Here is a 57,671-nt window from a genome sequence, read left to right on the forward strand (position 1 = left end):
GGGCTTCGCGTCCTCGCGTCCTCGCGTCCTCGCGTCCTCGCGTCCTCGCGTCCTCGCGTCCTCGCGTCCTCGCGTCCTCGCGTCCTCGCGTCCTCGCGTCCTCGCGTCCTCGCGTCCTCGCGTCCTCGCGTCCTCGCGTCCTCGTAAACGATAACGTGGCTACGAACCATCCCATAATGAAAAACACTTTCCACTTCTTTGTGGATCCAACGACGTTGGCCCATGATCATGTAACGATCAACGATGAACCATTGGTTCATCAGTTGGTGCGGGTGTTGCGCTTGGGGCCGGGGGCGTTTGTGCGGATGCTTGATGGTAGTGGATGGGCATGTGAGGTTGAGTTAACCAGTTTGAAGCGCAATGAGGTGCATGGGGTTGTGCGCGAGCGCCATCAACCTGCGGGTGAACCGCCCTGGCATCTGAGCCTCTTTCTGGCTCTGTTGCGGCCTGAACGCTTTGAGTGGGCACTACAGAAGTGTGTCGAGTTGGGCGTGAGCCAGGTTGTGCCAGTTGTGTTTGAACGTTCACTGCCCGCTGAACGGGCCGATGGACGGAAGCATGAACGTTGGCAGCGTATTGTGCGCGAAGCCGCCGAACAGTCGCGCCGCGCCATCCTGCCCAGTGTGGCTACACCAGTGCCCTTCGCCAGCGCCTGTGCCCATGCGGCAACCGCCGCGCTCCCGCTGCTACTCTGGGAAGGTGAGGCACCACTGCTGCGCGAGCGGCTGGCTACCCCACCGCTGCCCACAACCATTAGCCTGTTGAGCGGGCCTGAAGGCGGAATCACGACGGCAGAACTGACAGCCGCAAGCGAGCATGGTATCATGCCCGTATCCCTTGGCCCGCGGCTGCTACGGGCTGAAACTGCACCTATGGCCGCTATGGCGGCACTGTTGTATGCCTCGTGAAAGACCTACTATGGTTCGTATACGCCATGCTCTGATTGTTGGGGTCGTCGCACTCGTCATTGTCGGCACCCTCGCCTTTAGTGGCGGTTGGGTCGCTGCCCGTAACTTTGGCACTACGCCGGTTGATAGCTTGATTGCCAGCGTGCGGCTCATGGGCGCACGCCAAGAGACGCCCACCGAGGTGCGCGATGAGTTCGCGGTCTTTTGGCAGGTCTGGAGTATTGTGGAGGGGGAATTCTACCGCCCCGCCCCGCTCGACCGCCAGCGCATGGTCTATGGGGCTATTCGTGGTATGCTGGCTGCGCTTGAGGATGAGTATACGACCTTCCAAGAGCCTGAAGTGGCGGCGGTTAGCCGTGAATCGATGCAAGGCCGCTTTGAGGGCATTGGGGCCTATCTGCGCTATGAGGCGGGCGAAATTCTGATTCACCGCCCGTTTCGTCGCTCACCTGCTGAACAGGCCGGCCTGCTGACTGGTGATGTTATCCTTGCTGTTGATGGTACGCCTATGGCCCAGATTATCGAAGACCTCAGTGAAGGCGAAGCGATTGCCGCTGCGGCCGAGCAGATCCGTGGGCCCAAAGGTTCGGTGGTGACCCTCACGTTGCGGCGGGAGCAGGTGGCTGAGCCGTTCGATGTGGCAATTACCCGCGATGAGGTGCCGGTCATTACGGTGAATGCGGAGTTGCTCGACAATGGGGTTGCCTATATTCAAATTACTGAGTTCAAAGCCTCAACCACCGAGTTGCTTGATGAGACGCTGCGCGAACTGATTCCTCAGCAGCCCCAGAGTATTGTGCTCGATCTCCGCAACAATTCTGGCGGTTTCCTCCAGACCGCCCGTGAAGTTTTGGGCCGCTTCTATACCGGCGTGGCCCTCTATGAGCATGAGAATGGCGGCGTGGTGAAGGAACTCAGTACCATTAGTGGCCCCGCCGACACCCAACTCTTCGACATCCCCATGGTGGTGTTGGTCAACGCGGGTTCTGCTAGTGCCGCCGAGATTGTCGCCGGGGCGCTGCGCGATATGCGCCCCAATACGACCCTGCTTGGCGAACAGACCTTTGGCAAGGGCTCGGTGCAGAATATCCACCAACTGCGCGATGGAAGTAGCGCACGGATTACGGTGGCCCATTGGCATACCCCCAACGGCACCGCGATCAATCGGGTTGGTCTGATCCCTGAGCATATCGTGGCCGCCTCCGATGACATCGCCTACACCGTCCCCTGTATTGCCGACCGTCGCCCCGCCGAAGGTCAAGAGCACTGTGGTGATGCACAACTTGCCTGGGGTCTCCGGCTGCTCAATGGGAATCCGCCACCCCCAGCGCCGCAAACCGGCGCATAGACCTGTGTGGTATGACACCAATTACCCTTTGAACATGCCGCATAATCAAGAACGCTCAAGCCCATTGGGACGCCATGTTCGGCAATCTACAATCTGCAATCTACAATCTGAAATGGTATGAATGACCAATTCAACCAAAGCTTCTCTCCTGCTCGCGCTCATCTTAGTCGTTGCGGGTGCTTGGCGCTTGTTGCTCTGGGCACAACCGCTGCACTATCCGGCCAACGATGAGCTTGAGTATATTCAGGTTGCCCGCGATCTGGTGGCTGGGCGTGGCTGGAGTTTCTACGAGAGTTGGCGCTGGCTACGTGCGCCCCTCTACCCCCTCTGGCTCGCCGCTTCGCTCTGGTGGGCCGACGGTGATCTCCATCGTGCGGCTTTGCCCAATCTGGCCCTCAGTCTGCTGTTGGTGCTACTGATCTACCGCCTCGCCCGCGAACTCAGCCCCACCGCGAGCCGTCGCCCCGCCCTGATTGCGGCGGCTCTCGCGGCCATCTTGCAGACCTACGCGACCTTTGCGAGCCTCTATATGAGCGAGACGCTCTTTAGTACGCTCTTTACCGCCGGGTTGCTCTGTTTGGCCGCATGGCGCCGACGTGGTGGTTTGGGCTTGATCATCCTCGCTGGTCTCTGCTTTGGCTTGGCCTGCCTCACCCGCTCGGCGGCCCAGATCTTCTTGCCGCTTGTGGCTCTCTGGTTGATCTGGTGGCGTGTGCGTCAGATTCAATCTAAGAAACTGACTGAGACCGCGATGAACTGGCGTTGGAGTGCCGGCTTCAGCCGGCTAAAGCCGGCACTCCAACGCGTGCCACGTCGTGTGGAGCAATTCGGTGCCACTTTTCAAACAGCATCCAAGGCGCTGGTACCAATCTTCATGCCAGCCTTGGTACTCATGCTCACTGTGGTGGTCGTGATTGCACCGTGGAGTCTGCGGAACTGTCGCGCCTACGGAGCCTGCATTCTAATCGAAACTGGTGGTGCCTACAATCTCTGGGCCTTCTACGAACCGCGTGAGAGTCTCGATGAGATTCACCAGATTCTGGAGGCGATCCCCAATCCGGTGGATCGGGCCAGCGAAGCGCGCATGCGTGGGATGGAGCGGCTACGTGAAGATCCGCTGATGCTGCTTCGCCGGATTCCTGATCAGTGGAACAATCTCTGGCTGGTGAAACCCATCCAGGATCGCTTTCTGCTGCCCAATGACTACAGCGATCCGCCACCTATCCTCTTCATCACGGCACTCATCCTTGATGATCTGCTCTATCTGCTGATCCTCGCTGCGGCCCCCTTCGGCTTGCTGCTTGCATTGCAACGACGCGATGGCTTTGCGCTCCTCTTGGCCCTCTGGGTGGTGGCTTTTTGTGCCGCCGGGGTGTTAACCCATACCGAGGGGCGTTATCGCCACTTCTTCTTCATGATCCTGATAGCTTTGGCTGGTCTCGCCTATGATACGTTGCTACGACGGGTGCGCTGGTCACCCTTGCCAGTACTGTTGAGCCTTGCGCTGCTCTTGCCCGCATTGCTGCCTGCCATCTACTACTACCCCTGGGATTGGATGCAGCGCGGGGTCGTGCGTAGCATCCAGCGTGAACTGGGCGACCGCCATGCGGCAGCGGGGCGCACTGAGCAAGCGGCGCAGGCATACTACGCCGCCGTCGCGGCTGATCCCACCCCTGATGGCTGGCTGGCCCTTGGTAACCTCGCCCGGCGCAATGGGAACCTCACCGCTGCCGAACGCTACTACCGCTTCGCCTATACCGAACGTCCGCCCTATGTAGCCTCAAGTGCCTTATTGGGCGATCTGCTGCGCGAACAGGGGCGCGACGAAGAAGCGCGGTTCGCCTTTCGCGGAACGTATCTGCGTGAACAGCAAATGATTGATTGGAGCTACCTGATGCTCACCCCGGCGCCGCGCAGTTACGTTGATGTAGGCAATGGCTTGGATTTGGGTTATCTAGGGGGCTTCTACCCAGCCGAAGTGCTTGACGAAGTAACCAGCCGTTGGAGCAGTGGAAGGGCTTCCCTGCGCCTCAGCGCACCGGCATCCGTGCCAAAGGCTGATCGGCTCATCCTACAGATGCACATAGCCGCCCCACGCCCCGATGCCACCCCAGTGCCCCTAGAGGTCTGCCGTGCGGCCCATTGCACCAAGATTACCCTGGAGGCATCATGGCGCACAGTGAGCATGCTCATACCCAACGAGGGCGACACGATCACGCTGCGTAGCCCCACATTTTCCGCACCTGATCGCCGTGATCTCGGAGTCATTCTGGATTGGGCAAGGCTCATACCAATGTACCCTTGAACATGCCGCATGATCAAAAACGCTAAACCGCATTGAGACGCCATATTCGGCAATCTACAATCTGCAATCTGCAATCTACAATCTACAATCTGAATCGGGCTCAACCTCAATCACCCGATAGCCCACCGTATTGAGGATCGTGGTTTCCCCATAACAACTCTCAATGCCGATATCGTAGCCATACGAGAGATGCACATGACCGTGAATGAGGTAGCGTGGCCGAAAGCGATCCATCAGCCAGAGGAACGCTTTGAAACCATGATGCGGGTAGTTAGGGCCATTATGGATGCCAAAAGGCGGCGCGTGGGTGATCAGAATATCCAGGTAGCGGCCATAGCGATAGTGATGAAAGAGCATACTCGGCACCAAGCGCCATGTGCGCCGCATCATTTCGGCATCGGTATACATATAGGCACCATCAGGCTTGTAGCGTAGCGAACCACCCAAGCCCGCAATGCTTAACCCACCGTGACGCACAATGCGCCCCTCCACATTCACCGCCCCACGGGGGGCCACACGCTGTTCACCACTCTCGAGGAACTGCGTGCCATCATGATTCCCATAGACAAAAAAACAAGGCACCTGTAAGGTAGTCAACACAAATTCAATATAGTAATAGGGCAGATCACCACAACTGAGGACACAATCTACGTGCGGCAGGCGCTGTTTCAGATTAAGACTATAGACAGCCGGAACGAGCTCGTCACTGATCGTCAGTATCTGCATGGGAACTCTTTGGATGCTGATGCCCTCCAGCAGCGGCTTGGGCGCGGCACCGCGGTGGCTTCGACAGCCTCAGCCACCACGACGCCACCACAACGAACGAAAACAGGGAAATCTGGGGCGTAGCCCCACTCAATACAACGCCTCCAATTCGTCCAACAGCACCGCAAAGCGATCCATTGCGGCCTGAATCGGTGCGGGTGAGGTCATGTCTACACCAGCACCGCGCAGCAACTCAATGGGTGAACGCGATGAGCCGCCCCGCAAGAAGTTCAGGTAGCGATCTACGGCGGGCTGGCCCTCAGCAATGATCTGGCGGCTCAAAGCCAACGCTGCCGAAAGCCCAGTCGCGTACTGGTAGACATAGAAGTTGTAGTAGAAATGGGGGATGCGCGCCCACTCAAAGGCGATCTCATCATCCAATACCACGGTGGGGCCATGGTATTTGGCCACCAACTCATAGTATTTGCTGCTCAATGCCTCGCTGGTAAGCGGCTCGCCCGCCTCGACCCGCTGGTGCATCAACAACTCAAAGTTGGCGAACATCGTCTGGCGCAGAATCGTGCGCCTGATGTCCTCGATCTGCTCAACAATCAGCATGCGGCGTAGCGCAGCATCGGCGCGATGCTTGAGCAGATAGTCGGTCAGCAGCGCCTCGTTGAGAGTTGAGGCAACTTCGGCTACAAAAATGGTGTAGCCGCTGTAGATGAAGGGCTGGTTGCACCGACTAAAGAAGGAGTGCATCGAATGGCCCAACTCGTGGGCCAGGGTAAAGGCATCGTTGAGCCGATTCTGGTAATTGAGCAACACGTAGGCTGGAGTACCATAGCTGCCCCCACTATAAGCCCCACTGCGCTTGCCAACATTCTCATAGACATCAATCCAACGGCTGCTAAAGGCTTGACGCAGTGCTGCGTCATACTCCGTGCCCAATGGCCCAAACGAAGCCAACATCAACTCCTGCGCCTCACTATAAGGCACATCAAGTTCAACCTCCGCTACCGGCTGGGCATAGAGATCATAGACGCGCAGTTCATCAAGGCCCATCAGACGCTTGCGTAGCTCCATGTAGCGGTGGTTGTGGTGCAGGTTGGCCTCAACTGTGGCAATCAGGTTGTGGTAGACCTCCAACGGGATTTCGTTGGGGTGTAAGGCCGCTTCGAGCGCCGAACCATATTTCCGCATGCGCGCATGTAATACATTTGTCCGCACCGAAGCTCCCAACGTGGTAGCCAAGGTGTTGCGGAAAGGGCGGAAAGCACTATAGTACTGCTTGAAGGTATCGTGGCGCACCCGCCGATCATTGCTCTCCAACAGCCGCCCGTAGCGCCCATGCGAAAGCTGGATGGTAGCCCCATGCTCATCGCTAATTGTTGGCATCACCAGATCGGAATCCACCAGCATCTCAAAGGTCTCATAGGGGGTGCGGGTCACATCGCTAAAGGCAGCCAAGACCCCTTCAACTTCAGCCGAGCGGATATGGGCACGCTGACGGTTCAGTTTGGTCAGCCAATAGGCATAGAGCTGCAAGCCTTGCTCGTTGGCCAGCCATTCATGCAAGGTGGCTTCAGGGATGCTCAACAACTCCGGCTCAATAAAGGCCAGCGCAGCACCGATGCGCGCCGCCGCCGAACCTGCCCGCTCCTGCAACGACTGCCCCACCGGATCGGTCGCATCACTATCTTTGCGATGACTCGCGTAGATATAGAGCGCATAGAGCCGCTGCTCGAGCGCATCACGCCGTTGCAACAACGTCAGCAACTGCTCTGCCCCCGCACCAACACTACCCTGAAACGCGGCTATCGCCTGCGCTTCCACCTCCAACGCAGCCAACTCCTGCTCCCAACTGCTCACGTCGGCAAAGACAACGCTCAGATCCCATGTGTACTCAAGTGCCATCTCGCTCCGTGTTGGCACTTTGTCGCTTGTTATGGACATAGATGTTAGACTCCTTAAGCAGCGGCAACAAGCGTAACTTGGTTACGCCCCTGACACCAATTGCTCCAAGCGGCTCACAAAACGCTCTAGCACACCAAAGGCTTGCTCCAGCGGCGCAGGGGTACTCATGTCAATCCCGGCGCGGCGGAGCGCCTCCAGCGGATAGACTGAACCACCGGCACGCAGGCACGCCAAATAGCGCTCCCGCGCATCGTTGCCACCATGCAGCACCAACTCGGCTAAGGCGTTCGCTGCTGCAATGCCGGAGGCGTATTGGTAAACATAGTAGCACGAGTAGAGGTGCGGAAACTGGGCCCACACGATCCCGTCGCGCACGGGATCGGCATACCCTTCAGGCCCATAGCCACGCACAAAGAGTTCATGCATGATCGCACTCATCCCATCCGCCGTCAAGGGTTCATGCGCTTCGGCCATGGTATGCACCCGTTGCTCAAACTCGGAGAGCAGCGGCATCAGGAAGAAGTAGCGATGGAAATTGGCCATGGCCTCTTCCAGCACCGCAATCTCCACGTCGCGGCTCAGGTTCTGCTTGAGCAGATGGGCCCGCATCAGCGCCTGGTTGAAGTTGGAGGCCACTTCGGCCACAAAGAGGCTGTAGTTGGCATAGATCGGCGGCTGGGTGGCATTGGCATGCCATGTGTGCAGCGAATGGCCCAATTCGTGCGCCAGCGTACTTACACTACTCAATGTTCCATCATAGTTCATCAGAATAAATGGGTGCGTACCATAGCTCCCCGCTGAATAGGCGCCACTCTGTTTCCCCTGATTGGGGTAGCGATCCACCCAGCGCCCTTCGTTCAAACCGGAGCGCACCGTCGCCACATAGGTGTCACCCAATGGCGCAAAGGCATCACAGAGCAACTCGACCGCCTCGTCAAAGCGATACTGGGGCGAGGGGGCCAGTGGCGCAAACACATCATAGGCTTCAAAACGTTCCAGCCCTAACGCCCGCCGCTTCAGCGCCCAATAGCGGTGCCAGATTGAACTATGACGCTGACAAGCATCCAAGACCTGCTCATAAACGACGCGAGGGATATTGTTGCGAAAGAGGCTCGCCTCAAGCACACTTGCATACCCACGCGCATGGGCGTTGAAGACATCAGTCCGTACACTGCCGCTATAGATCGCCCCCAAGGTATTCTTAAAAGCTACAAAGCCATCCTGGTGGCTGGCCCATGCCTGTTGACGCAGGGTACGGTCGGGACTCTGCAAGAGCGCATCAATCGTCCCTGGTGCCACCTGATGGCGCTGACCCTGAGCATCCTGCGCCTCGGCAAAGCGCAACTCGCCCTCGGCAAGCATCAGGTAGGCGCTATAGGAGGCACTCAGCGGATCGTGTGCTTGGGCCAACAGCCGCTCAACTTCCGCCGAACGCACATAGGGGCCACGGCGCAACAGGTTTTCTACATAGTGATCATACCGCGCCAAGGCTGGCTCACTGGCCCGTAGTGCCGCCAAACGTTCCGCACCAAGCCCCAACAACTCCGGATCCACAAAGGCGATGGCACTCTCCAAACTCACATAGAGACTAATTGCCCGCCCACGCAGCCCCGCTGCAACTTGGTCGGTCGTATTCACATCAAAGCGCATCGAAGCATAGAGCAGCACGCGCCCGGCCAACACATACAGCCGCTGCGCCTCTTCAAACAAGGCCAACAACGTTGCACCATCGTCCAGACGCCCAAGATACTGCGCCAACCCAGGCACCGCCGCTGTCAACGCATTGGCATCCGCCTCCCACGCAGCCTGGTCAGCATAAACACTCGTAAGATTCCATGTATCTTCAAGCGCCACTTCATGGCGTTGAGGCAAGGAAGTTGTCATATGGTTCCTTTCAGGTTTGGAGAGGTTTTACACTGGTTGGGATGGTTTCAGGCTACGTTACAGTCATGAGGATCCCAAGGCACTCTGAAGCCTCAGAAGCTGTCTGAAAAGCTAGTGGGCGCACGTTGGAGTGCCGGCTTTAGCCGGCTGAAGCCGGCACTCCAACGCCAGTTGATAGACTTCTCAGACAGCCTCTCAGCCCTATTTCCTATCTCCTGCTTCCTGTATCCTTCCCTGATTGTATTGTAGCACTCACTACCCATGTTACAATAGCACTAGTTTTACGCTTACCTACTCACGCTTACCGAGGTGCCTCATGCTCAATTTTGTCATCGATCTGGCCCTGCGTGCTGGTGCTGTCCTACGGGCACGCTTTGCTGAACGCCGCGAAGTGACGGCGAAGGGCTTTGCTGATGTCGTCACCGATGCCGATCATGCGAGTGAGGCTCTGATTGTGGCCGCCATCCGTGAACGCTTTTCCGACCACGCGATTCTAGCTGAAGAGGGCGGTGCGGTTGGGGCAGAGGCTGAATACCAGTGGTTGGTTGATCCGCTTGATGGGACGCTCAACTATCTGCATGGCTTGCCGCTCTTCTGTGTCTCCCTGGCTGTGCTGCGGCGCGGTGAGTTGCACCTCGCAGCCGTCTATGATCCCATGCGCGATGAACTCTTTGCCGCTGAACGTGGCGGTGGGGCACGCTGTAATGGACGGAAACTCCAGGTCTCCCAGACGCCTACGTTGGCGCAGGCGCTACTCACCACTGGCTTTCCCTACAACCGCTTCAGCCAACCCGATAACAATCTGCGCGAACACAACCATCTGCTGCTCAAAGCCCAAGATATTCGCCGCCCCGGCTCGGCGGCTCTCGACCTCTGCGCAGTTGCGGCGGGCCGCAGTGATGCCCACTGGGAGTTGGGCCTGAGCCCCTGGGATGTGGCGGCTGGCGCACTGCTTGTGCTAGAGGCGGGGGGCACCATCACCAACTGGGCCGATGAGCCTTGGCATGCCGATGATCCCCGAATGGTTGCCTCCAATGGTTTGATCCATGATGAACTACTGCGTGAATTGGCCAGCGCACGCCGTGAGGATGTAGACTAATGCCAAATTTCGATAGCCGATAGCTAAAAGCCGAACATGGCGTCCCAATGCGCTTGATGGTCATTGTGCATGCGCCATGTTCAACAAGAATTGGTAGACTATGGCTTACTACATCCGCGACTCATTGCACGATGCGCCCGCCCTGAGCCAGCGTCGCCCTACCATCAACGAATTCTTCCTCTCCAGCTATACTCTGAGCATCTATAGTGGTTGTGAGCTTGGGTGCCCCTACTGCGATAGCTGGATCTATAGTGATCGCCCGCTCAATGAGACCATCAGCGTACCGCTCGATCTGCCCCAGCGCCTCGCTCAAGAGCTGGACAACGTGGACCGTGGCGACCTGATTGCCATTAGTGCGCTCAGTGATCCCTATCAGCCCGCCGAGCAGACCTACCGCCTCACCCGCCAAGTTCTCCAAGTCTTGGCCGATCGCGGTCAACCTACCCTCGTGCTGACCAAGAGCGCCACGGTGCTTGAAGATACTGCGCTGCTGCAACGGATCAATGAGCAGAGCCTAGCAATCGTGATGACCACGCTGCTCACTGCTGATCCCCATCTTGCCCCGCGACTCGAGGGTAAAGCGCCACCGCCAGCCCTGCGCCTTGAGATGTTGGCCGAGTTGAAACGAGCAGGCGTACCAGTGGGGGTCGCCCTGCTGCCCATTATGCCCTATGTCAACGACACCGACAGTGGTCTGCGTAGCCTCCTGCGCGCTTGTGCCGCCGCCCAGGTTGATTTTGTTATCTGGGACTACTTGCACATCCCGAATGAGCGCCACCGCTTCCGGATCAATGAGATTCTCGCTCGCCTCGGCTCCTATCCGGCCAGTTACTACCGCGACATCTATGCTGAACAGACGGTCGTCAGCAGCGCCTACCGCCAAGAGCGCGATGCAACCATCGCCACCCGCTGCAACGGCCTAGCCCTTGAGCTTCGTGCCCCCCACCGCCTCTTTGCCGGACGGCTCGCCCCACGCAACGAAGCGGCCCTCCTGCTCAAACACGCCGCCTTCCGCGATCGCACCAGTGGCCGCGACCATATCGCCACCATCCAGCGCGAACTCGCCGATCAGATCTATACTGGGAATATTGATCCCAATGCAATCAAACAGACGCCCCTTGCGCCGATTATTTGTCCGCTTTTAGGGCTTGAGCCGTAGTATTGTTGGGGCTATCTTTTTGTTAGCGCGAAGAAACCTTGGGCTCGTGGGGGTGCGTCGCGTTGGCTGAGCTTGTCGAAGCCACCGCGACGTTGGCTTCGACAGGCTCAGCCAACGTCGCGGCCCAGGGCTTCTTTGCGCTAACAAAGAGTTTTTTTGTGAGGCTTCGCCTCACCCACAGGAAGCCTTACCTTGAGGTTGCCTTATGTCACTAGAAGATCTGCAAAAAGATCGCAGCGAAGCGGCACTTGCCGACTTCAATCGGGCACTTGCATTGGATCCCGACTACATCTGGGCACGTTACCAACGCGGCCAATTGTTGCGTGAACTAGGGCACTACGACGAAGCCTTGGCCGATTTGCGCCATGCGGCAAGCCTCGAACCCGAAGAAGCACCAGTCTATGCTGAATTAGGTGAGGTTCTGCGCCTCACCCGCAACTACGAAGAAGCGGTGCAAGCCTTTAGCCAAGCCCTCGTCCTACGCCCCGACTACCCCTGGGCCTTGGGGAGCCGCGGTCAGAGTCTGCGGGCTCTGCGCCGTCACGCTGAGGCGCTGGCCGATCTGACACGGGCCAGCGAGTTGGCCCCCGAGATGGCCTGGATCATCGCCGAACAGGGCGAGGTGCTGCGCGTGATGGGGCGCTACGACGAAGCGATTGCTGCATTCTCGCGGGCCATTGAGCTAGAACCCAACTACGTCTGGGCCCTTGGCCACCGCGCCGTCTGCTACCGCGAACAAGGGCGCTACAGCGAGGCCCTGGCCGATCTGGACTACGCCCTTGAACTGACGCCCAACGAAGCGTGGCTCTTCGCCGAACGGGGTGAGGTGCGACGACTCCACGATCAGGTGGAAGAAGCACTTGAAGATCTCGACCGAGCGCTTGAGTTGGAACCAGACTACAGTTGGGCTTTAGGCAGCCGTGGGGCGACCCATCGCTCCCTAGGCAACCATGATGCCGCCCTCGCCGATTTTGCCCAAGCCCTCGAACTCGATCCCGCCTACGTTTGGGTCTACATGCAACGTGGCTCGCTCTACCGCACCACAGGCCGCCATGAACAGGCGCTGGCCGATTTTACCAATGTGATCCAACTCGATCCCAAGCACAGCGGTGCCTATGCCGAGCGGGGCGAAATCTACCGCCTACGCCGCCAGTACGCCCAAGCCCTCACCGATTTCACCCAAGCCATCACCTTGCGCCCCAACTACGCCTGGGCCTTAGGCAGCCGTGGCCAGACCTATCGCGCCCTCAGTCGCTACGACGAAGCGATTGCCGATCTCTCGCAAGCCTCCGCCCTGCGCCCCGAGGTCGCCTGGATTATTGCCGAACGCGGTGAATGTTACCGCCTCTCGAAACGCTTTGACGAAGCGATCAACGACTTCAACCAAGCCCTCGACATGAATCCGCAAGACTCGTGGACGCTCAGCCGACGTGGTGCCGCCTATCAAGCCCTGCAGATCTTTGAAGAAGCCTACATTGATCTCACCCGCGCTATTGAAATTGACCCCAAAAACGCATGGGCCTGGGCCCAACGCGGCAGCCTCTTTCGCCAGATGTAATGCCATGTCCGGCAATCTACAATCTACAATCTACAATGATATGAGCACAAAAAAACCAACTGATTTTACCCATCTAAATAGCGACGGCCATGCCCACATGGTTGACATCGGGGCTAAAGCATCAACCCAACGCGAAGCTGTGGCCCGTGGGCTCGTGAGCATGCAAGCCGAAACCCTGCAACGCATCCTCAGTGGTGAGCTACCCAAGGGCGATGTCTTGGCTGTAGCACGCGTGGCTGGCATTATGGCTGCCAAACGTACCCCTGAGATCATCCCACTCTGCCATAGTCTTATGCTTACCCACGTTGCCCTGCGGATTATCCCTGATCCAGTTGACCAGTCTGTGTTGATCGAAGCTACGGTACGCACTAATGGACCAACGGGAGTCGAGATGGAGGCGCTTACCGCCGTAAGTGCCGCCGCACTCACCATCTATGATATGTGCAAAGCGGTGGATCGCACCATGCAGATCAAAGCTATCCGGCTCGCCGAGAAGCGTGGCGGAAGCAGTGGGGAGTTTATCTTAGAGAAGGACCCAGAAACGAGAGAATAGGTTTGCGGCATCAGGATGCTTGCAGCACCATGTGTCTACAATTTTCGCAAATAAACCTGCTCTAACATATGGCGCTCACCCTTCTCCAAAATCAGATCGGCACGTTCGCGGGTGGGTTCAATGTTTTGCTTAAGATTGACATAGTTAATTTCGCGCCAGATGCGTCGCGCCGTTGCAATGGCCTCCTCTTCACTCAGTTCGGCGTAGCGCCGAAAATAGGAAGATGGGTTGCGAAATGCGGTTTCGCGCAGGCGGATGAAACGTTCAATGTACCACTGCTGCAAATGGCGTTCGTCTGCATCTACATAGATCGAAAAATCGAAGAAGTCGGAGACAAAGACCTGGGGGGTACGTGCCGGACGCCCGCCGCGCTGGAGAACATTGAGCCCCTCGACGATCAGAATATCGGGGCAATCGATCACTTGCGTCAACATCGGCATAATGTCATAGGTCAGATGGGAATAGAGCGGTACCTCAAGGTAGGGCAACCCCGATTTGACATTGGCCATGAACTCAATCAGCATGCGCCGGTCGTAGCTCTCCGGGAAGCCTTTGCGGTGCATGATCCCACGCTCTTGCAAGATCCGATTGGGGTACAAGAAGCCATCAGTCGTAATCAGATCGACCGCCAATTCCGGGTGTTGCCGAGCCAGTAGGGCTTGCAGAATGCGCGCCGTGCTGCTTTTGCCCACCGCCACACTCCCAGCAATCCCAATCACATAGGGGACGCGCCCTTGCGATGGGCTCCCCAAAAAGACATTGGTCACCTGGTAGAGTTGCTGCGAAGCTTCATAGTACAGTTGCAGCAAACGTAACAGCGGCATATAAATGTCGGCTACATCGTCGAGCGAAACCGTGTCGTTCAGACTAACCATCCGGTCAAGTTCGTATGTGGTCAAGGGTAGCTGCGCCCCATTGCGCAAACGCGCCCAGTCGGACCGAGAAAAGCGGAGGTATGGGCTCACGCCATGTTCGGCAGCGAAGGTGGTGACCATCTCAGTGTCTCGATTCCCTTTTGATCTTCAATTGTGTAGAGGGAATTATGCCACATCTTTAACAATACGGTGAAGCCGCCCCGCTACGATTTGCATCTTTGGGCAGAGTATGCTACAATCTCTCTTGTCAGTTTGAGAGCCCTCGCGGGAGTGGCTCAGTTGGTAGAGCGACACCTTGCCAAGGTGTAGGTCGCGGGTTCGAATCCCGTCTCCCGCTCCATTAAGACTGCCGGTACTCTGAACATGAGTGCCGGCAGTTTGCATGAGGGAAGGATACAGTAACAAGAAAATGGAAAATAGAAAATAGGTTTTTGCGCAATGCCTTTCAAATAAGCTCGCGCAAAGCCGCAAAGGTTTGGCGCTCATATGCAAAAAACTTTGCGCCCTTGCGCCTTTGCGTCAACAAACCCGTCGTATTTGAAAGGTATCGGGTTTTTGCGCTATTGCGGCGGCTCACCACGTTGCCGATATTCTACCGCTTGGGTTGTGCTGATGCTAAAGCCCTCCGGAGTCGCCACACGCAGCCGTAGGGTGTAGATACCCTCCGTCAGCCCGTTGGTACTCCAGACCCCCAAGAGGCCCGCTTCGACTGCGAGGCTGCTTTGGCCTAAGAGTTCCCATTGGGCCGGGGTTTCGCCCGCGCCAACTTCGAGGGTATAGGGGCCGCGTGCGGTGCCGCTGATGAAGATTTGGGTTGTGGTGATGGTGCCATTGACCCCGAGGGGGTTGAGCAGCGCAACAGCCGCTTCCGGGGCGCTCGGCGGCGGGCATGGCTCGCTTGGTGGCTGCGGGGCGTTGCGCGCCGCCCATGCCTGAAACTCGGCTGGGTAGATCGGGTAGCGCACTTCGCGCACTTCGGCAGCCGGTGTGTATGAGGCCGCTAAACAGTTCCCGTCGCCCGCCACGCGCACCGTCTGGTAGAGTACATCCACGTCGCTCGGGCCGCTACCGGCCAGGAAGAGCTCGCTGATGGTGCGCGGACAACCCTCGCCCGCCCGTCCGCCCGTGTCGGCGCAGACGGGAATCTCTTCGATCCCGGCTGGCCGCAGAAAGGCTGTCTCAGCCCGGCCCTGGTGGTAGCGGAGCATCAGCGCATGCCAGATTTGGCCCGCTCCGTTCGCCCCTGCGATCTCTTGCATTGGCGAGGAGTCGTTGTTGCCTACCCAGACGCCAATGGTTACATCGGTAGAATACCCCAGCGCCCAGGAGTCGCGGAAGTCGTTCGATGTGCCCGTCTTGGCCGCTGCAATGACCCCTGGTAACTCCATGACGTTGCCGCGTCCAAACATATAGTGGCGCGCCGCATCGTCACTCAAGATGTCGCTGATCAAATAGGCAATCTGTTCACTCTGGGGCCCAAAGACCGCACGCCCCCGGGTGGGTTGCCAGCGCTCAAGCATTTCGCCACGGCTGTTGCTCACTTTGGTGATGGCGACGGGTGGGTTGTAGCGCCCCCCATTGAGCAGCGCGTGGTACGCTCCGGTCAGTTCCAACAAACGTACCTCGTTGCTGCCCAAAGCCATCGCTAGACTGTAGCGCGTGGGATCGTCAAAGGTTGAGATGCCCAGTTGGCTCATCTGATCCACAAAGGCGGCGACACCTACATATTCAAGCGCCTTAACCGCCGGGATGTTGAGCGAATTGGCGAGAGCCATGCGGAGGCGCATAGGCCCATGGAAACCACCATCATAGTTACGCGGCTGATAGACCCCGCCGCCCGGCGCGTCCCAGCGCGTAGGTTCATCCCAAATGATCGTCGCGGGGGTCCAAGTCCGCTGCATAGCCGCCGCGTAGATAAAGGGCTTCAGCGCCGAACCCGGCTGACGCGGGGCCATAGTGACATTCACTTGCCCATCGGAGGCATGGTAGTCTACGCTGCCCACCATGGCTAGAATTTGGCCATCGGGGGCCAGCATGACCACCCCAGCATTACTGGCACGCCGTACCCGCAACTGCTCAATCTGTTCCGCCGCGATCCGTTCCGCCTCAGCCTGCCACGCGAGGTCAAGGCTGGTCACAACGCGCAGTCCGGCCCGGTAGAGCAGATCGGGGCCATAGGTGCGCTCCAGTTGGTCGCGGACGTAGAAGACAAAATGGGGCGCTACAATATCGCTCCGCGCTGGTGCCAGCGTGATTGGCTCGGCATAGATCGCCTCAGCCTCAGCCCGACTCAGCATGCCATGCTGCACCATCAGGTTGAGCGTCACCCGTTGGCGTGCCCGAGCGGCTACAAAGTTGGTAAAAGGGTTGTAGACACTCGGTGCCTGTGGCAACCCGGCCAGCAGCGTCGCCTCAGCAGGATTCAACTCCCAAACATGCTTGGCAAAATAGGCTTGCGCCGCCGCTTCTACGCCGTAAGCCTGAGCACCATAGTAGACCTCATTCAAATACAAGTTCAGAATCTGATCTTTACCATAGTTTTGGCTCACGCGGTAGGCCAAGATAGCCTCGCGTAGCTTACGTTCATAGCTTTGTTCCGCCCGCTCTTCCGGATCGAGCAGAATCGAGCGCACCAACTGCATCGTAATGGTCGAAGCACCACTCACAATCTCGCCACTGGTATAGTTTTGCAGCGCGGCCCTGATGATGCCGCGCACATCCACGCCGGGATTGCTATAGAAACCGGCATCCTCAACCGCAATGGTTGCATCCTTGAGCATCTGAGGAATCTGCTCAAAGGCCACGGGAGTACGGCGACCATCCTGCGGGCCAATCAATTCATAGAGCAGCGTCGTGCCATCACGCGCATAGATGCGCGTCGTCTCAAAGGCGCGATGCTCACTCATGCGCTGCGGATCAGGCAGATCGTCAGCATAGCGCATGTAGAGCCATGTTGCCCCCGTGCCCAGCGTAAGGGCCACCAGCAGTACAACTAGCAGGCTCAGCTTCAGCAAGGCCAAGAGCAGACGTAGCCCAAAGGCCAACAACGGATAACGCCGCCGTAGGCGCGAGCCTCGGCGACGCCGCTTGATGAAGCGCAGGGGCGGGGGGGGGGAGGGATTGAGGTTAGACACCGTGCTGAGGGACGGAAGAACAGAGGAACAGAAGAACGGAAGAACAGAGGAACAGAGGAACGGAAGAACAGAGGAACGCTACGCTACTTTCATGCTAATCTGTTCACCTGTTCTTCTGCTCACCTGTTCTTCTGTTCACCTGTTCTTCTGTTCTTCCGTTCTCCTCATCTAATTCAACCGAATCGTCTCATTGCCATTACGCTGGGCTTCCTGCTGCTCAACCGTCACCGGCGGGGCAGGGTGGGCATGGCGGGCGGGCGGGGTGGGTTGGGCGTTGAGTGCAGGCGTAGGGCGGCGACGGCCCAAACGACCCATGGTGGCCCAGAAGCGAGCCTCGACTTCGGCCTCACGCCCGCGCATGAGCAGGCTGGCACCGCCAAGCAGGAGGACGCCGGGGATCAAGAAGTTGAGCAGTAGCAGCAGGGCCAAGCCGAGCCCCCAGAGGGCACCCTGTACGGCCTGGCCGGTCTGCCCGATCAACTTCTGGCGACGGTAGACCACAACGCCACCCATGGCCAATAGGGCCGCAGGCAGGAGCCACCAAAGGTTGAAGATGGCGACGACACCGAGAGTAATGAGAATGATACCGGCTGTGCGGGCTTGAGGCTGATTGAGGTTCATGATACGCTCCTTCGTATGTGTAGGCTTGCTACTGGTTATACGAAGGAATCTCCGGTAGGGTTGCAGGCATTGACCACTGATTCGCCTGCTGTTCGTTTTGCATCAGGCGCGGCAGCAGTTGGGCGAGTACGAGGGTGCTGAGGGGCGACTGTTCGCCTTTGCCGGTCTGCACAATAAGCGGGCGTGGAGCGGTGCGTACCAGTTTTTCGGCTACGGCGAGGCGGCGCAGGGCCAGTTCGTAGTGCAAGACCGCACGGTTGTCTTGGTAGGCTTGGCCAAGGTGTTGCAGCCCACGAGCTTCGTTTTCGGCCTCTTTGAGCGTAGACTTACCTTGGGCCTCAATCTCCCAGCGCACCCGTTGCGCTTCGGTCTCCTTCTGCTGAATGGTGCGGGCCACATCCTCACGGGCCTTATTGACCGCAGCACGCACTTCCACCAGGCGCGCCTCGCGGACCTTACGCGCCCGCTCAATCTCAAGGAGCAGATTATCGCTGCGCTGCTTGCGGGTCAACTCCCACTCACGGGCGTAGGCTTCAAGCTCCTTCGAGACCCGCTCGCGGGTGGCGAGGTGCTGCTGGTACTGGTCGGGCAACTGCACATCAGGAATATTCGCGCCGGTGATGCGTACCCCATAGCGTGCCAACAGCCGGTTCAGATTGACCTGCATATCACCCACATCGGAGCCGCGTAGGTCATAGGCACGCTCAGTTTCAACCTGGCGCGAACGCTGGCGAATCGCATCCTGCACCGCACTACTGAGTACCATATCGAAATTACTCGCCCCAATGTTACGCACAAAGGCCACCGGGTCATCAATGCGAAACTTGAGGAAAAACTCGATTGATTTGAGCGGCACGTTCTCGCGGGTCGGGCTAGCCAGCACAGGGGCAGTATAGGGAATCTCGGTACTCGTATCCACCACCGCCTCAATCTTCTCCCATGGCCACCAGAGGTAGTGCAGACCGGGGCCAAGCACGCCCACAATCTGGCCCCAGCGCGAATAGACCGCAGTGGTTCCCTGTTCAATCTCGATCTTTGCCATATTAAAGAGTGAACCAAGGGCAACGAGGAAGAAGAGGATACTCAGGGGCAGGCCCATCCACAAGAGCAAACCGCCGCTAAAGAGGGCCATACCCAAGAAATAGAAACCGATCCCAAGCCAGACCAGCCAGCCAGCGCGGCGGCGATCTTTAGGAATGACCACCGGCACGACATGGCCCGATTCGCCGCTCCGCAGCAGTTCGCGGATACGCCCCCAGACGGCGACCGCCTCTTTGATCTTGGAAAATTCACGTCGTGTATCAGTCATCTAGTGACTCCCACTATAAACTATGCGGGGTGTGGAGGCGGCTGCGCCGCACCCGAAGAACGCTTTATTTTTTTCTTCCGCATTGGCGGCAAAGCCGCCAATGCGGAAGAAAAAAGGATCATAGTGTAGGGGCTTGCAACCCATCCTGACGCCACAAACCTGCTTTCCTGCTTTCCTACTTTCCTACTTTCCTACTTCCTGCTTTCCTACGTTCCTATTTAGCTACTTGGTGTTTGCACAGGTGCCACGGGCGGGGCGGCGGCTGCCGATGGTGCGGCGGCGGCAGCGGCGGGCACATCTTCGGCCACGAGGCGGCTGAGTTGAGCGTTGCGCGCACGGATACGCGCCTTGATCTCGTCAAGCCGCCCACTGATGGCCCGTACCTCTTCGGGGCCAAAGAGCGGTTCATCGCTCACCCCCACCATCCGCCGGGCCGTCTCAAGGAAGTCAATGGTCTGCTCTTCACCGCCCGCCTGAACGATCTGCGGCAGATGGCCCGCAACCGCTTCCAGCCGGTCGAGAATGTCGCGTTGGTAGCGATACTGAAGGATTTCGGGGAAGGCGGCTGCACTGACGGCCCGAATATCGAGCGCCTGGGCTTCAAGCAGGGCCGCATTAGCCCGCGCAGCACTCTGGGCTTCGCTCATAAGCTGACTGGCGTAGGCATTCGCACGGTAGATCTCCTTCTCACGCGCCGTATCAATCTGCGCCTGATAGGTAGCAATCTCGGCCCGAATAGCCGAGAGTTGCTCGTGCAACCCGGCCAACTCACGGTTGAGATCGCCTTCGTCCTGCTCCTTGCGAACTTGTAGTTCATATTGGTAGGTATAGGCCTCTTTAGCGACGCGGATCATCTCGGGGGCGGCCAAATCCATGCGGTACTCTTGGCTCGATGGCTCCGCGTGGGTAATATTGGCATTGACAAAGCGCACCGCTGGCAGAAACTGCTGATTGAGCGTATCGAGCAGGCTTTGGGTACTCTCACCTACAAGATTGTAGATCTCCGAAGCACGCTGATCATAGATCAACGCACGGGTCACTTCGCTCACCGCATTCTGCAACTTCTCTTGGAAGCCACGGGCACCACCAAGGGTAAAAATAAAGGCGGCGGGGTCTTCGATCTTAAATTGCAAGAAGAGATCAACCGACGCATTCACTTGGCCCGCAGTTGGTGCTTCGCGGATGGGCGCATTGTAGGGATACTCGCGGGTCGTATTGACGATATAGCTCACCTTCTTGAAGGGATCGATGATCGAAGTACGCCCGGAGGAGACGACCCGTTCGAGCTTACCAAAGCGCGTAATCAGCGCCTGACAGCCATCGGGTACCATGACAAAGCTATTGCGCCAGAGGTTGTAGCCAATGAAGGCCAGCAGCAGCACCCAGTAGTGGGGGCCAAAGAGGACAACGCTCAACGAACTGGTGCCAATCAAGAAGGCTACCACACTATCAAAGACCCATGCAGCCGCCGCGCCCATGATCCCAAAGATCACGAGGGCACCCGCCACAAACATCCAAACGGTCGAACGGGGATCACGCGGGATCACCACCGGCGAGATCACATTGGTAAATGTTCCACCCTGGCCCCGTTGGGCAAAGCTGCGATTGACCGTTTCGGCGGCATCATCGAGGGGGGTACTCATCTGCTCGATGCGCGTGCCAGCCGACTCACCGGCGCTACGCGGCGAGAGGAAATCGGCAGCATTCATGCGAAACTGCTCGACCTGCTCAGTCCCCAGCAGGTCTTCAGCTAAACTAGCGGCGCGTTGCACGGCTGGTGGGAGACTCATGGTATAGCGGCGCTCCTTTCTGATGACGACGCGACGCGAAAGCATCTAGGGGATGGTTCGTAGCCACATGATAGCTTGCGAGGAGGCGAGGAGGCGATGACGCGAAGCCCTCGCATCCTCGCCTCACGCATCCCCGCAAGCTGGTAAAGCAACCTTCCCTAACCAACGCTACCATTGTAGCATGCGCCTAACGGGAATAGTTGGTTAAAAAAGGGTTGATTCGGGCTTTGCAGCGCGCACAGGGAGCAACACGTAGCCACAAGCAGGCTTTAATCATGAAAATCTTTCCAAACCTATTGCAAAATCGTGGCAAAGGGTGTACAATACACACAGCGAGCCACAAGCTACCAAGCGATCCGGCTCCCAATCTTGCACACAACACAGCGCCATGCGAAGAAAGTGGCTCTGAGGTTTGGAAAGGCTAATGTTGCAATGCGTGTTCAACTCACCGTGTGCCGCTTCTGCACCCGCAGCCGCCCGGAATTTTGCCGCACCGTTGCGGAGTTGGCGCAAACATACCCCAATGAGATCGCAATTGAAGAGTTGGATTGCATGGCCGCCTGTGAGGATGTTCCAGCGGTGATGATCGAAGAGGACTACTATGCCCAGTTGCCGCCCTGCGAGTTGATTCGCCTCGTTGAGGCGAAACTGGCCGAGCCAGTTGCGTGACGTTGCGGGCTACCGCCCTACAACCCACTGTGTGGGGCTACGCCCATACGCATGATGTTTAGGGCTGTCGCCCTAAAAACCCATCTTGGGGCTACGCCCCAAACCCATTTTTTTGTTCCGTGTTGAAGGCGAAGCCGCCAACACGGAACAAAAAGGGTTGTTAGCGCGAAGAATCCTTGGGTTGGCAGTCACCGCGCCGCTGGCTGAGCCTGTCGAGCCGCTGGCTGAGCCTGTCGAGCCGCTGGCTGAGCCTGTCGAAGCCAAGCGGCGCGGCCCAGAACTTTTTCGCGCTAACAAAGGGTTTTTTGGAGGAGGCTCAGCCTCCCCCAAGCCCCCACCGGGGGCTTAACGTAATGCCTATGCCTCCCACAAAAACCGCGTCAAATCTATGCGATGATCATCGCCTACCACAACCCCTTCCGCCTCAAGCAGGCTGCGTTGTAAATCCGCTTCATAGGCGTTACTGATGAAACCGTTGCGATTCACCACACGCCACCAAGGCACATCAGGCTGGTCGTTTCTGCGGAGCGCATGCAACGCATAGCCAACCATCCGCGCCTGACCAGGTAGACCTGCGAGCAGCGCCACCCGCCCGTAGCTGCTCACCCGCCCGCTTGGAATACTACGTACAACCGCATAAATGGCATGGTAGTTGCTATTCATATGTTGCCTAACTCTCTCATCTACTTCTAATCTGGGACTAAGCCTTCTCTTAACCCGTTGGCGCATACTTTGTAGTGACGTCCCCAGAAGGAGGGCGCATAGATGGGTGCGACCTTCTCAGCTAGGCTTCGCTTCTGCTACGTTCTATTGAGTGCCTGCTGTTGTCTGTTGTCCGCTTCGGGTTCGCAGCACCGGGAACGGGCAGGAAGGGGAGAAACATATGACCAATCCAGCCTACACGAGCCATACCACGGCTGAGGCGATTATTCTCTATCTGAATGAGATTGGCGACGAGCCGCTCTTGACCTTTGACCAAGAGCAGGAGTTGGCGCGGGCCATTTTAGCCGGGCGCGAAGCAAAGCGCCATTTGGCCCACGATGAGCATCCGATTACTCCGCAAGATCGGCAGCAACTCCATGCCTGTGCCGATGCGGGTGATCATGCGCGCGCCCAACTGATCAATTCCAACCTGCGCCTCGTGGTGAGTATTGCCCGTCGTTATCAGGGCCACGGCCTCAGTCTGCTCGATCTCATCCAAGAGGGTAGCTTAGGGCTGATGCGGGCTGTGGATAAGTTCGATCCGTCGCGTGGGCTCAAGTTCTCGACCTATGCGACCTATTGGATTCGCCAGAGTGTGGGGCGGGCCATTGCGGATCAGAGCCGTACCGTGCGCCTGCCTGTCCACCTTGGTGAACGCCTCTCCCGTTTGGCCCGGGCACGCCAGCATTTGATGCAGTGCCTAGATCGTGAACCGACCACTGAAGAGATCGCAAAGGAGGTGGGGCTCAGTATCGAACAGGTCACCCGTGCCGAGCAGGCTGCTATGACCCCGGCTTCGCTCGATGAGGCCCATACCGATGATGGTACCGGAACCTTGGCTGAGATTATTGCCGACCCAATGCAGCCTTCGCCCCTCGAAGCGGTGAGCCATGATCTCTTGCGTAACGACCTCTCTGATGCGCTCTCGCACCTGACCCCGCGTGAGCGTAATATCATCCAGTTGCGCTATGGTCTCGGGGGCGGCACGGCCCTAACCCTTGAGCAGATTGGTCAGCAACTCAGCCTCACCCGTGAACGGGTGCGTCAACTGGAGAGCGAAGCCCTCAAGAAGCTGCGCGATCCGATGTTGGGCCGACGGCTCTATGGCTATTTCGATGAGGTGTAGCTAGGCATACGCCCATGAGGAGGCGAGGAGGCGAGGACGCGGGGACGCGGGGACGCGAAGCCCGCGCATCCTCGCCTCACGCATCCTCGCCTCACGCATCCTCGCCTCACGCATCCTCGCCTCACGCATCCTCGCCCCTATCTGACATAACGCAACGCATCTTCAGCCCGTTCACGCCAGACCGAAGCAGGGGCAATGTCGGCAGCACGGATAAGCGCTTCACGCGCCTCTGCGTTTGACCCCAGTGCAGCCAAGGCTTGACCAGCGTAGTAGGCCGCTTCGGCATTGGGCCCGGCCACTTGGGCCGCTTCGGCTGCGCTGATCGCATCAGCAAATGCACCGCAGCGGTAGCGGTGGGCCGCCACGAGGGTGAGCGCTTCAGCATGATCGGGTCGCTCGCGGGCCGCTACCTCTGCCATGGGCCAGCCTACCGCACAGAGTTCGTAGGTGGTGGCGAGGTGAAAGCGGGCCGCCAAGAGCGCGTACTCCCCCCGCCGATCCTCTGGTGCCGCCGCAATGGCCCGGTCGTAGGCGAGGCTCGCTAGGTTATACTCGCGCCGGGCGCTGTACCAGTTGGCCCAGGCAATCTCTATGTCCGCTTCGTCAACCCCTAGCTCACTCAGCCCCTCGATCTCTGCGCGTGCCGCTTCCTCGTTCGCACTACTCAGGTGTACGAGAATGAGCAACAGGCGTGGTTGGGTTGCCTCCGGGTTGGCCACCACCAGATCGGTCAAGCGGGCAAGGCTTTGCTCCGTTGCACCAGTACGCCAGTGGATATACGCAGTGTAGGCTGCCGCCGCTGTTCCATAGGGGCTCTCAGCGGGAACCTGGGCAAATTGGGCCTCTGCAAGCTCAAAGCGCTCCTGAGCTACGTAGAGTTGGCCTAACAGGAGCCAGCGCTGCTCATTCGGGGCTTCGAGGATGGCCGCTAACTGGGCCGGTGTGGTCGCCAGCATAGGCATGAGTGGTGCCAAGAGTGGCTGGGCCGGCCCACTGATGCCGATTGGTTGGGTTAGATAATCAAGCGCCACATCCGCTTCCCACGCAGCCCTGAGCAGGGCTAGGCGGTAACGCGCTACGACCGCCCACCTATGCGGTAGTGGCTCGGCCAAGGCAGCACGGAACCAGACTTCTGCTTGGGTATCATTGCCCTGCTGGAAGGCCGCCTCGCCAGCCAAGAGTCGCCCATGGGCGCGGTAGGTGCAGGCCGCAGCACTGCGACAATCCTCCATAAGCTGCCATGTGTGCTGGGCAAGGGCATACCGCCCATCAGCAGCAAGCGCTTGGCCTAGGTAGAGCAGCGCCAAGTGGTAATCGGCATGCACCAAGCCGCGCTGCATGGAGCTACGCAGTGCCCGCTCGGCGGGCACCCGCTCACCGCGAATGGTCTGTACCATGCCCACCCGCAACTGCGCCACTGGTAAACGTGGCGCTAGGCTCAGGTAAACCCCAAGAGCCTCATGGTAGCGCCCAGCTACAAAGAGGCGGTCGGCAGCACGCAGTTCATCGCGTGGATCGGGCTGCACAATGAGCCATGTCGCCGCGCCAACAACCAATGCGGCACAGCAGAGCCGGATGAACCAATTGATGTAGTGCAATAGCCCTATCACCGCTGTCGTAGTGCCGACTTTAGTCGGCATCCGAGGGCTGTCGGAGACCTCAGCCGACTAATGGTGTTCCAGAAATTAATCCGGTGTCGCGGCACGGGCTAGACCTGATAGATATGCCAGATTTGCGAGGTCTGGTTAGCGGATTATTTACTGGAAGACCATAAGTCGGCACTACCTAATAGCGCAAACGGTAAGTATCCTAAAACCATCCCTTTGCGTTCTTTTGCGGCAATGACCCAAACCACCCGATCACCGTTCGCCCCGTGGCCAGAGCATCCAGATTAGCGCGGCAGCGGCGGCCCACCAAGCCCGCTGCGATTCGCGTTCGAGGCCACGGGTACGCAGTTGCACCCCGCCTAAGAAGAAACCAGTAGCAACCACACCACCAGCCAAGCGGTCGGTCGAGCGCTCCACACGGCGCATGCCACGCTCAAGGCGGGCCATGTCAATCCGCGTAGCCAGTTCGCCCCGGTTGGCCGAACGGTAGAAAGTGTCCATCTGGCGGGGTAGGGCCAACATAATTTGCCCAAGTTCGCGCAGTTCCTTCTGCAACTTATCAGGCCAATGGCCGTTGCGCTGCTCTTCATCGAGGATGCGTCGCGCAAAAGGTTGTATCTCGTGGAAAAGGTTAATATCGGGGTAGATCTCGGTTGCCAAACCTTCCACCATACTCAAGGCCCGCCCAAAATAGAGCAGATTCTGCGGAATCTGAAAAGGTAAGTCGTAGACCAGATCTTTCGTCTCATCAAAGATCGCCTCAACATCCAGATTGGTCATTTCGCGCATCGTCCGATTGTACGAGTGGCGCATCATAATCTGGACAGCCTGCACAAAGGGGCGGCGATCCGAGCCAGGCAGAATCATATTGAGTTGTTCGAGGGTCGTAACAATCCGCTCGGGGTCGTTCATCGCCAGGCCAACCACCCCACTACGAATGATCGCCATGGTCTCTTTGGTTATATCGCCAACCATGCCAAAGTCAATAAAGATTAGGGTAAAGGGGCGCCCTGGCTTGGACGCCTGCGCTTCAGCATCGCCGAGGAGTTGGCCGTTTTCGAGGAAGCCATTCCGGTATTTGAGCTGTTCGGCCTGAAACCCATTGACATACACGGTTGGAACTTCTGGTTCGACGCGCACAAAGAGGTTGCCCGGATGCGGATCAGCGTGGAAGAAGCCATCCACGAAGAACTGCTTGAGATAGCAGTTGTTCAGCCGCGAGGCCAATTCGGCCCGACTAACCCCTAGGTTATCGAGGGTTCGCAGGTCGCTAATCTTGATCCCCTCAATCCGTTCCATCACCAGCACGCGGCGCGTCGTATACTCAAACAGCGGTTCTGGCACATAAATACCGCGTACACCAGCAAAATTCTTACGGAAGAGCGCCCCACTCTGCGCCTCTTGGATATAATCCAATTCGCGCACCATCACCACGGCGAACTCAGCCAAGAGCGCTTCAAGGTTGGCGCGACGGCGAATCGGCGGATAGTTCTTAATCAAGCGTACCACCCACGTCACCGCACTAAGATCAACTTCAATGATCCGATCAATGTAGGGGCGTTGCACCTTGACCGCAATCTGGCGTCCATCGTGCAGCGTAGCCAAGTGTACCTGGCCAAGCGAGGCAGCAGCCACCGCATGCTCATCAAACTGCAGGAAAACCTCTTGCGGAAGCGCCCCCAACTCTTCGAGGATCACCTCAAGCACATGGCCCGCAGGTGCCGGGGGCACCTCATCTTGCAGACCGGCCAATTCACGCCGCACCGCGTCGGGCATAATATCGGCACGCGCCGAGAGAAATTGCCCCAACTTGATCTGCATGCCCCCCAACTCGAGCGCGAGCAGGCGAAACTTGTGCGCCAACTTGACCCAACGGGCCGTCATGGTGCGCTGCACATACCAGCGACACAGAGCAAAACGGACAAGAAAAATGTCCCAAAAATAGATGTGGGCAATGACGCCAAGGAAGAAGGCCGACACGCGCAGAAAGCGTTGACGCGCATGAAAAGCTGGCGCAACAGTTGCACGCGGTACAGCCGGTTGTTCGGACAGGTTTACCGCCGCCTCATCTGGGCGCAGTGAGTGATAGTGCGTCATATAGTGGGTGATCTGTTTGCTACTCCCACTAAGGATTATACCAGATATGCCTAAGGTATCGCCATGCTCAAGGACTGCTTTCGCCTCCCGGCGATGCTTGGGACCAGACCCAAATAGACCCCGATGCAAAATTTCACACAAAGAAAGAGATCATCACTATGGGTTGCCCGGCTTTTACCTAGTGCATCCCTACACAAATATATACTGATCAGAGACCGGAGAGAGTGGAGACAAATACTTGAAGGAGGCGCCTTGTATGGATGTGCTTCAGGCGACTAAGCAAGCAGCGGGCTTCGATGATCCAATCCCGCAGGTAACGATTGATGGCAATGAGGCCGCTGGGAATGTTGCCTATCTGCTCAGTGAGGTGATCGCAATCTATCCGATTACCCCCTCTACACCTATGGGCGAGGCGGCTGATGCCTTTGCTGCGACTGGCAAACCAAATCTTTGGGGTACGGTGCCCACTGTCTATGAGATGCAGTCTGAAGGTGGCGCCGCCGGGGCGATCCATGGGGCCATTCAGACTGGGGCCCTCACTACGACCTTCACCGCGTCCCAAGGGTTGCTCTTGATGATCCCCAATATGTTTAAGATTGCCGGTGAGTTGACCCCGACAGTCTTTCATGTTGCCGCCCGCTCGATTGCGGCCCAAGGGCTTTCGATCTTTGGTGACCATTCCGATGTGATGGCAACGCGCGCAACTGGTTGGGCTCTGCTCTCCTCCGGTTCCGTCCAAGAGGCTCAAGACCTGGCGCTGATTGCCCACGCAGCTACGCTCCAAGCCTGGGTGCCCTGCATCCATTTCTTCGATGGCTTCCGCACTTCCCACGAGGTTAATAAGATTACCCCGGTGAGTGAGGCAATCATTCGGGCCATGATTGACGATGAGCTTGTACGCGCCCATCGCGCCCGCGCCCTTTCGCCCGAACGCCCGGTGCTGCGTGGCACCGCCCAGAATCCCGATGTCTATTTCCAAGCCCGCGAGAGTGTGAATCCCTTCTATAACGCCTGCCCCGAAATCTTCCAACAGGCGATGGATCGCTTTGCGGCCCTCACTGGGCGTGCGTACCAACTCTTTGATTACAGTGGCCCCAGTGATGCCGAGCGCGTCGTTGTGGTGATGGGCTCCGCCGGTGAGACCGTCGAAGAGACGGCGCGGTACCTCGCAGCCCACGGCGAGAAGGTCGGTGTGCTGCGGGTGCGCCTCTATCGCCCCTTTGCCCCCGAACGCTTGATTGCGGCTCTGCCTAAGACCACGAAGGCCCTTGCAGTCCTTGATCGCTGCAAAGAGCCCGGGAGTTCCGGTGAGCCCATGCTGCTCGATGTGATCACCGCTGTCTATGAGTTTGGTGCCGAACACTTTGCCAACGGCAAGCTCCCCACCGTCATTGGCGGGCGCTATGGCCTCTCCTCCAAGGAGTTTACCCCCGGTATGGTCAAGGCGGTCTTTGATGAGCTCAAGTTGCCTAAGCCCCGCTCGCGCTTTACAGTTGGTATTACCGATGATGTGAGCATGACGAGCCTTGAGTATGACCGTAGCTTTGATGTGGAGCCAGCCGCGACGGTGCGCTGTATCTTCTGGGGGCTGGGGGCTGATGGTACCGTTGGTGCCAATAAGAATTCGATCAAGATCATTGGCGAAGAGACGCCCAACGATGCTCAGGGCTATTTTGTCTATGACTCCAAGAAGTCCGGCTCGGTCACCATCTCCCACCTGCGCTTTGGCCCCGAACCGATCCGCGCCCCCTACCTGATTGGCGACGGCCAGGCCCAGTTTGTTGCGTGCCACCAGTTCAACTTCCTCGAACGCCTTGAGGTGCTGCGCTATGCCGCACCCGGTGCCACCTTCCTGCTCAATAGCCCCTATGGGCCTGATGAGGTCTGGAACCATCTGACCGCTGAGGTGCAGCAGACGATCCGTGCGAAGGGCTTGCGCCTCTGGGTGATTGATGCTGCTACGGTCGCCCATGCTACCGGCATGCGTGGGCGCGTGAATACGGTGATGCAGACCTGCTTCTTTGCCATTTCGGGTATTATGCCCCGCGATGAGGCCATCGCTCAGATTAAGCGGAGTATCAAGAAGACCTATGGCAAACGTGGCGATGCGGTGATCAAGCAGAACTTTATGGCGGTAGACCAGACCCTCGATAATCTCTACGAGGTTGGCATCCCCGCAGAAGCGCCCACCACCAATGAACTGCATATGCAGCCCTCGGTCTCTGCCGATGCTCCACCCTTTGTGCGCGACGTTTTGGCTAAGATGATTGCGCTGCGCGGCGATGATCTGCCGGTTAGTGTGATGCCCTGCGACGGCACCTTCCCCACTGGCACTACCAAGTACGAGAAGCGCAATATCGCCCTCGAAGTGCCCGTCTGGGAGCCCGACATCTGTATCCAGTGCAACAAATGCGCCTTCGTCTGCCCCCACGCCGTCATTCGGCCCAAGGTCTATGCCCCCGAAGCACTTGAGGCAGCCCCCGCCAGCTTTAAGAGTGCCGCAGCGCGCTTCAAAGAGTTCCCCGGCCAGAAGTTCACGATCCAGGTCTCGGTTGAGGACTGCACCGGCTGTGCCCTCTGTGTCGAGGCTTGTCCGGTGAAAGACAAGCGCCAGACCGGGCGCAAAGCGATCAATATGGCCCCCCAAGCGCCGCTGCGCCAGAACGAAGTGGCCAATTGGGACTTCTTCCTCAGCCTGCCCGACGTTGATCGCACCCAGCTTCAGGTTAGCACGGTGAAGAACTCGCAACTGCTGCTGCCGCTCTTCGAGTTCTCCGGTGCCTGCGCTGGCTGTGGCGAGACCCCCTATATCAAGTTGGTCAGCCAGCTCTTTGGCGACCGCTCGGTGATTGCCAATGCGACGGGCTGCTCGTCCATCTATGGCGGCAATCTGCCAACCACCCCGTGGGCCTTCAACCACGAAGGGCGCGGCCCGGCTTGGTCCAATTCGCTCTTCGAGGACAACGCCGAGTTTGGTTTGGGCATGCGCCTGACGATTGACAAGCAGCAGGAGTATGCCTACGAGTTGATCCAACGCATGGCGGCCCATTTAAACGCCGAGTTGGTGCAAGACCTGCTGCACGCCGAGCAGCGCGACGAGGCGGGCATCAGTGCCCAACGCGCCCGCGTCGCCACCCTCAAGCAGCACCTGACCAAGTTGCTCGAAGGGGACGTTGGGGCCGACGTTGGTCCGCTGCGCGACCTGCTCTCCCTGGCCGATCTCTTTGTGCGCCGCACCGTCTGGATCTTGGGCGGCGACGGCTGGGCCTACGACATCGGCTATGGCGGACTTGACCATGTGCTTGCCTCGGGGCGCAACGTCAATATCCTCGTCCTCGATACTGAGGTATACTCCAATACTGGCGGCCAGGCCAGCAAATCCACACCCCTCGCCGCCGTAGCCAAGTTTGCCGCCAAAGGCAAAGCCACCGCCAAGAAAGACTTGGGCCTGATTGCTATGGCCTACGGCAACGTCTACGTTGCCCGCATCGCCATGGGCTACGATGCCCTTCAGACCCTACGCGCCATCCAAGAGGCGGAAGCCTACGACGGCCCCTCCATCGTGATCGCCTACAGCCACTGCATCGCCCACGGCATTGACATGCGTCGCGGGCTGAAGCAGCAGAAGTTGGCCGTCGAGTCGGGCATGTGGGTCCTCTACCGCTTCAACCCCGACCTGATCGCCCAAGGCCAGAACCCGCTGCACATTGATAGCAAGGAACCCAGCATTCCCCCCGAACAGTACGCCGCTGGCGAAGGCCGCTTCCAGATGCTCGTGCGTACCGACGCCCAGCGTGCCGACGCCCTGCTCGCCGAAGCCAAACGCAACAACGCCGAACACTACCATCGCTTGGCCCAAATGATGAAAGATTAAGTCCCTAGACCTCACAGGTCTGTGCGACCTGTGAGGTCTTATATGACGTTTAGGGCTGCCGCCCTAAAACCCGCTTTGGGGCTATGCCCCAAACCCCGTTTTTTGTTCCGTGTTGGCGGCGAAGCCGCCAACACGGAACAAAAAGAGTCTTTTTGGGGGCGACTTCGCCGCCCCCAAACCCCCGCCGACGGAATAAAAAGAGTCTTTTTGGGGACGGCTTCGCCGCCCCCAAACTCCCGCCGGGGGTTTAACTTGTGGTTCAAAAGACCAATACCCCAACAGAAGAAGAGACCCCCTATGCCAGACCTGAGTACCACCTACCTCGGGCTCAAGCTCAAGACCCCGCTTGTCGCGTCGGCCTCACCCATTGCCCAGCGCATCGACACGGTACGCCGCCTCGCCGATGCTGGCGTATCAGCGATTGTGATGTACTCCCTCTTTGAGGAGCAGATCATCCATCAGAGCCTCGAGATCGATCTCTTGCTCACTCACGGTGCCGATAGTTTCGCCGAGGCGCTCAGCTACCTCCCCGATACCGGGCGCTACAGCGTTGGCCCTGAACGCTACATCGATCAGTTGGCCAAACTGAAACATTCGGTAGACATCCCCGTCATCGGCAGCCTCAACGGCGTCTCGCCGGGCGGCTGGGTACACTATGCCCAACTCATGGAAGAAGCGGGTGCCGATGCGGTCGAGTTGAACATCTACTACATGCCCACCGAGACCCACATCACTAGTGTGGATCTCGAACAGACCTATGTAGACCTCGTGCGGGCTGTGCGGGCCGAGATCAAGATTCCCCTGGCGGTCAAGTTAAGCCCCTTCTTCACCGCCCTACCCAACCTCGCAGCGCGCCTCGACGAAGCCGGGGCCAACGGCCTCGTGCTCTTCAACCGCTTCTACCAATCCGACTTTGACCTCGACAACCTTGAGGTTATCCACAACCTGCACCTCAGCACCCCCGACGAACTGCGTCTACCCTTACGGGCCGTTGCCATGCTGTATGGCCACATCAACGCCGACATGGCCATCACCAGCGGCGTTCACAGCGCCAGCGACGTACTCAAATGCATGATGGCGGGCGCAAAGGTGGCTATGATGGCCTCGGCGCTGCTACAAGGCGACGGGCCAAGCCATGTCGTAGACATGGTTCAGGATCTCCGCGCTTGGATGGAGGAACACGAATACGAATCCATCGAACTCATGCAGGGCAGCATGAGCAAACGGGCCGTCGCCGAACCCGCCGCCTTCGAGCGCGCCAACTACATGAAGGTCCTCAGTTCCTTCCGCTTCAACACCGGCTTCTCGTCCCACTCAGCCATCACCAGCGGGATGCTCTACCCCTTCCTCAGTACCTCAGTGGATGATGAGTAGGGTTATACCAAATCCGATAGCCGATAGCCGATAGCTGATAGCCGGACATGGCGTCTCAATGCGCTTGAAGGTCATTAGGCATTTGGTATTAACCATTTACGAGTAAAAAATAGGGTATGCCGCATAGCAATGCACGTTGCCATCATTTGCTATGCGGCATGAAAGGGAATTGGTATGACTGCCCAACCAAAAACGTATCTCACTGAGGCAGAATATCTTGAGCGTGAGCAGGAGAGTGTGATTAAACACGAATATTATGCTGGCGAGATTTTTGCAATGTCAGGGGCCAGTGAAGCCCACAATTTGATCGCGAGTAATATTACTGCGATTTTGCATAATCAAATTCGCGGAAGAGGCTGTCGTATTTACCCCAGTGATATGCGGATTAAAGTAGAAAAAACTGGGCTATACACCTATCCTGATATTACCGTTGTTTGCGGAACATCTGAATTTACCGATATGATGAAACGGGATACGCTTATCAATCCGACAGTTATTATTGAAATCCTTTCTCCATCAACCGAACGCTATGATCGTGGGGTTAAATTTCAAAACTACCGTACTATCGCCTCACTCAAAGAGTATATTCTTGTGGCACAGAATACGTATCACATCGAACGCTATGTACGCTCTGAGACGCAGACGTGGATGCTCAACGAAGCAGTAGGCATTGAAGCCTCAATCATGCTTGCTTCAATTCAGTGTGTCCTTGTGCTGGCAGACACCTATGAGATGGTTGATATGCCGCCAGAGTCACCCTCTGATGACCGAGCGGTAGTTGCCGCAGGGTAGGGACTTTACCATGTTGTTAGAGGCTGTCTGAAAAGCCTATCAACTGGCGTTGGAGTGCCGGCTTCAGCCGGCTAAAGCCGGCACTCCAACGCGTGCCCACTAGCTTTTCAGACAGCTTCTTAGGGATGGTTTCAGAAACGCGCTTTCAGCTTTACAGTCGTAGTGCCGACGTTAGTCGGCATCCGGGGGTTGTCAGCGACCTCAGCCGACTAACGTCGGCACTACCTTTGCGGCTTTGCGCCTTTGCGCGAGCTTATTTGAAAGGTATTGTCCCTAACACCTATTTTCTATATTCTCGTTTCTGTATCCTTAAGCGCACGAGCTCATCTACCGCTCCTTCTCCTTCTTCTCCCTTGAGCGGAAGACAATCGCAATTGGTGTGCCGCCAAAGCCATAACGTTCGCGCAGGCGGTTCTCGAGGTAGCGCCCGTATGACCAGTGGACAAGGCTGCCGTCGTTGGCGAAGAAGAGAAAGACTGGTGGCTCGGTTTGGGGCTGCACCGCGTAGTAGAGGCGCAAGTGGGCACCCTTTTTGATCGCCATGGGCGGCTGATCGAGCACCGCTTGGCGCAAGAAGGCGTTTAGTTCGCCCGTCGGCACGCGCTTCAGGCGCTCATCCTGGATTTCGCGGGCCAATTGCACAATGCGCCCAGTGCGCTGGCCCTCGAGCGCCGAGATGAAGAGGATCGGGGCGTAATCAATGAACTTAAAGGCTTCTCGCACCTGCGCCTCGAAGAGTTTGTAGGTCTGATTGTCTTTTGCAACCGCATCCCACTTGTTGACCAGCAGCGCCACACCCTTCTTGGCCTCAAGGATCATGCCAGCAATATGGGTATCTTGCGCCGTCACCCCCTCGGTGGCATCTATGAGCAGCATGGCGACATCGCAGCGCTCAATCGCCCGGAGGGCCCGCAGCACCGAATACTTCTCAATGCCCTGCTCGATCCGCCCGGAGCGGCGAATGCCCGCTGTGTCAATCAGCGTCACCGGCTCGCCGTGTACCTTGATGATCGTATCGAAGGCATCGCGGGTGGTGCCGGGGACACTGGAGACCACCGCTCGTTCGCTACCAATCAGCCGATTCACGAGGCTCGACTTGCCTACATTGGGGCGGCCCACAATTGCAATCCGCAGGTGACGTTCCTCCTCAACATCCCCTTGGTTCTCAGGAAAGATCTCCACCAGACGGTCGAGTACATCACCCGTGCCAAGGCCGTGGAAGGCGCTCATGGCAATCGGATCGCCCAAATTGAGCGCATAGAATTCGACCGCATCAAGCTGTCGTTCAACACTATCGGCCTTATTGACCGCCAGCACAACATGCTTTGCCATAGGGCGCAGCACCTCGGCTACATCAGCGTCAGCCGTCGTCAAGCCATCGCGCCCGTCCACCATAAAGATGACCGCATCGGCCTCCTCAATCGCCAACTGCGCCTGCGAGCGGGTACGGTTCTGCAATTCATGCGCGGGCAATGTCGGGTCATCTTCACCAAACAAGAGCCCCGCCGTATCCACCACCGTAAACTCACGCCCATTCCAGAAACTATCGCCATAGAGCCGATCACGGGTTGTTCCGGGCAGATCCTCAATAATCGCCCGCCGTTCGCCGATCAATCGATTAAAAAAGGTGGACTTGCCTACATTGGGGCGTCCAACTAAAGCCACAATTGGTTTTGTCATGGTGCTACTTAACCACCACGTTGTGCATCGTTCGGCACAGCCCGAATGATGACACGCTGGGTGAACTTATCAGGGCCACTGGCGGGCCAACAGGTGACCAAGGTGACCACTTCGTGGTCGGTGGGTGCGATCAGTTGAGCATTGGCGTGACGTTGTTCAGTGGTAACATGTGGCCCTTCTTCATCAACAATCAGCCGTTCACTCACGGTGTAGTGGTAGACCTGGCCATTGCTATGCAACACAACCTCATCGCCGGGCAGGACATAGAAGAGATCACGGAAAACTTGGCCATAGCCTCCGACATGACCCGCCAGCACAATGTTACCACCTTCACCGGGATTGGCCGAGCCTTTATGCTGACCCACGGCAAACTCAGCCACCTGCCAGACCGAGACCAGTTCACCTGCATGCTCAATTAAATCCCAGCCAACCTCAATCACTTTGGCATCAACCAAGATACTAGGCAAAATCACACGCTCGACGCTGGTGGGCTGGATTATCTGGCTAGGCTCAGGGCGAACGCCAACCAACTGCCCGTTGTTAGGCTGCGTTGCTACCACCACAGGCTCACGCGCATTGCTACTGATCGGATCGGGCCTTACGGGTGCGGTTGGCAGCACCGGCAGGCTCGGTGCGCGTACTAGAATGTGGGATACTTCAAGCTCACTATCACCCCGCGCTGCGGCACGCTGATGTTCGATATAGGCATACATCCCACCCACATAGAGCAGCAGGTAGAACCCAGCCAAGATCAACAGATTACTCAGCGTCCATTGTACACGCTGACCCAAGGTATACGGATACTCCTCCGCAACCTTGCGTGTTTTCAGCAGATTAAATTGGAACATGCAGGATGGTTTCAGAGCCATTAGGCAAGGTTTCAGAAACACAGAAAGTCGCTTTAGTATCTTGCGAGGATGCGTGAGGCGAAGTTGCGAAGGCTGCGCGTCCTCGCGTCCTCGCGTCCTCGCAAACTGTAAGGTGAACTGAAACCATCGCTTAGGCCATTTTGCGCGGATCGCCACCATGCAGGCGCACCAAAGCGGCCCGCAGCAGCGCCAGTTCCTGATCAGAGATACGATTGAGTACCTGATCATGCGGCTGCACCGCCTCAGTCAACAGCAATAGCGCACGCAGCGCCGTCGTCCCGGTGCTATCACCGCCCCCATCGCTCCGACAACCGGCGTGCAGGTGCGTCTTATGGGGCTGAACATTCGGGCGAGCGGGAGTCATAACATCTCCTCAGTTCTTTGACGGCAAGGCTTTGCCTTGCAACAATCTACGTTCCCCATGGTAAGGGTGCGCACGGGAACATAATTCCCTTGTACATGAACAGTGTAGTTGCTCAGGTAACGCAAGTCAAGGGGGCTGCGAAGCCGCGCTCAAGCTCTCAACCCTAAACTATTAGTGCTACAATGCTCTCAGCAGCTTGAAAATTGAACATGCCGCATAATCAAGAATGCTAAGGGAAGCAGAAATTGTTACGTATCTCAGCAACTTGTCATGCTGAATAGGACATGGGGCGCAGGCATCGTAGTGCCGACTTTAGTCGGCTGAGGTCTTTGGCAGCGATGGGAGCCGACTAACGTCGGCACTACCTACGGCGCAAACAGGAACATTGCTACGAACCTTCGCTCAGGGTGACCAAGCAACGGGGCAATCAACAACATCCGCTTCCCTAAAGCCCATTGAGACGCCCATGTTCGACAATCTGCAATCTGCAATCTGCAATCTGCAATCTGCAATCGACAATCTGCAATCGACAATCTGCAATCGACAATCTGCAATCGACAATCTGCAATCTGCAATCTGCAATCTGCAATCGACAATCTGCAATCGACAATCTGCATTCGGCAATGGTATAAAGAGGGCTTCATGCACGGAGAGCCTAGCACCGCACCGCTGATCGAGGCGGTCGGTTTGCAAAAGCGTTATGGTGAGACCTACGCCGTCAAAGGGGTAGATTTGGCCGTAGCCCCCGGTGAAATTGTTGGCTTCTTGGGGCCAAATGGGGCGGGCAAGACGACGACGATTAAGATGTTGATTGGCCTACTGCGTCCGAGTGAGGGTGTGGCACGCATTGGCGGCTTTGATCTTCAACAACAGCCCTTACGCGCCAAGGCGTTACTCGGCTATGTGCCCGATCAGCCCTACTTGCCTGAGAAATTAACCGCCCGCGAGTATCTGGAGTTGATTGCCGGGCTCTACCAGCTTGAACCCAAAGCTGCCCGCGAACGCGGCGAGGAGTTGTTGAGACTCTTGGGCCTAGTGGAGCGGGGCGATGAGTTGCTCGGTGGCTATAGCCACGGCATGCGCCAAAAGGCTGCCCTCAGCGGGGCGCTCTTGCATCAGCCACGCGCACTCTTCCTCGATGAACCTACCGTTGGCCTTGATCCACGGAGCGCCCGCTTGATCAAAGATATTTTGCGTGAGGTCGCCGATCATGGCGCGGCGGTCTTTATGTCCACCCATATCCTAGAAATCGCCGAGCGCCTCTGCGACCGTGTGTTGATCATCAACCACGGGACGATTATCGCTGCCGGTAGCCTTGAACAACTGCGCGCCGGTAGTGATGGCTCGCTGGAGGATATTTTCCTCAGCCTCACAAGCGGTAGCGCTGCTGAAGCCCTGGCGGCTACTTTGGATTCGTAGGCGGCGTGGCGTCGCGGTGGCTTCGACAGGCTCAGCCACCGCGACGCTGGCGCGTATTTCCTGCTCCCCTGTTCCCCTGTTCTCTGTTCCTCTGTTCTCTGTTCTCCTTCCCCTGTTCCCCTGTTCCCCTGTTCCTCACCCCCATGCTTCACTCAATCCGTGTACTCATGCGTGCGCGTCTGCAGATTACGCGCAATACCTTTTGGCGTAGCGGCTGGAAACAGAAGTTCGGCCTGCTGATTGTTGGCCTCTTTTTTGCCCTGGGCTCGTTGGGTGCCTATGGCTTTACGCGCTTTATGGTGGCCATTCTGCGCGATCCGGAGTTGGCACTCCTGTTGCAAGAGGCGGCCAATGAGACGCCTGAGGTGGCGTTTGATCTCGATCTGCTCCTCGCTACCCTGCCTAGTCTGGTGCTGTTGGGCACGTTGGGCTTGTTGATCTTTTCAAGCTTTAGTAGTCTGCTCAATTCACTCTATCTTTCGGGCGATCTGGATATGTTGTTGGCGACCCCCACCCCGATGCGGGCGGTCTTTGTGGTGAAGTTTTTTGGCGCTTTAAGTACCCAATACCTCTTGATTGTTGCCTTCGTTTGGCCCGTGCTCGTGGGCTACGGGCAGGGTATGGGCTATGGGCTGCTCTACCAATTTGCAGCCCTTGTGGTCATACTCGGCTTACCCCTGCTGCCAGCCGGGCTAGGGGCGCTCCTTGTGATGGCGGTGATACGGGTGATTCCTCCGCGCCGTGCGCGTGAAATCGTAAGCCTGCTGGGCGGCATGTTGGGGGTTGGCTTCTACCTGTTGATCCAATTTAGTGGGCGCATTGCCATGAGCACAGCGACCCCCGCTAACCTTGAGTCGCTCCGCAGCGTTGATCAGCCCTTGTTGCCTTCAGCCTGGGCCGGGCGGGCCTTGGTGGCCGCCGGCGAGGGGCAGTTGCTGCCCCTCGCCTTCTATGGCGGCAGTTTCTTGCTCAGTTCAGTACTTGCCTTTGGCGCCTGCCTGCTGCTGGCCGAGCGGCTCTACTATGTGGGCTGGAGCAATCTGGCCCAGCAGGGGGGCAAGCAGCGGCCCAAGCCCCAGGCACCACGCGGGGCGTTGTTCGGACGCTTGCCCCTCTTCTTACCCCAAGAATCGCGGGCCATTCTGGTCAAAGACTTGCGCCTCTTTGTGCGTGATCTACGCAATCTTCAGGTCTTGATCTTTCCCTTGGCCTTGGCGCTGATCTGGAGTTTCCAGATTCTTATGGGTGATCGCGCAAGCGCGAGTGGTCTGGGTGGGCCCGAACAGTTAATGGGAGCAAGTATCGCCTTCTTTATCTGTATCAGTATCTCGAATGGGATTGCGGGCGGTGGGGTCAGCCGCGAGGGTAAGAATTTCTGGTTGCTCAAGTTAGCACCCATTAGCCCTTGGCGTCTGCTATTGGGCAAATTAGCCCTCGCCTACCTACCCTTCCCAGTAATTGGCACGCTCTTCCTGCTTGGCATTGGCCTGTTGAGCCAAACCAACCCACTGGTGGTCACGCAGCAATGGGTACTCCTGCAACTTGTCGGCCTAGGGAGTGCATCCTTTGGGATTGGGCTTGGAGCCGCCTTTCCACGCCTCAATTGGGAAAACCCGGCCCAACAGACAACATGGCAGAGCAGTTGCCTCAGTTCCATCTTCTACCCGCTCTACATCCTCTTCATGCTCGTGATTGTCTTCGGAGCCCAAGCTGCCAGTAGCCTACTCGGTGGTGGATTGCTTGGCCTTGCGGTGATCCTCACTGGCTGGGGTCTCGCCGTCGGGCTAACCGGCCTCGTAGTTGGGCTTGGAGCCCTCATTGGTATCCGGGGGTTGGAACGCATTGAGGTGTGAATTGACGTCCGACTATCGGCTACTGGCAATCGTCTTAGCCCGTAGCGTCGAGATGTTGCTCTCGCGCTCGGTGAGCGAACGACGGAGCCGCCATTGCAGAGTCGCAATGTCGTCCGAGATGGAGCGCAAATGATTCATCTCTTGCTCCAAATCTTCAACCAGCGCCCGCGCTTGCACGCTTACCCTCGTGCTGGTGCGCTCGGCTGAGAGATCGCCGAGACGCTCTTGCATGGCTGCGAGCAGACTCATAAGATTGGCCCAGGCTTCGTTGTCTTGGTCAAGCGCACTGCGCTGTACCCTGGTGCGGGCCTCTAGCCATGTTTGAATTTGGCCCTGCATAGCCGTAATGCGCTCTTCAAGCAGCACAAGGGCTTGGTGATCAACGCTAGGCGCTTGGCTGCGCTCAAGCTGGGGGGAAGCAGGCGTACCGCTCACAATCTGTTCCAACTGATCTTGCAAATGGGCAATCGCACTACTCAGTTGCGCCTGTCGCAGAGTCACACTCTCTTGCTCATTGAGCATGTCCAGCAACATATCGCGCAGATCTGCCGCCTCTTCGGCACTGCGGAGCGACTGCTGGTGCAGTAGGTGGGGGACAAACCAGAGCAGTAGCGCGAGTAAGGTTATGACCGCGATGCCAAGTGCAACGAAAAGTGCATTCATGGTGGGGTGCCTCCTGATTCCCTAGAGTCTCTAGTATAAAAACGCGCCCCATACTTCAACTAGAGTTTGGGATGACAGCAGGATTACACCGACTTTACAGCTTTGTGACAATCACGACGCGCTCGTGTCCGGCTAGATCACGCTGGATGTTGATGAGCGCTTGGGGGTAGTGCTGCTGCACCAGGCTGCGAACAATCTGGCCTTGCCAGGCCCCAATTTCAAAGAGGACAGCCCCGCCTGGACGAAGGTATGCGCCCAAATCCGGGATGATGCGGCGGTACAGATCGGCACCATCGGGGCCGCCATCCAGCGCCAGATGAGGCTCATGAGCCAAGACGTTGGCCTCTACTTCGGCAAGAATCGTGTAGGGCGGATTGCTCACAATCAGGTCTACTGCTTCAGGTAGCGGGGCGAGCAGGTCGCCTTGCAGCAGATGTATCCGTTCACTCAGACCATAGCGAGCAACGTTACGGGCGGCCACCTCCAAGGCCGCAGCAGATACATCGGTAGCATAGAGCAAAGCATGGGGCATATGTGTGGCCAAAGCCAGCGCCAGCGCCCCACTGCCAGTGCCGATGTCGGCAATGCGCAATGGCGCAGGCCGCACCGCATAGGTTGCCGCCTGCGCGAGACACAGGCTCACCAAAAGCTCCGTCTCGGGACGAGGCACCAGCGTAGCCGCAGTAACCTCAAGCGTAAGCCCGTAGAACTCCTTATGGCCAACAATGTAGGCCACTGGTTCAAGTGCGGCACGGCGGGCAAGCGCTCTCACAAACAGGCTCTGCTGGGCCATGCTGGGCTGGTAGCTCCGCTCGGCAATCAGGCGCGCCCGTGGCCAATTCAGCACATGCGCCAACAGCAACTCAGCATCAAGCCGCGGCGTCCGACTCGTAGCCGCAAGTTGGGCCGTCGCCTCGCGTAGCAGTTGATCAATGACCATCAATCAATACGACGCTCGGTAAAATCACTGCCATCAAAGCCGAGTAGCCGCCGCCGCTCATCAATCACCGTCTCAAGATGAACCGGGCGCGTCCAGATCTTATGGATATTCCGCATCGTTTCGCGTGCGTAGTCCAGTTTGAGATCAACCCCTTCGTGGCGGTGGCGCAGGTAGAGCTCGCCCCGATTGTTGTAGTTGCCGTCTTCAACATAGATGAACGGCTGGCCAAAGTTGGTCAGGCGGAAGAGCAACTTCTCTTTGATTTCGCGGAACTCACGCGAGGCAATCTCGTAGAGATCGGTGTCGCGGTTGTAACGGAAGGTGAAGAGTTTATTCTCAATGACAAATTCGGGAGTGAGGAATTCATCAATGAAAGTGACATCGTTGTAGAGTTTGCGGATCTCAAAGATCTTCTGGCGGCCAAGGCCAAGCTGTCGATCCCAATTGCGCTTGGTGGCAAGGTCATCACACTCTTCGTATTCTTTGCCAAACTTGCCCTTATTCCAGCGATCTTCAATATCGCGTAAAAGTTCCAAGCCGAGCTTGTAAGGGTTAAGCCGCCCACCACCCGTTGCCACCACCCCGCTGTGCAGATCGGCGAAGGAGATAATCTCGGAAGCGGAGGCGACCTTCTGGGTCATGATCGTGGAGTGCCAGTAGCTATTGTGATTGATGAAGCCTTGAGCGGCATAGCGGTGGCTCGCGGTGACGGAGATGTCGTAGACAGTGGCGCGACCATGTTCCAGCGCCACAATCTCGTCGCTCCAGTCTTCCCCATTGCCCCAGGGGTGTTGCTCGCTGTAGTGGCGCAGGGCGGCATGTTTGCGCTCGAGGCCAAAGCCAATCTGCATCCAGAAGACCTCAGCCGCGTACCCAGTTATCTGGAGTTGCCAACGGCCATCAGGCTGGCTACTACGGCTAGAGAGAATCCCAAAGTTGAGCAGGAGGAGCTGTACAAGCTCACTCATACGCTCACTGTCCAGCAAGAGCACCACACCCGTGTCGCCAACCAAACCAGCGCTGTCGTAGAGCGCCCGCAGGAAACTGGCAACCACAGGTTCAGGGGAGCGGAGAATGACATCGGGGACGCTCTTGATCCGTGCAGCGCCGCAGGTCTTCATACCGAGATGTTCGAGGAAATCCTCAACCTCGTGGGAGGAGAAGCTGATGCACCAGCGATTGCCGTCTTTACGCCAATCGGGTTCAAGATCGAAGAGGTAGCGCACGAGGCCGGCAAAACTCTCGGCCAGTTCAAGCTCGCCGGTGCTGAGGCCAATCGTGCGGTTCACTTCGCTGATATGGCCATCGCTACAGAGGTAGCCAAGCAGCGCGGCGAGGCGGCCATCAACAACGGAGGGGACGCGAATGGGCTTACGGCGGCCATTGACAGGGCCAAAGCGGGCCATCCCGCCATCGTAGGCAGCGACAAGGGGAGCGAGTTGAGTATCGAATAGTAAGGTCTGCTGACCACCGTGGCAGAAGCGGCGCACGACCTCTGGGGTAGCTTGTAGAACATCAGTGATGGCTTGGATGCTGGTGCGGCGGGTCGGTTGCCAATCGAGTTGCACCATCGCTTGGGGCCAAAGGTGGTCGCCGCCACTGATACACACACGGTCGCCGACGCACAACTCATCGAGGCGGCGCCACGCGCCATCGGGCAGCAAGAGCCGGTGGTTGACCGAACCTTCGAGTTTCAAGCCACGGCGTGTACGAATAGCGATAGTTGGATGATCTGGAAAAACTGCCCAATCATATATTTTTTGATTTTCCTCGCCATCAAACACATCAGAAGTTGCTTTTTCTGCAACAATACTATTAATTTCTACTAAGCCTTGTGAAGAATACAACAAAGAACCACCTTTAACACAGGCCCATCCTTCATTAATCACCTTGGTCATCCCTTGAGGCGCAAAATAGTATGCCTCATCGCGGACAATCTCAAGAATGGTATGCTGCCAACGCTCTAAGGGCGCATAATTCATCAGAAAGAGCAAAATATCCTTCTGGGGATGCTCAGGAAAACGGCGTTGACGGGCGCGATCCTCTGCCAATTTCTTGCGCTGCTCCTCCATATAGGCCGGAGGATTGATATAATCGCGCATATACTCACGCTCAACCTTGAGCCCCTCAACCGTAGCCGGTTCCTCATCATCAATGATCGGCTTATGGGCCTGAGCTTCCGGGCGGCGGATGTAGGGCGAATGGTAATCAATCAGGTTTTCGAGCGAGAGACAGGTATCAATAAAGTCTTCGACCACATCATAGCCAATCCGATCAATGATGCGCTGCACCCGCGTGGCATGGTTGGCCATCGTATCGAGCATCTTGCGATTGGTGTGGGCGAACCACATATTATTCTTAAAGAAGTCTACGTGGCCAGTCACATGGGCCATGACCATCTTCTGGGTGACATCTTCGTTGCCTTCGAGCAGGTAGGCATAGGAAGGATTGGTGTTCACTACCATCTCATAGATCGTCGAACCCGCCCAGACGTGCCCCTTAAGCAGTTGGTCAAAATCCATGCCAAAGCGCCAGTGGGGGTAGCGCGTGGGGAAGCCACCGAAGGCCGCCGTCTCATAGAGCGTGCGGTAGTCGAGGACTTCGTAGATGATAGGATAGAAATCGAGGCCAAAATCGCGGGCGATCTGCTCGATGTTGACGCGTGCGGCTTCGAGTTGGGCGGGGAGACGAGTGTTTTTCATATGTTTGGTGGGGGCAGGAAAGGTGTGCGCGGCAACGTGGTTCCCGCACGCACCCCTCCTGCACAGTTGGGTCACACCCAGAAGAAGTGCTACTTCCCTTTACCCAGAAAATCCTTTATCGTATCGTAAATATCGTCACGCTCGGCGATTTCAGAAATGACGATGCGCTCATCGCTACCCAGGTACTCTTCGAGGTCATGGGCAAAACGGCCCGAACCATAGAGCGAACGTACCTGCCCATAGCAGAAGAGGTTGGATTTGGGCAGCAGTTCGTTTTTGAGCAACTCAATGCACTCACGGGTATCGCCGCCCCCCCAGTTATCGCCATCCGAAAAGTGGAAGGGGTAGACATTCCACTCAACAGCGGGGTAGCGTTCGTCAATCAGCCGATTGCAGAGCTTGTAGGCCGAAGAGATCTTGGTACCACCACCCTCACGGATGTGGTAGAAGGTCTCTTGGTCTACCTCTTTCGCTGCGGCATCGTGTACGATGTAGCGCATTTCGATCTCTTTGTACTGCGAACGAAGCCATGTTTCGATCCAGAAGGCGGTGATACGCACCAATTCCTTCTGCTCGCTGCCCATCGAGCCGGAGACATCCATCATATAGATGATCACCGCATTACTCTCAGGCTGCATGGTCTCCTTCCATGAGCGATAGCGCATATCGTCACGGATCGGCACAACAATGGGATCAGCCATGTCGTAATCGCCAGCAGAGATCTGGCGGCGCAGGGCTTCGCGGTAGGTGCGCTTGAAGTGACGCAACGAATTGGGGCCAGTCCGGCGGATACCGCTGTACTTATCCTTCTCGCTGACAATGTTCTTCTTGCCTTTGGGCTCAATGTTGGGCAATTGCAACTCTTCGCCCAGAATAGCGGCGAGTTCATCAAGCGAGACATCCACCTCAAGGGTGTGCTGCCCTGGCTCGGAGCCTGCTTGGCCCTGCCCCGGCTCGCCATCACCTTGAGCCACCGGATCACCCACATCGCCATCGCCCTGACCGACACCCCCACCCTGTTTCGCCCCATAGCGAAACTGCGGAATGTCAATCTGCGGCAAGGGAATCGAAACATAGCGCTTCCCCTGACGCCCGATCATCTCGCCGTGCGACATGTATTTACGCAGATCTTTTTTTATCTTCCCGCGAACAATCTGGCGAAAACGCCCCATGTCGCGGTCAACACGTTTCATTGACATAGGTTTTTTACGGGGATTTGGGGGCCAAGCCCCCAAAAATTTCTTATCGTGTGATGTTTTGGCGGCTACGCCGCCAAAACGTCACACGATAAAACTAATAATTCCCCTTGGTATCGCCCCGAGCGAAGATCGAAGCAACATAGTTGAGTACATCGGTGGCCGACTGCTCGTTGTAGCCAAAGTCGCGGATGAGCCGCGCCTTCACCACGTCAATCTTCTCTTGGGTATCCTTGTCAATCACCCGCGAGACAAGCGACGTCAGCTTGATGCTATCCTTCTGATCCTCGAAGAGCTTCAATTCCAGCGCCTTATGCAACCGCTCGTTGGTGCGGTAGTCGAAGGTTTTGCCTTCAATCGCAAGAGCACCGATGTAGTTCATAATCTCGCGGCGGAAGTCGTCCTTGCGCGCTTCAGGGATGTCAATCTTCTCCTCAATGCTCCGCATCAGCCGCTCATCCGGCTCTTCGTACTGGCCCGTGTAGCGGTTGCGTACCTTCTCGCGCTGGGTATACGCCTTGATGTTGTCAATATAGTTGCCGCAGAGCCGCTTAATCGCCTCCTCATCGGCGGAGATGGCGCGCTGCACCTCGTTCTTGACAATCTCGGTATACTCCTCACGCACCGTAGCAAGGAGGTCGCGGTAGCGTTTGCGATCCTCTTCGGAGTTGATCAACGCATGGTTCTTAAGCCCACTCTCCAGTTCGTTGATCACCATAAAGGGGTTGATGTAACCCTCCTCTTGGTTGGTAACCAACGCATTGGAGATCTTATCCTGGATATAACGGGCCGAGATGCCCTCCATGCCCTCGCGCAACGCCTCTTTGCGTAGCTCCTTAATGTTGTCCTCGGTAAAACCAGGCAACGATTTGCCATTATAGAGCTTGAGCTTCTGCAGCAACGTAAGGTTGGGCTTCTTGGGGTCTTCAAGCCGGGTCAGTACGGCCCACATCGCCGCCACTTCAAGGGTATGCGGAGCAATATGCACCCGCACACGCTTGCGGTTGAAATCACGGTTGTAGATGCGCTCCTCGTCGCGCAGGCGGGTGACATAGGGAATGTCAATCCGCACCGTGCGATCCTTGAGTGCCTCCATGAATTCGTTGTGTTCTAAGCGTCGGTATTCAGGCTCGTTCGTGTGCCCAAGAATCACCTCATCAATATCGGTCTGGGCAAACTTCTTCGACTTGATGCGGTGTTCCTGGGAAGCGCCAAGCAGGTCGTAGAGGAAGGCAACATCAAGCTTGAGCATCTCGACAAACTCGATGATCCCTCGGTTGGCAATATTGAACTCACCATCAAAATTGAAGGCACGCGGATCAGAATCGGAGCCATAGATGGCGATTTTACGGTAGTTAATATCGCCAGTCAGCTCAGTTGAATCCTGATTCTTCTCGTCCTTGGGCTGGAAGGTGCCAATCCCAACGCGATCCTGCTCACTAAAGAGCAGGCGGCGCACCCGAATATGCTTGATGGCACTCGTCCAATCGCCATCATAGCGGCGCATCAAATCACGGAAGTGGAAGCGGCAGACCGGACAGAGATCGCCACTAATGCGGACTTGCTCTTCAGCAGAATGGCCCTCATTCAACTGCGCCAAAAAGTGCTCACGGTGTTCAAGCGGAACCAGATGGAGCGGCTCCTCGTGCATGGGGCACTTCTCCCACTCCGCTTCGGGCACCTGACGCCAATCGAAGGTAGCGGGATCATCCACCTGACCAAGGTACCAGTCGTAGGTGTAGAGCGCACCCTCATCGGTCTTCGAGTAGTGTTCAAGCCCCTTCTTGAGACGGCGTACAATGGTGGATTTCGAAGAACCAACCGGGCCATGCAGCAACAAGACCCGCTTTTCGGTACCATAGCCCTTTGCAGCACCCTTGAAGAAATTGACCAAGCGCATCAACGGAATTTCGAGGCCAAAGATAGCATCATCGCCATCGAAGGTCTCATCGGAAAAGAAGCGATAGCGAATCAGTCGCTTTTTCGCATCAATGAACTCTTCCGTGCCATACGACATGATCATATCGTAGATGCGCTGAAACGCATTGCGCGTCACTTTGGGGTCTTGGGCAACCAGATCAAGATAATCCGCAAAGCTTCCGCGCCAATTGAGCGTCTGAAACTGCTTGCGGTCTTGGATCGAGCCAAGGAATTGCATCAGCGAAGCGCCATTGACTGTTGACATGGACTCTTCCTCCTAGTGAGGGGGGGATGTGCCGCCCTGCGCCCAAAGGCAACAAGGTACAGCCTAGCCGCCTCGTGGCTCAACGCGAGGTTACAAGTGAGCAGTGGAACAGAGGGAGCCGACGGGCGGAGATTGCTAACGTGCAGTCTGGTTATCGTCAGCCGCTGCGCTGTCGCGCCAGAGCGAAATTGCAAGAAAGCTTGAGAGTTTGTATGGATGCTTGCATTATAACAATGCGCCATAGGCGCGTCAAGGATTTTATGTCGTGTTGGCGTAATGGCGGCGATCAGAAGAGGCGAAGAGGCGAAGCTCTCGCCTCCTCGCCTCCTCGCCTCCTCGCCTCCTCAAAAACGCAAAAGCCCATTGAGACGCCATGTCCGGCTTTCAGCTATCGGCTATCGGCTATCGGCTTTGGTATTACACCTCAACCTCAAGCTCTTGCACAAAGCCTTCCACCGCTTCGGCGCTGTTCACTTGCACCAACGTTGCCTGCGGTGCAATCCGCCGGATCAGCCCGCTGAGCACCTTGCCCGGCCCTACCTCCATGAAGGTTGCGACCCCATCCTGAACCATGCGCTCCACCGAAGCAATCCAGCGCACCGGCGCGACCACCTGGGCGACCAGTTCACGCCGCACCGCCTCCGCTGTCAGCAGTGGCTCCGCCGTCACATTGGCAAGCAGGGGCACCCGAAGATCGCGCACCGTCACCGTGGCAATTGCCTGCGCCATCCCCTCAGCCGCATGGCTCATCAACGGCGAGTGGAAAGCCGCACTCACCTTGAGTGGCAAGACGCGCTTGGCCCCGCGTGCCCGCGCAGATTGCCCCGCCTGCTCCACTGCCACACTGCTCCCACTGATAACCAACTGATCGGGCGCGTTGTAATTGGCGACCACTACGGTACTCAAGGCTGGTGAATGATCCGCAAGGCGCTCACACACCTCACGACAGACCTCCTCCAGCGTAGCCACATCTAGTCCAATCACAGCAGCCATCGTCCCCTCGTGGGCCTCAGCCATCAATTGGCCCCGCAGCCGCACCAAGCGCAGTGCCGTCGCAAAATCGAGCGCCCCACCCGCTACGAGTGCCGAATATTCACCCAAGCTATGGCCCGCCACCACTGCTGGTGCAGGTAGCAAACCCCCGTGGGCCTCTTCAAGCGCCCGCAACAGCGCCACACTTGTCGTCAACAAAGCGGGCTGGGCATACTCCGTAGCCGTCAGCAGTGCCTCCGGGCCCTCAAAGCAGAAACGGGTCAACGGCAGCTCAAGCGTCGCATCAGCCTCCTCAAAGACCTGCCGCGCCGCCAACGATCCCTCGTACAGATCACGGCCCATACCTACTACTTGCGACCCCTGGCCGGGGAAGACCCACGCTGTTTTCATCATGTTTTTGATCTATATGGGGTGTGAAAGCTACGCTTTCACACCCCCGTTGGTGGAATATATGCTTGGGGCCATACCCCAATCTGTTGCCAATAAAGCGTTGGGATGTTCTAGGGTGAAGGCAACGCTGTTCTTTTGCGTTCTCTTGCGGCAATGAATAGGTCTTTTTTCCTCTTTCCTCTTTCCTCGTTTCTATTTCCTACCCATGCCCATGCCCCCAACGCACCACACTCGACCCCCAGGTCAAACCGCCACCAAAGGCCGTGAGCAACACAAGATCACCGGCAACAATGCGCCCCTGCTCGGCAGCCTCATAGAGCGCAATCGGCACCGATGCCGCTGATGTATTCCCATAACGATCCAGGTTAACAAACACACGCTCCATAGGTAAGCCAAGCCGCTTAGCTACTGCCTCAATGATCCGCACATTAGCCTGATGGGGCACCACCAGCCTGATGGCATCAAAGCTCACCCCAGCCTCAACCACAGCCTGCTCTGCCGACTCGCACATACCGCGTACCGCATGCTTGAAGATCTCGCGCCCATTCATATAGACATACTGGCGACGTTGGGTAAGCAACTCTGGGGTTATTGGCAGCAGAGTGCCACCGGCATCCACCGCCATAAGCGTCTCCCCCCCGCCCCATGCCCCCATATTGCTTGCCAGCGCACCAAAGGGCGCTTCGTCTGCCCGCAGTACCACCGCCCCGGCACCATCGCCAAAGAGGACACAGGTGTTGCGATCATCCCAATCAATCAAATGGGTAAAGACATCAGCCGCAATCAGCAACAACACATGGCTGACCCCACTGCGAACCAAGCTTGTCCCCACGCTCAACCCATAGACAAAGCCACTACAGGCCGCCACAAGATCAAACGCAGCCGTGCGACCCATGCCAAGTTGCTGCTGCACTGCACAAGCCGTTGCAGGAAAGGGCCGATCGGGCGTACATGTCGCTACAATCAGCGTGTCCACCGCCTCTGGCCCCAAGCCAGCTTGTGCCAATGCAGCACGACCAGCAGCAGCAGCCAGAACCGAGGTCGGTTCATCAGGGCCAGCAACATAGCGCTGTAGGATACCAGTCCGCGAGCGAATCCATTCGTCCGAGGTCTCAATCCGCTCGGCCAGTTCATCATTCGTAACCAGCCGACGCGGCAGCGCCATGCCCCAACCCACAATCGCCGCATAGCGCGAGCTATTCACACGCGCCACCTTCCATAATCAAAGGGCACCAGCGCAACCTTTGCGTGCTGATGCCCCTCACGAATGCACCGAACCATACCATGTGCAGAGGATTGCATCTGCATGTACTGCACCTCTGCATTGAACAATACGCGCCTGTCTAAGAGGCTGTCTGAAAAGTCTCTGGGTTGGCGTTGGAGTGCCGGCTTTAGCCGGCTAAAGCCGGCACTCCAGCGTGTGCCTCCCGGCTTTTCAGACAACTTCTCACCCCTACTCTTCCGTCGGAGCAAGCTTAAGCACCTGACGGCCCTTGTAGGTTCCACAATTCTTACACACATAATGTGCCCGCATCTTTTGCCCACAACGCGGGCACGTCGCCATGACGGGCGGCGTCAAGGCCAAATGCTGACGGCGGTTGCCACGGCGGTGGCGCGAGACTTTTCGCTTCGGTACTGCACCCATACTACGTTCAACTCCTACCACTGCGTCGGTTATGGCGCTCGGCCCATGCCTTGAGCGCTTGTACATCAGGTTCGCCGCCGTCCTGCTCTGCCGAACGTTCCGGCGCGACTTCCATCACCTCGTCGTCGTCCTCAAGCCCCTCAGATTGCACCGTATAGCTCACGGGTTGGTCACGGTAGGCCGGACTCACCGGATTGAGCGGTAACGCAAGCAACGTATACTCACGCAGCGCCTCGCCAATATCCGCCATATGCAACTCATTGAGCAGAAACGGATCATCCTCAGTTGGTTGCGGCAGCCCACCACCTGTGAAGATGTCTACCACCGCATGGAATTGGTCAGCAAAGGCCACTTCTACGGGATAGTCAAACTCTTCCAGTGAGCGCACACACATGATGCGCACCACTCCTTGAGCCTTTGCATTGGCCCAAACACCGCTGGCGGTACGGGTAAAACGCACCGTACCACGAACCTCCCGGAGCATCAACTGCTCATCAAGCGGTAACGCCTGCTCGGTAAATTCGTAGTCTCGGCGCGAGCCCATCTCTTCGCGGAGGAGCTGTGCAAGATTAAATTTGAGATCTGTCATCACTCAAGCACTGCGGCACAGCAGCATGAGGCTCCAAACGCCGCATTATAGGCGCGAGATCGCGCCTTGTCAAATATGGCCCCACACCCTCTTTTTGTTGCTGTTTGGCGGCTTCGCCGCCAAACAGCAACAAAAAAGAGTTTGGAACATAGCCCCAACGAACTTGACCTAGAAATTACACACCCTTTTTCACATTCCCATCAAGGGCAATGAGGCCATTGCGTACACTGGTGCTGAGTTTCGTCAAGCGTTCATCAAGTTCTTCGAGTACCTGGCGTGCATAGACATCAGCCCCAGCCCGCACTTGTGCAGCCTCCTGTTCAGCCAGTTGCAATAAGCGGGCACGTTCCTCATCAACCGCCTCCAACAGGCCACGCTCCTCAAGGACTTGCTGCACCCGCGTCTGAGCCTCAGTAATCAGGCGCTCTTGCTCCTGAATGATCCGCCGCGCCCGCTTCTGTTCCTCAGGGATGGCGACCCGCATACGATCAATGATGTCGAGCATACGTTCCTCGTCTACCATCAGCCGGCCACTAAATGGCACACGCCGACCTTCGGCAAGGGCGTCCTCCAGCTCATCTATCAGGTCGTCAAGCTCGATGGTCGTCACCCCCTTTGTGCAAACTTTTCGCGGAGCGCCGCAACAATATGTGGCGGCACAAACTCTACCGGATCGCGCCCCAAGCCAGCAATTTCACGCACGGCACTCGAGCTAATATGGGCAAAACGGCGGCTGGCCATCAGCACCACCACCTCCACCTCACTATCGAGGGTCTGGTTCAGTTGCGCCATATTGTACTCGGACTCAAAATCGCTTACCGTCCGTAACCCACGGATGAGCGCCACCGCCCCCAGTTGACGCGCCAGATCGACGGTCAAACCTGTGTAGGTTGTCACCTCAACCTGGGGCAACTCCACCAACGCCACTTGCAGTAAGGCCAGCCGTTCATCGGTAGTGAAGAGCAAATTCTTCTGGGGCCGATCAAAAACAGCCATGATCACCCGATCAAAGAGCTTAGAGGCCCGTGCGGCAATCTCTAAGTGGGCGTAGGTGACCGGATCAAAGCTACCTGGATAAACGGCAATACGCATGGTATTTCAGCGAGGCGAAGCAGGGTATGGCATGACTGTGCTTCTTAGAAGCTGTCTGAAAAGCCGGGGAGCACACGCTGGAGTGCCGGCTTTAGCCGGCTAAAGCCGGCACTCCAACACCAACCTATAGACTTTTCAGACAGCCTCTTAGATCATGGCTTAACTAATGTCACCCTCATCTGCTTCAAGCTCATAAATAGAGAAACAACTGTCACCTAAACGACGAAACTTGATCCGCTGTACCCCTTGGTATGTATCAGCCAAGCTAACCCGTGGCGAATGGCCCACGATCAATAGCCCACCAAGCCGCCCCACCTGCGTCTTCACCACCAGACCAAGCGTCTGTTCAATCGCTGGATCAGCATAGGGCGGATCCATCATAACATAATCGTAGCGTCGTGCCCCCCGCTGACTCACCAAGAAGCGATCAACCGCCATGGTATGCACCCGCCCATACTCAGCCAAGCGAGTATGGGCCAAGTTAGCCTTGATGATCGTGCAAACGTGGGCGCTCTGCTCAACAAAATCGGCCCACTCTGCTCCCCGCGAGAGAAACTCAATCCCTAGTGAACCCGTCCCGGCATACAGGTCAAGAACCTGCCCCTGAATAGGCCCATAGCCCTCCAACACCGAGAAGAGCGACTCCTTCACCCGATCCAGCATCGGGCGCGTCGCCAAACCCTTCGGTGCCTTCAACCTATGCCCTTTTGCCCGCCCGGTAATAACCCGCATAGCACCTTCGAGGAACAGAGGAGCAAATGAACAAATGAACTGAGGAACAAATGAACAGATTTTTAACCGATAGGTTCTTCTGTTCTTCTGTTCTTCCGTTCTCCTATTCTTCCGTTCTTCTGTTCCTCTGTTCTCCTGCTAACGCTTCGTATACTGCGGTGCCTTACGCGCCCGCTTAAGGCCAGCCTTCTTGCGTTCCTTCATACGCGGATCGCGCGTCAAATAGCCAGCCTTCTTCAGCACTGCCCGCAACTCTGGATCAAGATCGAGCAGCGCCCGTGCCACCCCATGACGTACCGCCCCAGCCTGACTGTGAACCCCGCCGCCGCGCACCTTGATCAGCACGTTGAAGCTCTCAAGGTTCTCGGTAAGCGCCAACGGGCTGCGGATTTCATGCTGCAACAGATCGCGTGGGCCAAAATAGTCCTCGGGCTGCTTGCCATTTACCATCATCTCCCCATTGCCCGGGAAGAGGCGCACACGGGCTACGGCGGTCTTGCGCCGTCCGGTTCCCTGGTAGTAACGCTTTGCGTCCATATGTTTGGTTCTCTCCTTGAGATCGCTTGGGTGTTATCAAAATTAGGGTTTTTTCGGGGGCCATGCCCCCGCGCCCCCGCCGGAAGGAACGCTGCGAGGGCCATGCCCCCGCGCCCCCACCGGAAGGAACGCTGCGAGGGAACCAGGTTCCCTCGCGCACCCTTCCAGGCGGATGGGGCCATCCCCCCCTCTCCCACAACGTGGGAGAGGGGGCCAGGGGGTGAGGGCCATCTAAGGCATCCCCCCCATCCCCCCTACACCGCCTTCTTCGTCGCGTAGGGCGGCTTCCAAGGCTTGGGCTGCTGCGCCGCATGCGGGTGGTCGGGGCCAGCATAGATCCGCAACTTGCTCAACAAGCGACGCCCCATCCGATTTTTGGGCAGCATGCCCTTCACCGCAGTACGCAGAATGCGATCCGGGTGCTTGGCCAACATCATTTTGTAGGGCGTAGCCTTGATCCCGCCGGGATAGCCACTGTGACGGTAGTAGACCTTTTGATCGGCCTTCTTACCCATGATCTTAATCTTCTCACAATTGACCACGACAACAAAATCACCACCATCATTCGAGGGGGTGTAGGTTGGTTTATGCTTCCCGCGTAGCAACGTGGCGATCTGCGTCGAGAGACGCCCAAGCACCTCATCAGTCGCATCAACCACGTACCAGTCGCGCTCGATCTCCGAGGCTTTCTGATGGTAAGTCTTCATAATTCCTTCTCGGTCTGTTCGTTACTTATCTAACCTAGTGAAATCTTTTTCTTACGTATTGGCGGCTTCGCCGCCAATACGTAAGAAAAAAGGAACCTCTATTCCCAACATAACAGCGAAGCTGGATAATGGACTGCCGTAAGCGTCAAGCCATGGGCCGGAGCGGTGCGCCCTGCGGCTCTACGATCACGTCGTTCCAACACCTGGCGCAACTCTGCTGCGCTCATGCGTCCCCGCCCCACCTGCAAGATTGTGCCGACAATTACCCGAACCATGTGTTGCAGGAAAGCGTTCGCTGCAAGTTCAACCGCTAAGAGACGATGTCCGAGCAGTTCTAGCTCAGCCAGCCGCGCCCGATACAGAGTACGAACCGTACTCTTTTGGTGGGGCGACTGCACGGTAAACGCTGCAAAGTCGTGGGTGCCCTCCAGCAGGGGCAAAGCCTCCGCCATCGCCGCAACATCCAAACGCCCCTCGACATGCAGCGCCAAGTGGCGTAGCGTTGGCAACGCCACCGTACCAACATCCAACAGGTAGCGATACTCGCGCAGGATCGCACTATGACGGGCATGAAACTCGCTATCAACCTCGCGTGCAGCTAGGACGCGCACATCAGCAGGTAGCAGAGCGTTCATTCCGCGCACCACCGTGGTCAAGGGATGGCGCGTTGAGCCCCGCACGTTCGCCACTTGGCTATGAGCATGCACCCCGGCATCAGTGCGGCCCGCAAGGGTGAAGCGTCGTCGTTCTTGGTTCAACTCCTCCCATGCCGCCTCCAGAGCCCCCTGGATCGAACGCCCCTGGTTCTGCCACTGCGAGCCCACGAAGTCGGTGCCGTCATAGGCCAACAGTAGCGCAATGTTACGCATCAGATCAGCTCAATCACCGCCATCTCGGCCCCATCACCGAGGCGCGGGCCCAGCTTAGTAATCCGCGTGTAGCCCCCATTCCGCCCGCCGTAGTCCTGCGGGGCAAACGTAAAGAGCTTACGCATGGCAACTTTGCTGTTCAGCTTCGAGAGCGCCATCCGGCGGGCATGGGTCGTATCCTCGCGGGCAATCGTGATCAGCTTTTCAATCTCTGGCTGAACCGCCTTTGCCTTCGCAAGTGTCGTTGTAATCTTGCGGTGCTCAATCAACGCAATCATCAGATTGCGGTAGAGCGCTTTACGGTGCTCATACGAGCGACCGAGGAGTTTTCCAACGTGTCGGTGTCGCATAATTCGATCCTATCGGCAAGTTAGGGAACCCCTAAGCTACCGTTGCAAAAAGCTTGCACATCAAAACTAGATCACTCATCTTCCAAGGTCACGAGTGACTTGGGAATATACCCACGTTCGACCAAACGGTCGCGGATCTCTTCCATTGACTTTTGGCCCAAGTTACGCACAGAAAGCAACGCCTTCTCGTCCATCTGCAGCACCTGACCAACCTTCATAATATCGGCCCGCTTCAGACAGTTGTAGGTACGGGTTGAGAGATCAAGCTCCTCAATCGCCGTATCATAAACATCAGCAGGAATCGCAAAACCAGCGGGCGTAGCGATCTCATCGGGTTCAAAGGGCACACGGTTGAAATCGGCAACCGTCTGGCTATACTGCACCAACACATGGGCCGCATAGCCCAACGCATCCCCCGGCTTGATCGAGCCATCAGTCCACACCTCAACCAGAAGACGATCAAAGTCTGTTGCCTGACCAATGCGGGTATTCTCGACCTCGTAGTGTACCCGTGGCACTGGGGTGAACATGGCATCCACCGGAATCTCGCCTAACGGCAACGGGTCACGCTGATCCGCCGGCACATAGCCCTGCCCCTGCTCAATGGTCACCTCAACCTCCAAGCGCACCTCATCGTTCTCCAGGGTGCAGAGGTAGTGTTCAGGGTTGACCAATTCAACTCCAGCGGGCAAGTCTAGGGCCTGGGCCAGCACCGGCCCTGCACCATGGCACGAGAGCCGAGCCATGATCGGCGCTTCCAATGACATCCGCACCCGCAGCGCCTTCAAGTTCAGCATCAACTCAGTAACATCTTCTCTGACCCCCTCAAGGGGCGCAAATGGATCATAGACGCCTTCGATCTTGATTTTCGAGACCGCCGCGCCTGGGATCGACGAGAGCAGCACCCGCCTGAGCGCGTTGCCGAGCGTATGGCCATAGCCAGGGTCAAGCGGCTCTATCTTGAAGCGTCCATACTGCTCATCCGCCTCCAGAATTTCGATCTTGGGCATGGCGATGTCTAGCACCTCACGCCTCCCTATCAACAATTGCAGTCGGCAGATCCACCTATGGCCACGCCATACGCAGATCTTACCTACCGCTGGGCTTGTTTGGGGTTTTCTGAGAGGGCCAGTGCCCTCCCAGACCCACCTGTTAGCGGCTGTAGAACTCGACGATCAACTGTTCATTGATGCCTTGCTCGGCATCATCACGGCGCGGCAACGACACCACCGTGCCGGAGAGTTCAGCGGACGAGAGGCGCAGCCAATCGGGTGCCTGATAGCGATTCAGATCACCGCTATCTACAAGATTCTTGAAGTAGGTACGACGACGGCTCTCAGGACGCACCGCAATCACCTGACCCACCTTCAACGTATAGGAAGGGATGTTGGTCTTGCGACCATCCACAACAATATGACCATGCGCCACCAATTGGCGAGCTTGGGCACGGGTTGTTGCAAAACCCAAGCGATAGACCACATTATCAAGACGGCGCTCAAGCAGACTCAACATGTACTCACCCGTCACCCCACTACGCCGGGCGGCCTGCTCAAAGATGCGGCGGAACTGGCGCTCAAGGACGCCGTAGATATACTTCACCTTCTGCTTCTCAAGCAGTTGAAGTCCATAGTCAGAGACCTGGCGGCGGCGAGCCGAAGGCCCATGCTGACCAGGGGGGAAGGGGCGCTTCTGTAGAATGCGGTTGCCCTTCTCAGTAATGCCTATTCCTAAACGTCGGCTCACTTTGCCGACCGGGCCGGTATAACGCGCCATAGTACAACAATTCCTCTCTCAAAAACTACTACAAAAGACAGCTCATCGTACATCTGTCTTATACAACGAGGCGGGCGCAAAAAACTCCCTGATGGGCGCCAGAGCAACGCTTGCCTTCGGTACCACCTGGGGACGCCTCGTCATGGTAGGGCTTGGATTGAGTCCTTAGGATAAGGTTTCAGGACACTTTACCATTTGGTCTCGGACGGAGTGCCGACTTTAGTCGGCTGAGGTCGCAGGTAGCCATTGGATGCCGACTAATGGTGTTCCAGTAAATAATCCGCTAACCAGACCTCGCAGATCTGGCATATCTATCAGGTCTAGCCCGTGCCGCGACACCGGATTAATTTCTGGAAGACCATAAGTCGGCACTCCAACTATAAAGCTGAAAGGCTGTTTCCGAAACCATGCCCTTACACCCGACGACGCTTCGGCGGACGACAGCCATTGTGCGGGATGGGGGTCACATCGGTAATCGAAGAAACCTGCAATCCAGCCGACTGCAACGAACGAATCGCGGCCTCACGCCCCGAACCCGGCCCTTTCACAAAGACTTCAATCGAGCGCATGCCATTATCCATGGCCTTGCGTGCCGCCGTATCAGCCGTCACCTGGGCGGCATAGGGGGTACTCTTACGCGACCCCTTGAAACCTGACTGACCAGCACTTGCCCAGCAGACCACGGCCCCTTGTGGATCCGTAATCGTAACAATTGTA

The 57,671-nt window shown here is 57.3% G+C and carries 48 protein-coding genes and 1 tRNA gene (1 of these 49 running past the window's edge); 15 read left to right on the plus strand and 34 right to left on the minus strand.

Features of this window, described 5'->3' with window-relative positions; translation table 11 throughout:
* Positions 1–176: 176 nt before the first annotated feature.
* From CJ255_RS04735 to CJ255_RS04745, 3 genes are all read left to right on the plus strand, one after another.
* Positions 177–908: an RsmE family RNA methyltransferase gene (locus CJ255_RS04735; protein WP_097642946.1), complete on the plus strand. Its 732-nt coding sequence runs from the start codon at positions 177–179 to the stop codon at positions 906–908.
* A 10-nt stretch (positions 909–918) separates the two neighbouring features.
* Positions 919–2,256, plus strand: coding sequence for a S41 family peptidase (locus CJ255_RS04740; protein WP_097642947.1), 1,338 nt, complete (start codon positions 919–921; stop codon positions 2,254–2,256).
* 121 nt (positions 2,257–2,377) lie between these two features.
* Positions 2,378–4,561: a tetratricopeptide repeat protein gene (locus tag CJ255_RS04745; protein ID WP_097642948.1), complete on the plus strand. Its 2,184-nt coding sequence runs from the start codon at positions 2,378–2,380 to the stop codon at positions 4,559–4,561.
* 75 nt (positions 4,562–4,636) lie between these two features.
* Here CJ255_RS04745 and CJ255_RS04750 read toward each other — a convergent pair whose 3' ends face one another.
* From CJ255_RS04750 to pepF (CJ255_RS04760), 3 genes are all read right to left on the minus strand, one after another.
* Entirely contained in the window at positions 4,637–5,287 is a 651-nt protein-coding gene (locus CJ255_RS04750; RefSeq protein WP_097642949.1) for a metallophosphoesterase family protein, read from the minus strand.
* A 129-nt stretch (positions 5,288–5,416) separates the two neighbouring features.
* Positions 5,417–7,222, minus strand: coding sequence for an oligoendopeptidase F (gene pepF / locus CJ255_RS04755; protein ID WP_097642950.1), 1,806 nt, complete (start codon positions 7,220–7,222; stop codon positions 5,417–5,419).
* Positions 7,223–7,264: 42 nt separating this feature from the next.
* Positions 7,265–9,067, minus strand: coding sequence for an oligoendopeptidase F (gene pepF, locus CJ255_RS04760; RefSeq protein WP_097642951.1), 1,803 nt, complete (start codon positions 9,065–9,067; stop codon positions 7,265–7,267).
* 316 nt (positions 9,068–9,383) lie between these two features.
* Between pepF (CJ255_RS04760) and CJ255_RS04765 the strand changes: the two genes are divergently transcribed.
* From CJ255_RS04765 to moaC, 4 genes are all read left to right on the plus strand, one after another.
* Positions 9,384–10,166: an inositol monophosphatase family protein gene (locus CJ255_RS04765; protein WP_097642952.1), complete on the plus strand. Its 783-nt coding sequence runs from the start codon at positions 9,384–9,386 to the stop codon at positions 10,164–10,166.
* A gap of 100 nt (positions 10,167–10,266) precedes the next feature.
* Positions 10,267–11,325: an SPL family radical SAM protein gene (locus tag CJ255_RS04770; protein WP_097642953.1), complete on the plus strand. Its 1,059-nt coding sequence runs from the start codon at positions 10,267–10,269 to the stop codon at positions 11,323–11,325.
* A gap of 205 nt (positions 11,326–11,530) precedes the next feature.
* Positions 11,531–12,883, plus strand: a complete 1,353-nt coding sequence (locus tag CJ255_RS04775) for a tetratricopeptide repeat protein (protein ID WP_097642954.1) — start codon at positions 11,531–11,533, stop codon at positions 12,881–12,883.
* Between the two features lie 40 nt (positions 12,884–12,923).
* Positions 12,924–13,436 carry a cyclic pyranopterin monophosphate synthase MoaC gene (gene moaC, locus CJ255_RS04780; protein WP_097643014.1) on the plus strand — a complete coding sequence of 171 codons (513 nt, stop codon included), beginning with the start codon at positions 12,924–12,926 and terminating at the stop codon, positions 13,434–13,436.
* Positions 13,437–13,471: 35 nt separating this feature from the next.
* Here the strand turns inward: moaC and coaA are convergent, their stop codons facing one another.
* The gene (gene coaA, locus CJ255_RS04785; protein WP_097642955.1) at positions 13,472–14,431 is read right to left on the minus strand and encodes a type I pantothenate kinase; all 960 of its coding nucleotides are present in this window, start codon (positions 14,429–14,431) and stop codon (positions 13,472–13,474) included.
* A 144-nt stretch (positions 14,432–14,575) separates the two neighbouring features.
* On the opposite strand from coaA, the gene CJ255_RS04790 reads away from it, so the two are divergent.
* Positions 14,576–14,651, plus strand: a tRNA-Gly gene (locus tag CJ255_RS04790).
* A 220-nt stretch (positions 14,652–14,871) separates the two neighbouring features.
* On the opposite strand, the gene CJ255_RS04795 is transcribed toward CJ255_RS04790, so the two are convergent.
* From CJ255_RS04795 to CJ255_RS04810, 4 genes are all read right to left on the minus strand, one after another.
* A complete protein-coding gene (locus CJ255_RS04795) occupies positions 14,872–17,445 on the minus strand; it encodes a transglycosylase domain-containing protein (protein WP_097642956.1) in 2,574 nt (857 codons plus the stop codon).
* A gap of 168 nt (positions 17,446–17,613) precedes the next feature.
* Complete coding sequence (locus CJ255_RS04800) at positions 17,614–18,066, minus strand: hypothetical protein (RefSeq protein WP_174714051.1); 453 nt, start codon at positions 18,064–18,066, stop codon at positions 17,614–17,616.
* 28 nt (positions 18,067–18,094) lie between these two features.
* The gene (locus tag CJ255_RS04805) at positions 18,095–19,375 is read right to left on the minus strand and encodes an SPFH domain-containing protein (protein ID WP_097642957.1); all 1,281 of its coding nucleotides are present in this window, start codon (positions 19,373–19,375) and stop codon (positions 18,095–18,097) included.
* Positions 19,376–19,593: 218 nt separating this feature from the next.
* Entirely contained in the window at positions 19,594–21,165 is a 1,572-nt protein-coding gene (locus CJ255_RS04810) for an SPFH domain-containing protein (protein WP_097642958.1), read from the minus strand.
* A 432-nt stretch (positions 21,166–21,597) separates the two neighbouring features.
* On the opposite strand from CJ255_RS04810, the gene CJ255_RS04815 reads away from it, so the two are divergent.
* Positions 21,598–21,834, plus strand: coding sequence for an NAD(P)H-dependent oxidoreductase subunit E (locus CJ255_RS04815; RefSeq protein ID WP_097642959.1), 237 nt, complete (start codon positions 21,598–21,600; stop codon positions 21,832–21,834).
* 357 nt (positions 21,835–22,191) lie between these two features.
* On the opposite strand, the gene CJ255_RS04820 is transcribed toward CJ255_RS04815, so the two are convergent.
* Positions 22,192–22,497 (minus strand): MGMT family protein, encoded by a 306-nt coding sequence (locus CJ255_RS04820; RefSeq protein ID WP_097642960.1) that lies wholly within the window; start codon positions 22,495–22,497, stop codon positions 22,192–22,194.
* Positions 22,498–22,717: 220 nt separating this feature from the next.
* Here CJ255_RS04820 and CJ255_RS04825 point away from each other — a divergent pair, with 220 nt between their 5' ends.
* Entirely contained in the window at positions 22,718–23,662 is a 945-nt protein-coding gene (locus tag CJ255_RS04825; protein WP_097642961.1) for a sigma-70 family RNA polymerase sigma factor, read from the plus strand.
* On the opposite strand, the gene CJ255_RS24805 is transcribed toward CJ255_RS04825, so the two are convergent.
* The 3 genes from CJ255_RS24805 to CJ255_RS04835 all read right to left on the minus strand — a co-directional run bounded on the left by CJ255_RS24805 (position 23,663) and on the right by CJ255_RS04835 (position 27,366).
* The gene (locus CJ255_RS24805; protein ID WP_124681816.1) at positions 23,663–23,791 is read right to left on the minus strand and encodes a hypothetical protein; all 129 of its coding nucleotides are present in this window, start codon (positions 23,789–23,791) and stop codon (positions 23,663–23,665) included.
* An 8-nt stretch (positions 23,792–23,799) separates the two neighbouring features.
* Entirely contained in the window at positions 23,800–25,302 is a 1,503-nt protein-coding gene (locus tag CJ255_RS04830) for a tetratricopeptide repeat protein (protein ID WP_124681817.1), read from the minus strand.
* Positions 25,303–25,521: 219 nt separating this feature from the next.
* Positions 25,522–27,366: an ABC1 kinase family protein gene (locus CJ255_RS04835; protein ID WP_097642963.1), complete on the minus strand. Its 1,845-nt coding sequence runs from the start codon at positions 27,364–27,366 to the stop codon at positions 25,522–25,524.
* A 256-nt stretch (positions 27,367–27,622) separates the two neighbouring features.
* On the opposite strand from CJ255_RS04835, the gene nifJ reads away from it, so the two are divergent.
* The 3 genes from nifJ (at position 27,623) to CJ255_RS04850 (ending at position 33,406) form a co-directional block, all read left to right on the plus strand.
* On the plus strand, positions 27,623–31,240 hold the full coding sequence (nifJ, locus tag CJ255_RS04840; protein ID WP_097642964.1) for a pyruvate:ferredoxin (flavodoxin) oxidoreductase: 3,618 nt from the start codon (positions 27,623–27,625) through the stop codon (positions 31,238–31,240).
* A 297-nt stretch (positions 31,241–31,537) separates the two neighbouring features.
* Positions 31,538–32,614, plus strand: a complete 1,077-nt coding sequence (locus CJ255_RS04845; protein WP_097642965.1) for a dihydroorotate dehydrogenase-like protein — start codon at positions 31,538–31,540, stop codon at positions 32,612–32,614.
* Between the two features lie 174 nt (positions 32,615–32,788).
* Positions 32,789–33,406: a Uma2 family endonuclease gene (locus CJ255_RS04850; RefSeq protein ID WP_097642966.1), complete on the plus strand. Its 618-nt coding sequence runs from the start codon at positions 32,789–32,791 to the stop codon at positions 33,404–33,406.
* Positions 33,407–33,733: 327 nt separating this feature from the next.
* On the opposite strand, the gene der is transcribed toward CJ255_RS04850, so the two are convergent.
* From der to CJ255_RS04865, 3 genes are all read right to left on the minus strand, one after another.
* Entirely contained in the window at positions 33,734–35,086 is a 1,353-nt protein-coding gene (gene der, locus CJ255_RS04855; protein WP_097642967.1) for a ribosome biogenesis GTPase Der, read from the minus strand.
* An 8-nt stretch (positions 35,087–35,094) separates the two neighbouring features.
* The gene (locus CJ255_RS04860) at positions 35,095–35,934 is read right to left on the minus strand and encodes a sortase (protein WP_097642968.1); all 840 of its coding nucleotides are present in this window, start codon (positions 35,932–35,934) and stop codon (positions 35,095–35,097) included.
* A 151-nt stretch (positions 35,935–36,085) separates the two neighbouring features.
* On the minus strand, positions 36,086–36,319 hold the full coding sequence (locus CJ255_RS04865; RefSeq protein ID WP_097642969.1) for a hypothetical protein: 234 nt from the start codon (positions 36,317–36,319) through the stop codon (positions 36,086–36,088).
* Positions 36,320–36,961: 642 nt separating this feature from the next.
* Between CJ255_RS04865 and CJ255_RS04875 the strand changes: the two genes are divergently transcribed.
* Positions 36,962–37,738 (plus strand): ABC transporter ATP-binding protein, encoded by a 777-nt coding sequence (locus CJ255_RS04875; RefSeq protein WP_097642970.1) that lies wholly within the window; start codon positions 36,962–36,964, stop codon positions 37,736–37,738.
* Between the two features lie 167 nt (positions 37,739–37,905).
* Complete coding sequence (locus CJ255_RS04880) at positions 37,906–39,591, plus strand: putative ABC transporter permease subunit (RefSeq protein ID WP_165774574.1); 1,686 nt, start codon at positions 37,906–37,908, stop codon at positions 39,589–39,591.
* 12 nt (positions 39,592–39,603) lie between these two features.
* Here the strand turns inward: CJ255_RS04880 and CJ255_RS04885 are convergent, their stop codons facing one another.
* From CJ255_RS04885 to rpsK, 19 genes are all read right to left on the minus strand, one after another.
* Positions 39,604–40,254, minus strand: a complete 651-nt coding sequence (locus CJ255_RS04885) for a hypothetical protein (protein WP_097642972.1) — start codon at positions 40,252–40,254, stop codon at positions 39,604–39,606.
* Positions 40,255–40,348: 94 nt separating this feature from the next.
* Positions 40,349–41,194 carry a peptide chain release factor N(5)-glutamine methyltransferase gene (gene prmC, locus CJ255_RS04890; protein WP_097642973.1) on the minus strand — a complete coding sequence of 282 codons (846 nt, stop codon included), beginning with the start codon at positions 41,192–41,194 and terminating at the stop codon, positions 40,349–40,351.
* Entirely contained in the window at positions 41,194–43,896 is a 2,703-nt protein-coding gene (locus CJ255_RS04895) for a SpoVR family protein (RefSeq protein ID WP_097642974.1), read from the minus strand. The genes prmC and CJ255_RS04895 overlap by 1 nt, the downstream gene beginning before the upstream one ends.
* Positions 43,897–43,985: 89 nt before the next feature.
* A complete protein-coding gene (locus tag CJ255_RS04900) occupies positions 43,986–45,089 on the minus strand; it encodes a DUF444 family protein (protein ID WP_245863197.1) in 1,104 nt (367 codons plus the stop codon).
* Between the two features lie 100 nt (positions 45,090–45,189).
* Positions 45,190–47,277, minus strand: coding sequence for a PrkA family serine protein kinase (locus CJ255_RS04905; protein ID WP_097642976.1), 2,088 nt, complete (start codon positions 47,275–47,277; stop codon positions 45,190–45,192).
* Positions 47,278–47,694: 417 nt separating this feature from the next.
* Positions 47,695–48,663, minus strand: a complete 969-nt coding sequence (gene fabD, locus CJ255_RS04910; RefSeq protein ID WP_174714052.1) for an ACP S-malonyltransferase — start codon at positions 48,661–48,663, stop codon at positions 47,695–47,697.
* Between the two features lie 196 nt (positions 48,664–48,859).
* Positions 48,860–49,864, minus strand: coding sequence for a beta-ketoacyl-ACP synthase III (locus tag CJ255_RS04915; protein ID WP_097642977.1), 1,005 nt, complete (start codon positions 49,862–49,864; stop codon positions 48,860–48,862).
* Between the two features lie 249 nt (positions 49,865–50,113).
* Positions 50,114–50,371, minus strand: coding sequence for a 50S ribosomal protein L32 (rpmF, locus tag CJ255_RS04920; RefSeq protein ID WP_320410729.1), 258 nt, complete (start codon positions 50,369–50,371; stop codon positions 50,114–50,116).
* Complete coding sequence (locus CJ255_RS04925; RefSeq protein ID WP_097642979.1) at positions 50,313–50,894, minus strand: YceD family protein; 582 nt, start codon at positions 50,892–50,894, stop codon at positions 50,313–50,315. The genes rpmF and CJ255_RS04925 overlap by 59 nt, the downstream gene beginning before the upstream one ends.
* A 175-nt stretch (positions 50,895–51,069) precedes the next feature.
* On the minus strand, positions 51,070–51,504 hold the full coding sequence (locus CJ255_RS04930) for a Na/Pi cotransporter family protein (protein ID WP_097642980.1): 435 nt from the start codon (positions 51,502–51,504) through the stop codon (positions 51,070–51,072).
* On the minus strand, positions 51,501–51,986 hold the full coding sequence (gene coaD / locus CJ255_RS04935) for a pantetheine-phosphate adenylyltransferase (protein ID WP_097642981.1): 486 nt from the start codon (positions 51,984–51,986) through the stop codon (positions 51,501–51,503). Before coaD ends, CJ255_RS04930 begins: the two co-directional genes overlap by 4 nt.
* Positions 51,987–52,145: 159 nt before the next feature.
* A complete protein-coding gene (gene rsmD / locus CJ255_RS04940) occupies positions 52,146–52,718 on the minus strand; it encodes a 16S rRNA (guanine(966)-N(2))-methyltransferase RsmD (RefSeq protein ID WP_097642982.1) in 573 nt (190 codons plus the stop codon).
* Positions 52,719–52,856: 138 nt separating this feature from the next.
* Complete coding sequence (gene rpsI / locus CJ255_RS04945; protein ID WP_097642983.1) at positions 52,857–53,255, minus strand: 30S ribosomal protein S9; 399 nt, start codon at positions 53,253–53,255, stop codon at positions 52,857–52,859.
* A gap of 254 nt (positions 53,256–53,509) precedes the next feature.
* Entirely contained in the window at positions 53,510–53,962 is a 453-nt protein-coding gene (gene rplM / locus CJ255_RS04950) for a 50S ribosomal protein L13 (RefSeq protein ID WP_097642984.1), read from the minus strand.
* Positions 53,963–54,060: 98 nt separating this feature from the next.
* Positions 54,061–54,831, minus strand: a complete 771-nt coding sequence (gene truA / locus CJ255_RS04955) for a tRNA pseudouridine(38-40) synthase TruA (protein WP_097642985.1) — start codon at positions 54,829–54,831, stop codon at positions 54,061–54,063.
* The gene (rplQ, locus tag CJ255_RS04960) at positions 54,831–55,181 is read right to left on the minus strand and encodes a 50S ribosomal protein L17 (RefSeq protein ID WP_097642986.1); all 351 of its coding nucleotides are present in this window, start codon (positions 55,179–55,181) and stop codon (positions 54,831–54,833) included. The genes truA and rplQ overlap by 1 nt, the downstream gene beginning before the upstream one ends.
* 71 nt (positions 55,182–55,252) lie before the next feature.
* Positions 55,253–56,206, minus strand: a complete 954-nt coding sequence (locus tag CJ255_RS04965; protein WP_097642987.1) for a DNA-directed RNA polymerase subunit alpha — start codon at positions 56,204–56,206, stop codon at positions 55,253–55,255.
* Positions 56,207–56,333: 127 nt separating this feature from the next.
* On the minus strand, positions 56,334–56,954 hold the full coding sequence (gene rpsD, locus CJ255_RS04970) for a 30S ribosomal protein S4 (protein ID WP_097642988.1): 621 nt from the start codon (positions 56,952–56,954) through the stop codon (positions 56,334–56,336).
* Positions 56,955–57,367: 413 nt separating this feature from the next.
* Positions 57,368–57,671: the 3' portion of a 30S ribosomal protein S11 gene (gene rpsK / locus CJ255_RS04975; protein WP_097642989.1), read on the minus strand. Its footprint extends 107 nt past the window's final position; 304 of the gene's 411 nt are visible here — the last part of the coding sequence; its start codon lies off the right edge, out of view; it ends in the stop codon at positions 57,368–57,370.

This window comes from Candidatus Viridilinea mediisalina, assembly GCF_002532535.1.
Classification (GTDB): Bacteria; Chloroflexota; Chloroflexia; order Chloroflexales; family Chloroflexaceae; genus Viridilinea; species Viridilinea mediisalina.

What these genes read in the sequence shown, in the direction of transcription:
- CJ255_RS04845 (WP_097642965.1), top strand. Translation starts at nt 31,538, where the DNA reads ATGCCAGACCTGAGTACCACCTACCTCGGGCTCAAGCTCAAGACCCCG.
- pepF (WP_097642951.1), bottom strand. Translation starts at nt 9,067, where the DNA reads ATGACAACTTCCTTGCCTCAACGCCATGAAGTGGCGCTTGAAGATACA.
- CJ255_RS04900 (WP_245863197.1), bottom strand. Translation starts at nt 45,089, where the DNA reads ATGAAACGTGTTGACCGCGACATGGGGCGTTTTCGCCAGATTGTTCGC.
- CJ255_RS04740 (WP_097642947.1), top strand. Translation starts at nt 919, where the DNA reads ATGGTTCGTATACGCCATGCTCTGATTGTTGGGGTCGTCGCACTCGTC.
- CJ255_RS04810 (WP_097642958.1), bottom strand. Translation starts at nt 21,165, where the DNA reads ATGAGTCTCCCACCAGCCGTGCAACGCGCCGCTAGTTTAGCTGAAGAC.
- rpsI (WP_097642983.1), bottom strand. Translation starts at nt 53,255, where the DNA reads ATGGACGCAAAGCGTTACTACCAGGGAACCGGACGGCGCAAGACCGCC.
- moaC (WP_097643014.1), top strand. Translation starts at nt 12,924, where the DNA reads ATGAGCACAAAAAAACCAACTGATTTTACCCATCTAAATAGCGACGGC.
- der (WP_097642967.1), bottom strand. Translation starts at nt 35,086, where the DNA reads ATGACAAAACCAATTGTGGCTTTAGTTGGACGCCCCAATGTAGGCAAG.
- nifJ (WP_097642964.1), top strand. Translation starts at nt 27,623, where the DNA reads ATGGATGTGCTTCAGGCGACTAAGCAAGCAGCGGGCTTCGATGATCCA.
- CJ255_RS24805 (WP_124681816.1), bottom strand. Translation starts at nt 23,791, where the DNA reads ATGCGTGAGGCGAGGATGCGTGAGGCGAGGATGCGTGAGGCGAGGATG.
- rsmD (WP_097642982.1), bottom strand. Translation starts at nt 52,718, where the DNA reads ATGCGGGTTATTACCGGGCGGGCAAAAGGGCATAGGTTGAAGGCACCG.
- CJ255_RS04825 (WP_097642961.1), top strand. Translation starts at nt 22,718, where the DNA reads ATGACCAATCCAGCCTACACGAGCCATACCACGGCTGAGGCGATTATT.
- CJ255_RS04895 (WP_097642974.1), bottom strand. Translation starts at nt 43,896, where the DNA reads ATGAAAAACACTCGTCTCCCCGCCCAACTCGAAGCCGCACGCGTCAAC.
- rplM (WP_097642984.1), bottom strand. Translation starts at nt 53,962, where the DNA reads ATGAAGACTTACCATCAGAAAGCCTCGGAGATCGAGCGCGACTGGTAC.
- CJ255_RS04865 (WP_097642969.1), bottom strand. Translation starts at nt 36,319, where the DNA reads ATGACTCCCGCTCGCCCGAATGTTCAGCCCCATAAGACGCACCTGCAC.
- fabD (WP_174714052.1), bottom strand. Translation starts at nt 48,663, where the DNA reads ATGATGAAAACAGCGTGGGTCTTCCCCGGCCAGGGGTCGCAAGTAGTA.
- coaA (WP_097642955.1), bottom strand. Translation starts at nt 14,431, where the DNA reads ATGGTCACCACCTTCGCTGCCGAACATGGCGTGAGCCCATACCTCCGC.
- CJ255_RS04830 (WP_124681817.1), bottom strand. Translation starts at nt 25,302, where the DNA reads ATGCCGACTAAAGTCGGCACTACGACAGCGGTGATAGGGCTATTGCAC.
- CJ255_RS04880 (WP_165774574.1), top strand. Translation starts at nt 37,906, where the DNA reads ATGCGTGCGCGTCTGCAGATTACGCGCAATACCTTTTGGCGTAGCGGC.
- CJ255_RS04770 (WP_097642953.1), top strand. Translation starts at nt 10,267, where the DNA reads ATGGCTTACTACATCCGCGACTCATTGCACGATGCGCCCGCCCTGAGC.
- CJ255_RS04815 (WP_097642959.1), top strand. Translation starts at nt 21,598, where the DNA reads ATGCGTGTTCAACTCACCGTGTGCCGCTTCTGCACCCGCAGCCGCCCG.
- CJ255_RS04775 (WP_097642954.1), top strand. Translation starts at nt 11,531, where the DNA reads ATGTCACTAGAAGATCTGCAAAAAGATCGCAGCGAAGCGGCACTTGCC.
- CJ255_RS04735 (WP_097642946.1), top strand. Translation starts at nt 177, where the DNA reads ATGAAAAACACTTTCCACTTCTTTGTGGATCCAACGACGTTGGCCCAT.
- rpmF (WP_320410729.1), bottom strand. Translation starts at nt 50,371, where the DNA reads ATGTACAAGCGCTCAAGGCATGGGCCGAGCGCCATAACCGACGCAGTG.
- CJ255_RS04850 (WP_097642966.1), top strand. Translation starts at nt 32,789, where the DNA reads ATGACTGCCCAACCAAAAACGTATCTCACTGAGGCAGAATATCTTGAG.
- truA (WP_097642985.1), bottom strand. Translation starts at nt 54,831, where the DNA reads ATGCGTAACATTGCGCTACTGTTGGCCTATGACGGCACCGACTTCGTG.
- CJ255_RS04805 (WP_097642957.1), bottom strand. Translation starts at nt 19,375, where the DNA reads ATGACTGATACACGACGTGAATTTTCCAAGATCAAAGAGGCGGTCGCC.
- CJ255_RS04875 (WP_097642970.1), top strand. Translation starts at nt 36,962, where the DNA reads ATGCACGGAGAGCCTAGCACCGCACCGCTGATCGAGGCGGTCGGTTTG.
- CJ255_RS04835 (WP_097642963.1), bottom strand. Translation starts at nt 27,366, where the DNA reads ATGACGCACTATCACTCACTGCGCCCAGATGAGGCGGCGGTAAACCTG.
- CJ255_RS04765 (WP_097642952.1), top strand. Translation starts at nt 9,384, where the DNA reads ATGCTCAATTTTGTCATCGATCTGGCCCTGCGTGCTGGTGCTGTCCTA.
- rpsD (WP_097642988.1), bottom strand. Translation starts at nt 56,954, where the DNA reads ATGGCGCGTTATACCGGCCCGGTCGGCAAAGTGAGCCGACGTTTAGGA.
- CJ255_RS04925 (WP_097642979.1), bottom strand. Translation starts at nt 50,894, where the DNA reads ATGACAGATCTCAAATTTAATCTTGCACAGCTCCTCCGCGAAGAGATG.
- CJ255_RS04800 (WP_174714051.1), bottom strand. Translation starts at nt 18,066, where the DNA reads ATGAACCTCAATCAGCCTCAAGCCCGCACAGCCGGTATCATTCTCATT.
- CJ255_RS04820 (WP_097642960.1), bottom strand. Translation starts at nt 22,497, where the DNA reads ATGAATAGCAACTACCATGCCATTTATGCGGTTGTACGTAGTATTCCA.
- coaD (WP_097642981.1), bottom strand. Translation starts at nt 51,986, where the DNA reads ATGCGTATTGCCGTTTATCCAGGTAGCTTTGATCCGGTCACCTACGCC.
- CJ255_RS04885 (WP_097642972.1), bottom strand. Translation starts at nt 40,254, where the DNA reads ATGAATGCACTTTTCGTTGCACTTGGCATCGCGGTCATAACCTTACTC.
- CJ255_RS04860 (WP_097642968.1), bottom strand. Translation starts at nt 35,934, where the DNA reads ATGTTCCAATTTAATCTGCTGAAAACACGCAAGGTTGCGGAGGAGTAT.
- rplQ (WP_097642986.1), bottom strand. Translation starts at nt 55,181, where the DNA reads ATGCGACACCGACACGTTGGAAAACTCCTCGGTCGCTCGTATGAGCAC.
- CJ255_RS04750 (WP_097642949.1), bottom strand. Translation starts at nt 5,287, where the DNA reads ATGCAGATACTGACGATCAGTGACGAGCTCGTTCCGGCTGTCTATAGT.
- prmC (WP_097642973.1), bottom strand. Translation starts at nt 41,194, where the DNA reads ATGGTCATTGATCAACTGCTACGCGAGGCGACGGCCCAACTTGCGGCT.
- pepF (WP_097642950.1), bottom strand. Translation starts at nt 7,222, where the DNA reads ATGTCCATAACAAGCGACAAAGTGCCAACACGGAGCGAGATGGCACTT.
- CJ255_RS04905 (WP_097642976.1), bottom strand. Translation starts at nt 47,277, where the DNA reads ATGTCAACAGTCAATGGCGCTTCGCTGATGCAATTCCTTGGCTCGATC.
- CJ255_RS04745 (WP_097642948.1), top strand. Translation starts at nt 2,378, where the DNA reads ATGACCAATTCAACCAAAGCTTCTCTCCTGCTCGCGCTCATCTTAGTC.